The 43,862-nt window shown below is 66.6% G+C and carries 41 protein-coding genes and 1 pseudogene (1 of these 42 cut by a window edge); 18 read left to right on the top strand and 24 right to left on the bottom strand.

The genetic code is table 11. The annotated features are described in order from the left end of the window. Window positions 1-517: 517 nt before the first annotated feature. Genes rpsN through rpmB form a run of 3 tightly spaced genes read right to left on the bottom strand, consistent with a single transcriptional unit; the run spans window position 518 to window position 1,231 of the window. Complete coding sequence (rpsN, locus tag QMG72_RS16270; protein ID WP_011693742.1) at window positions 518-823, bottom strand: 30S ribosomal protein S14; 306 nt, start codon at window positions 821-823, stop codon at window positions 518-520. Window positions 824-827: 4 nt separating this feature from the next. Beyond that, entirely contained in the window at window positions 828-995 is a 168-nt protein-coding gene (gene rpmG, locus QMG72_RS16265) for a 50S ribosomal protein L33 (RefSeq protein WP_011693743.1), read from the bottom strand. Continuing rightward, window positions 995-1,231 carry a 50S ribosomal protein L28 gene (rpmB, locus tag QMG72_RS16260; protein WP_056342125.1) on the bottom strand — a complete coding sequence of 79 codons (237 nt, stop codon included), beginning with the start codon at window positions 1,229-1,231 and terminating at the stop codon, window positions 995-997. Before rpmB ends, rpmG begins: the two co-directional genes overlap by 1 nt. A gap of 483 nt (window positions 1,232-1,714) precedes the next feature. Here rpmB and QMG72_RS16255 point away from each other — a divergent pair, with 483 nt between their 5' ends. The 3 genes from QMG72_RS16255 (at window position 1,715) to QMG72_RS16245 (ending at window position 4,540) form a co-directional block, all read left to right on the top strand. Beyond that, a complete protein-coding gene (locus QMG72_RS16255) occupies window positions 1,715-3,151 on the top strand; it encodes a ferredoxin reductase family protein (protein WP_283481085.1) in 1,437 nt (478 codons plus the stop codon). Next, a complete protein-coding gene (locus QMG72_RS16250; protein ID WP_282360836.1) occupies window positions 3,148-3,708 on the top strand; it encodes an FMN-binding protein in 561 nt (186 codons plus the stop codon). The genes QMG72_RS16255 and QMG72_RS16250 overlap by 4 nt, the downstream gene beginning before the upstream one ends. Before the next feature lie 70 nt (window positions 3,709-3,778). Then, entirely contained in the window at window positions 3,779-4,540 is a 762-nt protein-coding gene (locus QMG72_RS16245) for an FAD:protein FMN transferase (protein WP_283481083.1), read from the top strand. Here the strand turns inward: QMG72_RS16245 and QMG72_RS16240 are convergent. The 3 genes from QMG72_RS16240 to QMG72_RS16230 form a co-directional block, all read right to left on the bottom strand. Then, a complete protein-coding gene (locus QMG72_RS16240) occupies window positions 4,537-5,298 on the bottom strand; it encodes an SGNH/GDSL hydrolase family protein (RefSeq protein WP_226774134.1) in 762 nt (253 codons plus the stop codon). The genes QMG72_RS16245 and QMG72_RS16240 overlap by 4 nt on opposite strands. 65 nt (window positions 5,299-5,363) lie before the next feature. After that, window positions 5,364-7,181, bottom strand: coding sequence for a glutaminase A (gene glsA, locus QMG72_RS16235; protein WP_283481081.1), 1,818 nt, complete (start codon window positions 7,179-7,181; stop codon window positions 5,364-5,366). A gap of 10 nt (window positions 7,182-7,191) precedes the next feature. Continuing rightward, window positions 7,192-7,698: a MarR family winged helix-turn-helix transcriptional regulator gene (locus tag QMG72_RS16230; RefSeq protein ID WP_226774136.1), complete on the bottom strand. Its 507-nt coding sequence runs from the start codon at window positions 7,696-7,698 to the stop codon at window positions 7,192-7,194. Between the two features lie 102 nt (window positions 7,699-7,800). Here QMG72_RS16230 and QMG72_RS16225 point away from each other — a divergent pair, with 102 nt between their 5' ends. After that, window positions 7,801-8,088 (top strand): YciI family protein, encoded by a 288-nt coding sequence (locus QMG72_RS16225; RefSeq protein WP_283481079.1) that lies wholly within the window; start codon window positions 7,801-7,803, stop codon window positions 8,086-8,088. Window positions 8,089-8,116: 28 nt separating this feature from the next. Here QMG72_RS16225 and QMG72_RS16220 read toward each other — a convergent pair whose 3' ends face one another. The 6 genes from QMG72_RS16220 to QMG72_RS16195 form a co-directional block, all read right to left on the bottom strand. Continuing rightward, on the bottom strand, window positions 8,117-8,953 hold the full coding sequence (locus QMG72_RS16220; protein ID WP_282360832.1) for an SGNH/GDSL hydrolase family protein: 837 nt from the start codon (window positions 8,951-8,953) through the stop codon (window positions 8,117-8,119). Window positions 8,954-9,020: 67 nt separating this feature from the next. After that, window positions 9,021-10,091 carry a siderophore-interacting protein gene (locus QMG72_RS16215; RefSeq protein ID WP_283481100.1) on the bottom strand — a complete coding sequence of 357 codons (1,071 nt, stop codon included), beginning with the start codon at window positions 10,089-10,091 and terminating at the stop codon, window positions 9,021-9,023. Between the two features lie 5 nt (window positions 10,092-10,096). After that, on the bottom strand, window positions 10,097-10,933 hold the full coding sequence (locus tag QMG72_RS16210) for an ABC transporter ATP-binding protein (RefSeq protein ID WP_283481078.1): 837 nt from the start codon (window positions 10,931-10,933) through the stop codon (window positions 10,097-10,099). Window position 10,934: 1 nt separating this feature from the next. After that, window positions 10,935-12,038, bottom strand: coding sequence for a FecCD family ABC transporter permease (locus QMG72_RS16205; RefSeq protein WP_283481075.1), 1,104 nt, complete (start codon window positions 12,036-12,038; stop codon window positions 10,935-10,937). Continuing rightward, window positions 12,035-13,108 carry a FecCD family ABC transporter permease gene (locus tag QMG72_RS16200; RefSeq protein WP_283481073.1) on the bottom strand — a complete coding sequence of 358 codons (1,074 nt, stop codon included), beginning with the start codon at window positions 13,106-13,108 and terminating at the stop codon, window positions 12,035-12,037. Before QMG72_RS16200 ends, QMG72_RS16205 begins: the two co-directional genes overlap by 4 nt. 10 nt (window positions 13,109-13,118) lie before the next feature. Then, a complete protein-coding gene (locus QMG72_RS16195; protein ID WP_502934669.1) occupies window positions 13,119-14,213 on the bottom strand; it encodes an iron-siderophore ABC transporter substrate-binding protein in 1,095 nt (364 codons plus the stop codon). A 442-nt stretch (window positions 14,214-14,655) separates the two neighbouring features. Between QMG72_RS16195 and QMG72_RS16190 the strand changes: the two genes are divergently transcribed. Beyond that, window positions 14,656-15,150 (top strand): FBP domain-containing protein, encoded by a 495-nt coding sequence (locus QMG72_RS16190; protein ID WP_226774142.1) that lies wholly within the window; start codon window positions 14,656-14,658, stop codon window positions 15,148-15,150. A gap of 22 nt (window positions 15,151-15,172) precedes the next feature. Here the strand turns inward: QMG72_RS16190 and QMG72_RS16185 are convergent, their stop codons facing one another. Genes QMG72_RS16185 through QMG72_RS16175 form a run of 3 tightly spaced genes read right to left on the bottom strand, consistent with a single transcriptional unit; the run spans window position 15,173 to window position 21,056 of the window. Beyond that, the gene (locus QMG72_RS16185; protein WP_283481070.1) at window positions 15,173-18,658 is read right to left on the bottom strand and encodes an ATP-binding protein; all 3,486 of its coding nucleotides are present in this window, start codon (window positions 18,656-18,658) and stop codon (window positions 15,173-15,175) included. Further along, a complete protein-coding gene (locus QMG72_RS16180; protein ID WP_283481068.1) occupies window positions 18,655-19,605 on the bottom strand; it encodes a DUF4194 domain-containing protein in 951 nt (316 codons plus the stop codon). Before QMG72_RS16180 ends, QMG72_RS16185 begins: the two co-directional genes overlap by 4 nt. A 2-nt stretch (window positions 19,606-19,607) precedes the next feature. Then, window positions 19,608-21,056: a DUF3375 family protein gene (locus tag QMG72_RS16175; protein ID WP_226774145.1), complete on the bottom strand. Its 1,449-nt coding sequence runs from the start codon at window positions 21,054-21,056 to the stop codon at window positions 19,608-19,610. Window positions 21,057-21,370: 314 nt separating this feature from the next. Here QMG72_RS16175 and QMG72_RS16170 point away from each other — a divergent pair, with 314 nt between their 5' ends. The 3 genes from QMG72_RS16170 to QMG72_RS16160 all read left to right on the top strand — a co-directional run bounded on the left by QMG72_RS16170 (window position 21,371) and on the right by QMG72_RS16160 (window position 24,739). Then, window positions 21,371-21,697: a hypothetical protein gene (locus QMG72_RS16170; RefSeq protein ID WP_226774146.1), complete on the top strand. Its 327-nt coding sequence runs from the start codon at window positions 21,371-21,373 to the stop codon at window positions 21,695-21,697. 63 nt (window positions 21,698-21,760) lie between these two features. Next, window positions 21,761-23,773: an acyl-CoA dehydrogenase family protein gene (locus QMG72_RS16165; protein ID WP_283481065.1), complete on the top strand. Its 2,013-nt coding sequence runs from the start codon at window positions 21,761-21,763 to the stop codon at window positions 23,771-23,773. A 153-nt stretch (window positions 23,774-23,926) separates the two neighbouring features. Further along, window positions 23,927-24,739, top strand: a complete 813-nt coding sequence (locus QMG72_RS16160; protein ID WP_226774148.1) for a TIGR04086 family membrane protein — start codon at window positions 23,927-23,929, stop codon at window positions 24,737-24,739. A gap of 35 nt (window positions 24,740-24,774) precedes the next feature. On the opposite strand, the gene QMG72_RS16155 is transcribed toward QMG72_RS16160, so the two are convergent. Continuing rightward, a complete protein-coding gene (locus QMG72_RS16155; protein ID WP_226774149.1) occupies window positions 24,775-25,212 on the bottom strand; it encodes a YchJ family protein in 438 nt (145 codons plus the stop codon). 226 nt (window positions 25,213-25,438) lie between these two features. Here QMG72_RS16155 and QMG72_RS16150 point away from each other — a divergent pair, with 226 nt between their 5' ends. The 5 genes and pseudogenes from QMG72_RS16150 (at window position 25,439) to QMG72_RS16130 (ending at window position 28,954) form a co-directional block, all read left to right on the top strand. Beyond that, complete coding sequence (locus QMG72_RS16150) at window positions 25,439-26,104, top strand: hypothetical protein (protein ID WP_283481063.1); 666 nt, start codon at window positions 25,439-25,441, stop codon at window positions 26,102-26,104. A gap of 40 nt (window positions 26,105-26,144) precedes the next feature. Continuing rightward, window positions 26,145-27,149, top strand: a complete 1,005-nt coding sequence (locus QMG72_RS16145) for an aldo/keto reductase family protein (RefSeq protein ID WP_283481061.1) — start codon at window positions 26,145-26,147, stop codon at window positions 27,147-27,149. 4 nt (window positions 27,150-27,153) lie between these two features. Then, entirely contained in the window at window positions 27,154-28,008 is an 855-nt protein-coding gene (locus QMG72_RS16140; RefSeq protein ID WP_226774152.1) for an SDR family oxidoreductase, read from the top strand. A 36-nt stretch (window positions 28,009-28,044) separates the two neighbouring features. Next, window positions 28,045-28,155, top strand: a pseudogene (locus QMG72_RS16135) (hypothetical protein); the annotation flags it as partial. A gap of 376 nt (window positions 28,156-28,531) precedes the next feature. Next, window positions 28,532-28,954, top strand: a complete 423-nt coding sequence (locus tag QMG72_RS16130; protein WP_283481060.1) for a DUF4282 domain-containing protein — start codon at window positions 28,532-28,534, stop codon at window positions 28,952-28,954. A gap of 25 nt (window positions 28,955-28,979) precedes the next feature. Here the strand turns inward: QMG72_RS16130 and QMG72_RS16125 are convergent, their stop codons facing one another. The 6 genes from QMG72_RS16125 to QMG72_RS16100 all read right to left on the bottom strand — a co-directional run bounded on the left by QMG72_RS16125 (window position 28,980) and on the right by QMG72_RS16100 (window position 35,110). Beyond that, window positions 28,980-29,783, bottom strand: coding sequence for an anti-sigma factor domain-containing protein (locus tag QMG72_RS16125; RefSeq protein WP_282360820.1), 804 nt, complete (start codon window positions 29,781-29,783; stop codon window positions 28,980-28,982). Then, window positions 29,770-30,399, bottom strand: coding sequence for an RNA polymerase sigma factor (locus QMG72_RS16120; RefSeq protein ID WP_226774155.1), 630 nt, complete (start codon window positions 30,397-30,399; stop codon window positions 29,770-29,772). Before QMG72_RS16120 ends, QMG72_RS16125 begins: the two co-directional genes overlap by 14 nt. After that, the gene (locus QMG72_RS16115; RefSeq protein ID WP_283481058.1) at window positions 30,396-31,169 is read right to left on the bottom strand and encodes a sortase domain-containing protein; all 774 of its coding nucleotides are present in this window, start codon (window positions 31,167-31,169) and stop codon (window positions 30,396-30,398) included. The genes QMG72_RS16120 and QMG72_RS16115 overlap by 4 nt, the downstream gene beginning before the upstream one ends. 79 nt (window positions 31,170-31,248) lie before the next feature. Next, window positions 31,249-32,085 carry a DUF4397 domain-containing protein gene (locus tag QMG72_RS16110; RefSeq protein ID WP_283481056.1) on the bottom strand — a complete coding sequence of 279 codons (837 nt, stop codon included), beginning with the start codon at window positions 32,083-32,085 and terminating at the stop codon, window positions 31,249-31,251. Window positions 32,086-32,321: 236 nt separating this feature from the next. Further along, complete coding sequence (locus QMG72_RS16105; RefSeq protein WP_283481054.1) at window positions 32,322-34,001, bottom strand: DUF4389 domain-containing protein; 1,680 nt, start codon at window positions 33,999-34,001, stop codon at window positions 32,322-32,324. A gap of 53 nt (window positions 34,002-34,054) precedes the next feature. Further along, a complete protein-coding gene (locus QMG72_RS16100; RefSeq protein ID WP_226774159.1) occupies window positions 34,055-35,110 on the bottom strand; it encodes a zinc-dependent alcohol dehydrogenase family protein in 1,056 nt (351 codons plus the stop codon). 372 nt (window positions 35,111-35,482) lie between these two features. Here QMG72_RS16100 and QMG72_RS16095 point away from each other — a divergent pair, with 372 nt between their 5' ends. Beyond that, window positions 35,483-36,979, top strand: a complete 1,497-nt coding sequence (locus QMG72_RS16095; protein ID WP_283481053.1) for an amidohydrolase — start codon at window positions 35,483-35,485, stop codon at window positions 36,977-36,979. Here the strand turns inward: QMG72_RS16095 and QMG72_RS16090 are convergent. Beyond that, window positions 36,976-37,485 (bottom strand): hypothetical protein, encoded by a 510-nt coding sequence (locus tag QMG72_RS16090; protein WP_253031771.1) that lies wholly within the window; start codon window positions 37,483-37,485, stop codon window positions 36,976-36,978. The genes QMG72_RS16095 and QMG72_RS16090 overlap by 4 nt on opposite strands. Before the next feature lie 98 nt (window positions 37,486-37,583). On the opposite strand from QMG72_RS16090, the gene QMG72_RS17790 reads away from it, so the two are divergent. Beyond that, the gene (locus QMG72_RS17790; protein WP_502934668.1) at window positions 37,584-38,951 is read left to right on the top strand and encodes an HNH endonuclease; all 1,368 of its coding nucleotides are present in this window, start codon (window positions 37,584-37,586) and stop codon (window positions 38,949-38,951) included. Between the two features lie 44 nt (window positions 38,952-38,995). Here QMG72_RS17790 and QMG72_RS16075 read toward each other — a convergent pair whose 3' ends face one another. Next, entirely contained in the window at window positions 38,996-41,128 is a 2,133-nt protein-coding gene (locus QMG72_RS16075) for a glycoside hydrolase family 3 C-terminal domain-containing protein (RefSeq protein WP_283481050.1), read from the bottom strand. Between the two features lie 478 nt (window positions 41,129-41,606). Here QMG72_RS16075 and QMG72_RS16070 point away from each other — a divergent pair, with 478 nt between their 5' ends. The 3 genes from QMG72_RS16070 to QMG72_RS16060 all read left to right on the top strand — a co-directional run. Further along, the gene (locus QMG72_RS16070) at window positions 41,607-42,224 is read left to right on the top strand and encodes a uracil-DNA glycosylase family protein (RefSeq protein ID WP_226775806.1); all 618 of its coding nucleotides are present in this window, start codon (window positions 41,607-41,609) and stop codon (window positions 42,222-42,224) included. A gap of 182 nt (window positions 42,225-42,406) precedes the next feature. Then, window positions 42,407-43,150: a glucose 1-dehydrogenase gene (locus tag QMG72_RS16065; RefSeq protein ID WP_226775807.1), complete on the top strand. Its 744-nt coding sequence runs from the start codon at window positions 42,407-42,409 to the stop codon at window positions 43,148-43,150. 16 nt (window positions 43,151-43,166) lie between these two features. Beyond that, window positions 43,167-43,862: the 5' portion of an L-lactate dehydrogenase gene (locus QMG72_RS16060; protein ID WP_226775808.1), read on the top strand. The gene runs 261 nt beyond the window's last position; only the first 696 of its 957 coding nucleotides appear in the window; the start codon lies at window positions 43,167-43,169; its stop codon lies beyond the right edge, outside the window.

Raw genomic sequence — 43,862 nt, 5'->3', positions numbered from 1 at the left:
CACACTATTGAGTTCTCAAACAACAGACACACCCGGCACCACCACAACCAAAACAGCCATGGATCGCTCCGGAGCAACTTTTCAAACTTACCCGAAACCGGAACCCTTTGCAAATCAGCAATCCTGCCATCCACAAACACTCCGGAAGGTCCCCACCCGCAACACGCACTCAAAAAAGCGCCATATTCACAGGCCGTTTATCAGGGGGTCGGTCGCAAACTCTCCGCAACAGCGGCGGCGACTCGAATTACTCTACACGCCACCAGACCACCACACAAATCCACCCCCCACACCACCCCCACACCCCCAAAAACCCCGCCACGGCGGGCAAACCAAGCCCCCTGCGGCCGAGTCCAGCACCCGCAGCCCGGAAATCCACCCCTGTGTACCGGGTCACACCACGCCGCAGCGCGCTCCACTTACACCAGGCACCCGTCGTCGAGCGCTTAAACGCAAGTAGGGCCGGCGCCAAGAGGCGCCGGCCCTACTTCAAGCTACTGGCAACAGCTGTGCTGAATTACCAGGAAGACTTCGTGATGCCCGGGAGCTCACCGCGGTGAGCCATGTCGCGGAAGCGAACACGGGAGATGCCGAACTTCTGGAAGGTACCGCGCGGGCGGCCATCGATGATGTCGCGGTTACGCAGACGCACCGGTGAAGCGTTGCGGGGCAGCTTCTGCAGGCCGAGGCGTGCAGCTTCGCGGGCCTCGTCGGTCGACGCGGGGTCAACCAGAGCCTTCTTCAGTTCGAGGCGCTTTGCAGCATAACGCTCGACGATGACTTTACGCTGTTCGTTCTTAGCGATCATTGACTTCTTAGCCATGTGTTTAGCGCTCCTCTCGGAATTCGACGTGCTTGCGGATGCGGGGATCGTACTTCTTCAGAACCATACGGTCCGGGTCGTTACGACGGTTCTTGCGCGTCACGTAGGTGTAACCCGTGCCCGCGGTCGACTTGAGCTTGATGATCGGACGTACGTCCTTGTCCTTAGCCACTAGAGCTTCACTCCTCGTGCCAGGATGGCGGCTACGACTACGTCGATGCCACGCACGTCGATGGTCTTGATGCCCTTTGCAGACAGCTGCAGAGTGACATTACGGCGCAGGGACGGAACCCAGTAGCGCTTCTTCTGGATGTTCGGGTCGAACCGGCGCTTGTTGCGACGGTGCGAGTGCGAAATGCTGTGTCCAAAGCCCGGCTCGGCTCCGGTCACCTGGCAATGTGCTGCCATGACGACTCTCCTCAAAAAATATATGAAACGGCTGCGGAGTTCCCGCGAAACCGTGCGGCAGGCAGCGTCCGCATCCAGCTCCCACAGGGTTTCGGTAGTTCCGCAGCGTTCAGGCAGAGGGCGTAAACCGACTGCTTTGCTCACTACGGCGAAAATTGTGGGCCACGGTCACCGGGCGGAGGAAACCTTGTGGGAAGCCACCGCGAAGTACCGGGATGCCGGGCGAATACAGGAGTGCACGCAACTTGAGCCCCTAACTACCGGCCCTCAGGACTGTCGATATTGCAGACAAATCCCGTCAACCGGAGCAATTGCACACGCTCCGCGCCACCTAGCGCCTACCAAGTCTACGAGCTTGATGAATTAAAGACCAATCCGCAGCTGGAGGTGTATAAGGGGGCGCCAGCCGGATCGGCGCGAAGTCACATCGGGACCCTAGGGCTTTCACAGCAGATTGATAGGCGACGGACGGACGGTGGAACCATGAACTCCTCACTCCAGGCCGCCGCGCCGGCCACGGCCCGCCGCACTCCAGTGGAGCGGTTCCGCGGCCAGTCACGGCGCCGGCTGCTCCGGGCGGACCTACTGACCGTGCTCGCGTGGGCTTCGGTGGCCGGGTCCATCGCGCTCTGGCTCGCCGACGGCGGGGCAGCGGGGTTCTCGACCCTGGCCGGCTCCTTCACGGCCATCGGAATTGTCGCCGGTCTGGCCGGCATGGACCTTGTGCTGCTGATGTTGCTGCTGGCGGCACGCACTCCCCTGATCGACGGCGCCGTGGGGCACGACCGGGCGCTGGAGTTCCACCGCAAACTCGGCAAACCCTCGCTGTATTTGCTGCTCGCACACGGAATCCTGATCGCCATCGGCTACGGGATGGCGGAAGGACTCAATCCGGTCAGTGAGCTTGTGTCCCTCTGGGTGCTGGTCCCGGACATGTGGCTCGCCATCGTCTCAAACGGACTGTTCATCGCCGTTGTGGTCACCTCGCTTGTGGCGGTCCGCCGCCGGTTCCCGTACGAATACTGGTACGCCATTCACCTGCTGACCTACGCGGCGGTGCTGACCGCAATCCCCCATCAGTTCAGCACCGGGGCTCTCTTCGCCGAGGGCACCTGGCAGCGCTGGTACTGGCTGGCCATGATTATCGCCACCGGCGCCGCCCTGGTCCACTACCGCGTGCTGGAGCCAATCGTGGCGACCGTCCGGCACCAACTGACGGTGAGCCGCGTGGTGACGGAGGGTCCCGGCGTCGTAAGTATCGAACTGAGCGGCCGCCATCTCGACGAACTGGCTGGCAGCGGCGGCCGGTTTTTCATTTGGCGGTTCCTCTCCCCGGGTGCGTGGTGGCACCCGCATCCCTTCAGCCTCTCCGCGGAACCCGTGCTGTTCGATGCCTCCGGCCGGGGCCGGTTGCGGATTACTGTCCGCAACCTCGGCCGGGGGTCCGCGCAGCTGGCACGATTGAAGTCCGGGACCAGGGTAGCCATCGAAGGACCGTACGGGCTCTTCAGTACAGCGGCCCGCAGCCGGAACCGCATTGTAATGATCGGGTCAGGCATTGGAATCACCCCTATCCGGGCACTGCTGGAGGGCACCCCCTTTGAACCGGGAAACGCCACAGTGATCCTCCGCGGTCACAACAAGGCGGGACTTTATCTCGGCGAGGAAATCCTGGAACTCTGCCGCCGCCGCGGTGCGACGTTGTTCCATCTCACCGGCCCCCGTTCCACCGGGAAGCAGGGCTGGCTGCCCGAGTCGTCCTTCCGGTCCGGACACCGGCTGGCCAGCTATGCCCCGGACATCGCCGACGCGGACGTGTACATTTGCGGCCCGTCCTCCTGGGCGCGCAGTGTCATCAGCGAAGCCCGCGCGGCAGGCGTCCGCGAACCCCAGCTCCACTACGAAAGGTTCGACTGGTGAGAATACGCGCAGCAGTTTCAGCAGCACTGGCTTCCGCCGGGATCCTCCTGGCCGGCTGGCAGTCAGGCGCCCACGTGGCAGATACGGGAAGCACCGCGGCAGCCACCTCGGCGCCTGCGCTGTCCGGGACCGGCACCAGCGGCGGGACCACCAACGATGCTTCCGGGTTCAGCCCCGCGGGCGGCTCAACCGGTTCCACCGGTTCCAACGCTTCCACCGGTGCCAGCGGTGCCAGCGGCTCGCCGGGTTCCTCGGGAAGCTCCGGAACCGCGGCACCGACGGCGGGGACCTTCGCCGGAAAAGCAGTCCAAACCCGCTACGGCAGCGTTCAGGTGCAGGTCACCGTCAAGGCCGGCGCGATCACCGATGTCACTGCCCTCCAGTTGACCGACGACGACCGCAGGTCGGTGCAGATCAGCAACCGGGCCGCGCCGCTGCTGCGTGCCGCGGTGCTCAAGGCCCAGTCGGCCCAGGTGCAGACCGTCAGCGGCGCAACCGTGACCAGTGACGCCTATTTGACGTCGCTTCAGGGAGCCCTCGATGCAGCGAACCTCTAAGCCTTCACCCGCCGGGAGCCCGGCGCAGGGCGCCACCGGCCCGGCACTGAGGAGTACGAACTTCCGGTCCATGGGGACTGTCATCAGCCTCGCCCTGCCGGCGAATGGTCCCGGGACGCCGGACAGCGCCACCGCGCTGGCAGGCGCCGCGGCCGCCGTCGAACGCGTTTTTACCGGTCTGGACGAGACGTTCAGCCTGTACCGCCCCGGCTCCGAAGCGAGCCGGCTGGCCCGCGGCGCACTCACACTCCGGGACACCTCGGCGGCCTTCCGCGCCCGCTTTGCGGACGCCGCCGGCTGGCGGCTGCTGACCGCCGGGTTTTTCACCGCCGAGCGGCCCGACGGTGTCCTCGACCTCTCCGGAATCATCAAGGGCTACGCCATCGACCAGGCTGGCGCCGCACTGGGAGCGGCCGGCCTCACGGATTGGTGCCTGAACGCCGGCGGCGACGTTCTGGTGAGCGGATCACCAGCGCCGGGTACCGGAATACCCTGGCAGGCCGGCGTCGTGGACCCGCAAAACCGCGGAATGCTGCTCTCGGGCTGTCCCCTGGGCAGCACCGGCCGTTTCTCCGCACTCGCGACATCCGGCACTGCGGAGCGCGGAAACCACATCTGGCGGGCCGGTGCCGGCCGCACCGGCTTCGGCGCCCTCGAATTCCGCCAGGTGTCGGTGGCGGCGCCGGACATTCTTACCGCCGACGTGCTGGCAACGGCGGTCGTCGCCGGCGGCAAGCAGATGCTGGACCGGGCGACGGACGGCTGGGATGTCGAGGTGCTGGCAGTCCTCGGCGGCGGGGAACTGCTCGCGACGCCCGGCTTCCGCGCCTAGAGGTGCGTGAGCTGGGGGTAGCGCGGTGCCAGTCCGTCACCCGAGGACCTGCCGGTGATCCGGCGCACCACCCACGGCCCGGCGAATTCCCGGACCCAGCGGGCATTGGCGCGGACCGCTTCGGCCGGGCTCAGCTCAGGAACCGGGGTCATCGGCGGGACCTCAATGGAGTGGTCGTGCTCCAGGACGCCGAGGAAGCGCTTGGCCATGTTCGCGTGGCCGGCGGGGGACATATGCATCCGGTCCGTCGCCCACATTCCCCAGTCGTAATACTCGCTGAAGCGCCAGTAATCCACCAGGAGGGCACCGTGGTCCCCGGCGATTCCGCGGACCAGTTCGTTGTAGATGGCGGTGCGGCCGCGGGTGGTGCCGAAGATCTTTGAGCCGCGGGAATCGAACCCGGTGAACATCACCACCGTCGCTCCGGTCGCCGTGAGCTTGCGGATACCGGCGTCGTAGTCGACCAGCAGGTTGTCGATATCGACCTTGGGCCGGAAGATGTCATTGGCGCCGGCGTAAATGCTCACAAGGGTGGGCTTGAGTGCCACGGCGGCGTCGATTTGTTCGGTCATGATCCCGCGGAGCTTCCGGCCACGGATGGCGAGGTTCGCGTACCCGAAGCCCGGATCTGCGGCGCCGAGCTGCTCGGCCACCCTGTCCGCCCAGCCCCGGACGCCGTTGGGACGGCCGGGGTCCTCGTCACCGACGCCCTCCGTGAAGGAGTCGCCAAGGGCTACGTAGCGGTGCGTAAGATCCATGGATCCAGTCTGCCAGCAGTTGCCCCAAGCAAACAAAGCCGGGATTACGCCGGCCGAAGAAGCCGTTATTCGCGGATCCGGACAGCCGATTCGCGCAGGTACTGCTCGACCCGGGTGTAAGCGTCGCGGGTCAAGGCTTTCCAGAGGGCGATCGCCAGGCGCGGGTCGGCGGATTCCAGCTCGGCGATCGCTTCCGCGCTGAGCACCATCACGGTCACCGGCCCGACCGCGCGGACAGTGGTTTCCTGCCGGTTGCCGCTGCCCAGCGCCAGTTCGCCGAAGGTCATGCCGGCGCTGAGGGTATTGAGTTTGACCCGCTCCGCCGTGGGCCCCGGAGACGTGCTGCTGACCCGTCCGGAAGTGATGAAGTAGACCCCGCCGAAGCGCAGCCCAACGCGGCGAATCACGTCACCGTCTTCGAAGGCTTTCGGCGTCATTAGGGCTTCCAGCGCCGCGGCGTCCGCCTCGTCCAGCGGGGCCAAAGCCGGCGATGCGGTGACCGGAACGTGGTCCGGCAGCAGCAGGTGGCTTCCGTGTCGCTCGAGCAGGCGGTTTTCGGAGTATTCGACGGCGGCGCTTCGGGTCGCGAAAGACGGCAACAGTTGCTGGTCCAATGGACCCAGAGCCTCGGCGAGGGAGCCGTCTGACTCGATCAGTACCAGTTCCCGGCCGGCGTCGGCCATCCCTTGCCGGATCCTGGCCAGCATCCGAACGGCGACCTCGCTGATCTGGTCGGTGCGGCGGACATCCAGAACCACCAGGTCCACCTCGTCCGGCAGGCTGCTGAGCTCCCGGGCTGTGGACTCAGTTCCGGCAAAAAGAAGGTCGCCGTTGACTTCGATCACACGCGCGCGGTGGCCGTGCTCCCGGAGGACGTCGGCAGCCTCGTCGTTTCGGCGGATGCCCGAGGGCGTTTCGGTCACGTCGTACGCGGCGAGGATGGCTGACCGGCCTGTTCGGGCCGCTCGGACAAAATGCAGTTCCATGTCCCGGGAGAGGCGCTGGGCGGTGGCCAGGCCCCGGACGCTGCTGCCATGCTCATCCAGCGGCGGCGAGTAGACCGCGAGACCCACCTGACCTGGAAGCACTGCGATGATCCCGCCGGCCACCCCGCTCTTTCCCGGCATCCCCACGCTGCTGATCCACGCGCCGGCGTCGTCGTACATGCCGGAGGTCATCATGACCGACAGCACGCGTTCCACCGGGCCGATCTCCAGCACCTGCTTTCCGCTGAGCGGGTTCCGGCCGCCGTTGGCGAGCGTGGCGGCCATGATCGAGAGATCGAAGCAGTTCACCAGGACGGAGCACTGGCGGAAATAGTCCTCCAGCACGGGCGCCGGGTCATCCTCAATAATGTTGAAGGAGCGCAACAGGTACGCAAGGGCCGTGTTCCGGTGGCCGTGCTTGAGCTCGGATTCGAAGACCTTTTCGCTGACCGAGAGCGGGCGGCCGGCGAAGGCGGAGTAGGTGCTCAGGATCCGCTTGAAACCGGATTGCCCGCCAGAGCCCCTGATCAGCGACGTGGCGGTGAGGGCGCCGGCATTGATCATGGCGTTGGCTGGCCGGCCCGTCCCCTCGGCGAGGGAGATCTCATTAAACGAGTCGCCAGAAGGCTCCACGTCCACTTTGGCGTCCACAGCCTCGTTGCCGAGGTCTTCCAGCGCCAGGCCGTAGGTGAAGGGCTTGGAGATGGACTGGATGGTGAATTCCTCGCGGGTGTCCCCAATTTCGTACACCGTGCCGTCCACTGTGGCGAGGGCAATGCCGAAGTTGTCCGGGTCCACGTTGGCCATGGCGGGAATGGTGCTGTAGGGCTTGCCGTCCTTGAGCAGCGCGATCTCGGCGTGGATCTGGCGTAAGTAGCTGTCGACAGGCGATTCCATAAGGCCAACTTTAGGTGTTGCGGGGGTCCCCGGCTTGCTTCCCCTCACGCAGGATCCAGTGGTGCCGGTCCAGGCCGCCGACGATCTTCTCGCCGATCCGTGCGAGGTCGGCAACGTCTTCCTCGGTCAGGGCGTCCAGGAACAGCGAACGGACGGCTTGGACATGCGCCGGAGCGAGCTCTTGGATGGTACCCATTCCTGCCTCAGTGAGATGCGCAGTCGTCACCCGGGCGTCACCGGGGTGTGGACGGCGCTCCACCCAGCCACGGCTTTGCAGTTTGGTGACCACATGCGAGAGCCGCGACAGTGATGCGCTGGTGCGCGCGGCGAGTTCACTCATGGGAAGAAACCGGCCGTCAGCCTCGGAGAGCATCGCGAGGACGTGGTAGTCAAAGAGGGAAATCTTGCGCGCGTGGTGAAGCTGCGTGTCCAAGGCTGCCGGAAGCAGTGTGTTGATGCTCACTTGGGCCAGCCAGGCCCGTCGTTCGTCGGCATTCAGCCAGCGCGGTTCAGTCATGGATACAGTGTAGGAGCAAGGAAGCTTGACGGTTCAACTTCGTAGGATTCCGGGCCGGCAGGATCACGCTTCGGCGCGCACACGAGACGGTAGGCTGACGCTATGTATGTAGTCTCGCTGACCTATAAGGTCCCCGAAGAGATCGTTGACTTCCATCTTCCGGCGCACGTTATGTGGCTGCAGGATGCCTTCGACGAGGGCATTTTCCTGGTCGCGGGGCGGAAGATTCCGCGCACGGGCGCCCTGTTGCTCTCCACTGCGGACCGCGGCGCCCTCGATGCCTCGCTGGCGAGGGACCCGTTCTACGTCAACGGAGTCGCTGAATTCGACGTCGAGGAGTTCCACGCCAGCCGGGTGGCGCCGGGCTACGAGAACCTGCTGGACAGCTGACACCCGCGGCCCGGCCCAGGACGGTCGTTCAGCCCCCGGGGATCTTGGCGGTCAGCTTTTTCAGGCCGGCCTTTGGCGGGACCCTCACCGGCGCAGGCCAGCGCGGCCTGAGTTCATCGCCGAGCGTGACTCCCCGCAGTTTGCGCCTGAACAGCGGCAGGACCCAGTCATGGACCCAGCGGCGCTGGCGGCGTTCCCAGTCCCGGAGACCGAGCTTCGCCGGCGGAGCCCACTCCTTGGGCTTGACCTGGTGCGGAACTCCAAGGTGGTCCAGGACCTGGCCGGCGAGGTACTTGTGGCCCGCCTTGGACATGTGCAGCCGGTCTGAATCCCACATCCGCGGATCGTAAAACGCCTCAAAGCACCAGTAATCGACCAAAACGGCCTCGTATCGCGCCGCCACCTCGCGGACCCGCTGGTTATAGACCGCGTTGCGCCTCTTGAACGGTTCCAGCAGGGCCGAGACGCGAACATCGAAACCGGTGAACAGCACCACAGTGGCCCCGCTGGCTGCCAGTTTGGCGACCAGGAACTCGTAGTCCTTCATCAGTGCGTTGATATCCGTTCCGATATCCAGGACGTCGTTCCCGCCGCCGTACAAGCTAATCAGCGTCGGTTCCATGCCAAGCGCGGCGTCCAGCTGCTCCGTGATGATGTGCCGCAGCCTTTTGCTGCGGATGGCAAGGTTGGCGTACTCCCACCCCGGATCCGCCCTGGCCAGCTGCTCCGCCACCCGGTCCGCCCAGCCGCGAACCCCGTTGGGCAGCCGGGGGTTATAGTCCCCTACCCCCTCGGTGAAGGAATCCCCCAGGGCAACATATACCCGCCGCCCACCGGCGTCGGGGGATAGAAGGTTTTCGGCCATGGCGCCACGGTAGCCAACCCAACGGGCCGGCAGGGGACAACAAGGTAAACGGCAGGGGCTCTCCGGATTAGAGCTCGGCCTTGCCCTGCCGCCAGTACCCCATAAACGACACCTGCTTCCGGTCGATCCCAACATCCCGCACCAGGTACCGGCGCAGCTCCTTGACTGTCCCGGCTTCACCGGCGATCCAGGCATAGAACGGCATCGCCCCCGCGGGCTTGGCCGGGTTCCTGCTGGCGCTGATCGCCGCGGCATCCATCCGTGCGGGCGTTTCCCACAGAATGTCCCGGTCCACGTTGACATCCTCGGGCTCGGGGCCGGCAGCAGGCTCACGGGAGGACTCAAGCCAGACCCAGCCGGGGAGGGTGACGGCGGCCCGGACCGCCTCCTGCAGCAATTCGCCGCGCGGACGCGAGCGGCCGATCGCCGCCCCGCGCGCAAGCCAGGTGATCTCGACGTCGGCGGCTGTCGTGATGACCTGGAAGTCCCCGGCCTCCGGAACCTCGAGAATCGCGTGCCCGCTAACGTCCGGCGGCAGGCTCTCCAGAATGGCGCTGATGGCAGGCACTGCCGTCTCGTCTCCTGCCAGCAGGACCCGCTGGGCCAGGCCCGGCCGCCATTCGATCCCGGAGTACGTTTCCGCGGTGACGCAGTGCGCAGCCCGGTTGTTTGGTCCGATCACGGTCAGGGTGTCCCCCGGCTTGGCGTTCAGCGCCCAGTTGGCCGCCGGTCCTCCGTGCCCGGCGTCGTCAAAGTGCAGGACAAAGTCGACGTCGATTTCCGGATAGACGGCATCCAAGCATTCTTTCCGGACGGTGTAGGTGCGCATGGAGCCGCGGGTCGCAGGATCCATGGCCAGCCACGCGCGGTACCAGCCGGCCTGCTCCATCCGGAACTCCGGCAGCGGCAACGCGGTGCCATCCGCGTCAAACGACGGAATCATAAGTTTGACGCGCAGGTCCAGTGTGCTGCCATGGACGCCAAAGTCCCGCAGCGAATAGCCGCCCAACGTGACCCGCCGGAAGTTGGGCCCGAGTTGCTGGACCGCCGTGACCTGGACTTCGAAGGCAAGGGCTATGGGTTCGGTGGCGCGTGGGGTCTTGAGGCCGGCCCGGTTGCGGGCCGGGGTGGGGTTCATTGCAGTCACGGGACCAGCTCCGGGGTTGTAGTGTGCGGGAAACTGGCATGGTGGCGGCCCAGCGGGATGATCAGGGGAGCGCCGGACACCGGGTCCGGGAGCACCCTGGACGCCAGGCCGAACACCTCGCGCACCAGTTCCTCGGTGACCACCGCCCGGGCGGCGCCTTCGGCCACGATCCGTCCGTCCTTCATGGCGATGATGTGGTCCGCGTACCGTGCGGCGAGGTTGAGGTCGTGCAGCACGATCGCCACGGTTGTTCCGCGCCGGCGGTTGAGGTCCGTGATGAGGTCCAGGACCTCCAGCTGGTGGGTGAGGTCCAGGTACGTGGTGGGCTCATCCAGCAAGAGCACTTCGGTTTCCTGGGCCAGGGCCATCGCGATCCACACCCGCTGCCGCTGCCCGCCGGAAAGTTCGTCCACGTTGCGCCCGGCGAGTTCCAGCGTTTCAGTGGCGGCCATCGCCTGTTGCACGGCGCGCTCGTCATCCACCGAGCCCGCGGTCGCCCCGGACCGGAAGAATCCCTGGTGCGGATAGCGGCCGCGGCCCACGAGGTCCCGGACGGTGATGCCCGCCGGTGCTGTCGGGTGCTGTGGAAGCAGCCCCAAGGTGCGCGCCACCTCGCGGGCGCGGCGGCGGTGGATGTCCCGCCCGTCCAGGGTGACCGCTCCGGCCGCGGGTTTGAGCAGCCGGGCCAGGCCGCGGAGCAGGGTGGATTTTCCGCAGGCGTTGGCGCCGACAATCATGGTCACCCTGCCCTCGGGGATTTCCGTGCTGAGTCCCTCGATCACGGTCCGATGATCGTATTTCAGCGTCAGGCCGGAGGTCTGAAGAGTTGCCATCTCAGGCATCCTTTCGGTTGGAGGTGACAAGCAGCCAGAGCAGGAACGGGGCACCCAGGGCACCGGTCACCACCCCGACGGGCAGGACGGTGCCGCCCAGCAGCAGCGGTGCCATGTTGGTGGCGAAGTAGTCAGCGGCCAGGACGATCACCACACCGGTCAGGGCCGAGGCCGGCAGGCTCGCCGCGCGGACGAACCGGCGCGAGATTGGTCCGGCGAGGAAGGCGACGAACGCCACCGGCCCGGCGGCTGCAGTGGCCGCTGCCGCGAGTGCGACGGCGACCACTACAACCGCCAGCCGGACCGCCCCCACCCGGACACCGAGGCCGGCGGCGGAATCCTCGCCCAGTTCGAGGATGCGCAGCGGACCGGCGAGGAACCCGACGCCAGGAACCAGGACGATCAGTGCGAGGCCGAGGACTCCGGCCCGGTCCCAGTTCGCGGAGTTGAGGGAGCCGTTGAGCCAAATCAGGACGTCGGCGGCGGTGCGGATGTCCGCTCTGGTCATGAGGAAACTGACCATGGCGTGAAGGGCTGCGGCGATACCCGCTCCCGCCAGGATCAGCCGGCCCCCCGCGGCGTCCCCCCGGCGTCCGCCGGAACCGAAGGATCCGCTGCGGGAGATGGCGTAGATAAGGACGGCCACACCCAGCGCCCCGGCGAATGCGGCGCCCGAGACGGCGGCACCGGATGCGCCGAAGACCACAATGGCCGCCACAGCCGCGGCGCTGGCTCCGTAGCTGATGCCAATAACGTCAGGGCTGGCCAGGGGATTGCGGAGCATGGTCTGGAACAGCGCGCCGGAGAGTCCGAAGGCCGCGCCGACCAGCGTCCCCACAACGGCCCGCGGCAGCTTGTGCTCCATCACGATGAAACTGGCGCCGGGGATCTTCTCGCCGCCAATGAGGTGCGCGCCCAGGATCCTGACGAAGTCGGGGATGGTGACGGTGTAGCTGCCAAGCAGCACGTTGGCTGCGAAGAGCACCGCGACGGCCAAGGCCAGGCCGGTGGTCCGGCCGGGCACACTCCCGCGAGTTGGCAGATATGGCCAATGTTTGTGCGGATCATTGCCGCGAAGTGCCAACTCGGCGGCGGATCCCCTCATAGTCCCGCCCCCTTGCCGCGTCTTACCAGCCAGACGAACACCGGCGCGCCGACGAGCGCGGTCATGATCCCTGCGGGGACTTCGCCCGGAAGCAGGATCACGCGGCCGATCACGTCGGCGACCAGCAGCAGCGCCGGGGCCAGGACCAGGGAAAAGGGCAGGATCCAACGGTAGTCGGGACCGGTGAGGAAGCGGACAGCGTGCGGAATGACAAGACCCACGAAGCCAATCGGGCCGGCCAGTGCCGTGGCAGCGCCGCAGAGCAGGACGATGCCGAGGGCCGTGATGCCGCGGGTCAGCCCAACACGCTGGCCCAGGCCGCGGGCGAGGTCGTCGCCGAGGGCCAGATTGTTGAGGATCCGGCCCGCGCAGAGCACAATCGCGGCACCCAGCAGCAGGAACGGCAGGGCCGGGAGGATAAGGGACCACTCGCGCCCGGCGATCCCGCCAACCTGCCAGAACCTGAAGCGGTCCAGGGTGTCCCGGCTGGAGACCAGGATGACGTTCATGAGCGAGAAAAGTCCCGCGCTCAGGGCCGCGCCGGCAAGGGCGAGCTTCACCGGCGTCGCGCCGCCCCTGCCGAGTGCGGCGATCAGATAGACCACGACGGCGGCACCCGCCGCGCCAAGGAACGCGAACCAGATATATCCAGCCAGAGAGGAGACACCGAAGACGTAGATTCCCGTGACGACGGCCACCGCAGCGCCGGCATTGATGCCGAGGATCCCCGGGTCCGCCAGCGGGTTGCGGGCCACTCCCTGCATTGCCGCCCCGGCGAGTCCGAGGGCGCTGCCGGCCAGCAACCCGAGTGCGGTCCGCGGAACCCGGGCGAGCACCACTGCGTGGTCACCGCTGGCCGGATCGAATTGGGTCATTGCCTGCCAGACGGTCTCAAGGGTCAGGCCGCGGGCCCCGATGCCGAGCGACGCCGCGGCCACGAGCACCAGCACGCCGACGGCGGCCAGCAACCAGAGCGCCTGCGGGCCCCGGACGGTCCGGTCCGGAGCCGTAAGTATCTCCGGGGCGGGCCGGGCGGCGGTGCTGGCCGCCGTCGTCGTAAGTGGGCTCATGGGACGCTGCCTACTTCACCGGGGCAGCGGCTTTGCCGGCTGCCGTCGCCAGCTGCGGCAGGAAGGTGTCGAGGGCCCAGGGCAGGCTCAGCGGAGATGACGCGGAGATGGACAGCGTTAGCGTGTTATCCGAGTCCGCGACCAGGGCACCGCTCTTGATGGCCGGGATCTGGCCGAGCAACGGGTCAGTTTTGATCGATTCGGCGGTTTGCGCGTCCGGGACCCAGGTCACAAAAAGGTCGGACGTGAGTTCGTTGGCTTTCTCCGCGGACCACGGGATGAAGAACTCCTTGGAACCCTGGGTATTGTCCGCCACCACGGGGGCCAGCTTCATGCCGATCTCGCTGAGGAATCGGGGGCGGTTGTCGTTGGCGGTGTAGACGTTGACGCCGTCGCCCTTGGCCGGCTCCAGGTTGCCGTAGATGAAGCTCTTGCCGGCCAGCTGCGGGTATTGGGCGGCCTTGGCCTGGATGGTGGCCTCGGTGTCGGCGATGAGCTCAGCGGCTTCCGCCTCCTTGCCGAGCGCCTTGCCGATGATGGCCGTGGAATCCTGCCACGAGGTGCCGTAAGCGACCTCCGGCTGGGCCACGACGGGCGCGATCTCGCTGAGCTTCTTGTAGTCCTCCGCGGTCAGGCCCGAGTAGGCGCCGAGGATAACGTCCGGGTTGAGCTTGGCGATCTCGGTGAAGTTGATGCCGTCCGCCTCGGAGTACTGCGCGGGAGCCTTCGCCGAGCCGAACCCGGCGCCGAGCTTGTTCAGCGCCGCGTCCTTCCACGGCGTGGACCCCTGGGCGTTGCCGCCCCATTCGTTCTTGGGCACTCCTGCCGGGACTACGCCGAGGGCCAGGGCGACGTCGTCGTTGACCCAGGAAACCGTGACGACGCGCTGCGGCTGTTCCTTGATGGTGGTCTCGCCGAAGGCGTGCTTGATGGTCAACGGGAAAGCGGCGCCGGCCGACTGTGCGGGGGCCTCCGCTGTTGTGGCGGCTGGTCCGGTGGAGCACCCGGTCAGGACCAAGCCGACGGCGGCCAGGAGCACGGCTGTCGCGCGGAGGGGGCGGCCGATGGTACGGCTGATGGTAGCCGGGAAGACTGCGAAAGCCACGGAACTCCTTAGGTAAGTGAAGTGAACCTAAGTAAGGCTAGCCTATCTTTGAATTAATTACGCAAGGTTTGCATAACTTAATTACCCTGATGTGGGTTCCGGCTGGAGCGGGGCTCGAAAACTGGACAGGAATCCGGGTGTTTGCGAGGATGGGCCGCACGGGTGAATCGGCACCGGTGCCAAAACTATTGGCTGCGATCTATCAGGGAAGTGAGCATGGGCATCCACATGATGACTGTTGCCACGGTTGGCGGGGTGGCCGCTCTGGCCTGCTACGCGCCCGCACAGTCGCCAGCCCTTCCCCGACAATCGGGTACCGCTGCGGTCTGATACCGCGGCAGCCCCGGTTCAAACCGGAGTCGCAGGCTGGCAAACGCCTGCCTGCCTTCCGTCCCGGCGCACCTTGGCCGGACCGGACCACCCGACTCCGAAAGTTTCCAACATGCAAAAAATCACTGCGCAGCAGATCCGCTCGTCCTTTATCAACGCAAGCCGGTCGGAAGCCTCGAAACTCAATCTGCCCCGGAACTTCGATGCCCTCGACTGGGAGAGCCTCGACTTTCTGGGCTGGCGCGACGGGAAGATGCCGCTGCGTGGCTATCTGGTGCTGCCCGGCCCTCAGGGTCCCGCCGGAATCATGTTTCGCGCCCCCGAAGGCGGGCCCAAGAAGAACCGATCAGTGCTGTGCGAGCTGTGCCGCGACATCTTCTCCAAGGACGATGTCCTGCTGTGGGTGGCCAAGCGGGCCGGGCAGTCCGGCCGCAACGGAAACACCGTGGGCACGCTGATCTGCGCCGAATTCGGATGCTGCCGCAACGTGCGGGTTGAACCTCCGGCCAATGAAATCAACCCGGACCCGGCCGCCGTCGTGCTGCGGCAGATAGGCGGGCTGGCGGCACGCACCGCCCAGTTCCTGGAGCGGGTCCAGGAAGCGTAGCACCGGCACGGGCACTGTGCCGTCAGCGCAGGACGATGTCCACCGGGTTTGCCTCGGAGCGCCACTTACCCTCGGAACCAGGGCCCGGGGCAATCACCGGCGCCGTCAGCACACCGGAACGGTTAGTGCGCTTGTCCCGCAGGATCTCGGTGACCGAGCCGAGGTGCCGGGACAGGTCGATCACGTTTTCCGGGGCGGCCAGGAGCAGCTGGAAGCCGAATTCATGTAGCGCCTTGATGCCGGCGCCCGCAAATTCCTCCGAGGCGAGCACAAAGGCTTCGTCCATCATCACCGTGCCGTAGGTGGTGAAGCCCTGCTCGGCGATGCCCAGCTGGTAACTCAGCGCCGCTGCCATAATGAACGCGGTGAAGCGTTGCCGCTCGCCGCCGGACATCGAGCCGGTGTCCGCGTGCATAAAGACCTCGGTCTTCACTGCGCGGTTCTTACCGCTGCCCTTCGCCGCACGCGGGCCTTGGATCTCGCGGTGCTCCTTGCACTGGATAAAAAGGTGGCCCCTGACGTCCAGCACCTCGGCACGCCAGCGCCGGTCCTCGGGGGTCTGCGAACCCAGCCGCTTCACAAGCGTTTCGAGCGACTTGTAGCGGCTGGTGAGCTCAACGTCGTCGTCCGGCTCGCCGGGCGTGCCGGCGGCAGGCGCGGCTGCCGTGCCCGGGCGGCTGTGCCGGACCTTGAGCGCGTTCTGGATCGCGTCCTTGAACTGCTTCGCCGTGGCCGGCAGGGTCTGCTTGATATCGAGTTCCAGGAAGCTGCCTTCGTGGAAGTTCACCTCGGAGAGGATGCCGTTCAGCGGCAGGATCCGGCTCGTGATGGAGCGGCGCTCCTCATCCAGCAGGTGCAGCAGGGTGCTGAAGGACTCATGCGTGCGCTGGTTGAAGAACTGCCGGAACTCGGCTTCCTGCGCGGGCAGTCCGTCGCTGACAATAGCGTGATAGCGGGCCTCGAACTCCCCCGCGGCCCCGATCGCGGTGCCGTGGTCCACGGAGATCGCGGTTCCCCATTCGCGGACAAAGCCCTCGAAGATCCGGGTGAGCCGCTCCGAGGTCCCCTGCCCCCGGGATTCGGCAGCGTGGAGCTCTCCGAGCAAGCGGGTCCGGACCTGGTTGGCAAGGTGGTCCAGCTCATGCATCTCCAGGACATCGCCGGCATCGGTGAAGTACGGTTCCAGCGCCGTGACAGTGGCCTCCGACGGCGGCGACTGAGCCAGCCGCTCCCGCGCGGCATCCAGCAGCGAATCGGCGCGGGAAAGTTGCGCGTCGACAGCCTTGTATTCGCTTTGCAGCACGGCCGCGGCCTCGGTGCTGGACTGGTGCTTGTGCCGGGCCGCCTCGATGTTGGCGCGCAGCGGTTCCAGGTCCGCCTGCGCGGCGAGGGCGTCCTTGAGCCGCTGCTCGATCCGGGCAAGTTCGTCCGCCGCGACAACTGCCGAGACCTGCTCCCAGGGGCGGTGGTCCTCGGTGACGCGGCGCAGGGCCTCGAGCTGCCGGTTCATCCCCTGGTGCGATTCTTCCCGGCTTCGCGCGAGCTCTGCGGCCTTGGCCAGTTCCTGCTGCAGGTCCTGGACCTGTGCGGCCACGAGCTCCAGTTTGGCGGCGTTGTCGAAGCCGAGGACATAGTCCTGCCGGGATGCGAAGCGGTCGTCCTTTTCCACGGTGTGGCGGTTGCGCTTTACCACCCCGCCCAGGCTCAGGCCCTTGTCCAGGCGGGCAAGTTCGTCCGGGTCCTCAACACACGGGTAGGCGAAATCGAGGGCGATCCGTTCCCGGATCCACTCGCCCGCGTCCGCTGCCGCACCCACGGCGAGGATGTCCAGCTTGGTGAGCAGATCGCCGTCGGCCGCGTCCTCGACGGCCAGCGCGCCGCCGGCAAGGGGCTTGGAGACGTCGACCGCGCGCACCGCACCGCGGACGGCATGGTCGTTGAGGTAGCGGGTGACGGCGGCGAAGTGCTCACCGGGAACCAGCAGCGTTGTGGCCAGACTGCGCAGCGCGCGTTCGGCGGCCGGGCGCCACCGTTCCTGTCCCTCGGTGAGGTCGATCAGTTCGCCGCCGAACGGCATCTGCTCCTCGGGAACGCCCGTGGCGGCCGCGATCGCGCTGCGGTTTTCAATGCTCGACGGCGGCAGCAGGGACTTGCGAGTCTTGAGTGACACCAGTTCCTGCTGGGCCGCGGCGAGTTCCCGCTTCCTGGCGGCGTGGCCGTCGAACGCCTCGAAGCGCAGTTCCTTCAGTATTTCGGCGTCCCCCGTCAGCTCGGCGGAACGCGCGGCGGCGTGTTGGTGGGCCTGCTCCCAGCCGGCCGCAGTCCACTGAAGTTCCAGTCCGGCCTCGGAAAGCGTCTTGCGGGCTGATTCCTCCACCTGCTGGCGCAGTTTGAGCCCCACCCGGGCGTTGTCGAGCGACTGCTCAATCGCGGAGATTGCGTTGCCGCCCTGGTTGTTGTAATCCACTTCAAGCTGGCGCAACTCTTTGGCCAGGCCGTCCCGGATGCCGCGTTCGGCGCCGAGATCCCTGGCTTTCGCCTGGGCCAGGTCCTTGAACCGGACGAGGGTCTTCTCGTGCACGGTGACGGCCAACTGCTGCCGGTACGACTCGAATTCTTCGCCGGCGAGCTCCCGCAGCCGGTGGGCGTCGAGCAGGGACTGGGCATACTCCTTATTGAGGCCGGGGACCGGGGCCAGCTGGTCGCGCTGTTGCCGGACATCCTCAAGCCGCTGCCGGATGGACATCAGGTTGCTGAATTCCTCCACCACGTCATCCGACGCGGCGAGGGTAGCGGGTGCGTCCAAGACCTGGTCACGGAAAAAAGTGTTAACGCTGCCGCCGAGGCCCTTGCCGGCCTGGATGACGCGCAGCAGGGGCAGGGCCTGGTCCGAATTGATCCCAAGCAGGCGCCGGAAGCGTTCCGCAAAGGCCTTGTGCACATCGAAAACCTGGGCGTCGGGGAAGATCACATCCAGCGCCGACTTGGTGAAGCGTTTCTCCGCGATGCCCTCGATGGCCGTCAGGTCCAACGGTCTGTTGTCGATCAAGTAGAACCTGCCGACGCTGGACTCCGTGCCGTTTTGGGGCAGGTCGAACAGCGCCGACACCGTCACCCGGGTGCCCGCTGCGTTGTCGAATGTCAGGGCGACGGCGGACCAGGTGGCACCGGGTCGCTGGAAAGCACTGGCCGAGCCCTCCCCGACAGCTTTGTCACCCACCTTGCCGCGCATGTACGTGAACGTGGTGCGCTTGTCTTCGACGGCGCCCCCCGCCCGCTGGGCAGCGGCTTCGTTGGAGCGCGGCCTGGCATCAAAGACCCTGAGCATCGCATCGAACAGCGTGGACTTGCCGACGCCGGAATTGCCGGTCAGCAGCGTGCCGTTGCGGTCAACATGCATGGTGTGGGCGCCATGGAAGGTGCCCCAGTTCACCACCTGGACGAGGGCGAGGCGCATCTGGCCCGGGTTGGTGAGGTCCCCCATCGGCAGCATGGTCGCGATGCTCACTTGGCTTCCTCCGAGTCTTTGGTCATGCCCTTGTGGTCGCCTTCCGCGGCGCCACCGGACACATGCTCTGCATGCTCGCTCGTTCCTCGCTTAGACGCATGCTGCCGCATGTCCCCGGCGCCACCGCTGCTGTCAGTAACCGGATCGACGGCATCGCCGTCGTCCGAGTCATCCTCCCCCGGGCCTACCGCGTCGCCGTCGAACTCCAGCAGCGGCTCCGTGCCGGACGGGTCGGTGCTGGCGGCGACCAGGGCGTCGATTTGGGCCGGGATGTCGCCGATGTTCTCGAACGGGAGGGCCAGCGGGAGGGCGTTGGAGATCGTGTAAACCTCGTCCAGGCCGGTGGCCAGGAGGAGCTGGCGGGCCAGGAGTTTGGTGATGGCGCGGGTGACGACGTCGGAATCGCGCAGCGCGTCCTGCTGGCCGGCGGGCTGGTAGTGGGCCACCAGGTCGGCGATTTCCTCGCGCGTGATAGTAGGGTCGGTCTGGGCCGTGACATGGCGGTCCAGGAGCAGGCGCAGGCGCAGCAGGACGATGGTTTCGATGCGGCTGAGGGCCCGCTGCTGGCGCAGGATACTGGAGCGGGTGCCGCCGCCGATCGCTTCGGGGTCCACCGGTCGCAGCACGGCCACTTTTCGTTCGTGGTCCAGCTGAAGCGTCAGGAACAGTTCGGAGAGCCGGCTGCGCAGGATCAGCTGGTTGTCCAGCAGTGTGGTCCAGAGCTTCTCGTCCCGGCCGCCGTCGATGTACGGGCCCTTAAGGAGTTTCACCAGCGCCTGGCGGACCTTCATCGGAAGCACTCCGGTGTCCCCCGGAAAGAGCGCAGCGCCGTCGACGAAGGTGTCACGCGGGGTGACGGCGAAGGGATCTGCGGACACGTGCCGGGCGGGCTGCCCCGCCGGCCCCGCCGGTTCCGCCGGTTCCGCCGTCGTGTTTTCTTCAGTCATCTTCAATCCTTCTTGAGCGTGACGACCGGCAGGTACGCGGTGCGCGTGGAGCCGTCGATCTGTTCGAAGTCGAGAGTGTCCCAGGCCCCGCGGTCAAAGCCGGCGCCCACGTGCAGGGCGTGGGAGAGCAGGGCACGGATGGAGTTGATGTGGCGTTCCGCAGCCGGGAGCTGCTCCCAGGCCTCGGCCAGGGTGGAAGCGCCGTTGAACGCGGCGCGGATAGCCCCGGGGCTCGCTTTCGAAGTCCGCGGCGAGCGCACACGGTCCGAGTCGCTGAAGGCGATCGGGTCCGCCAACTTTGGCGGGGCCGCGAACTCGTCCGGGTCAAAGAGCTTGATCATGGCGAGGGATTCGAAGCCGGCGTTGAACAGCGCCGGGCCGGGGACCAGGCCGGGGCGTTCACGTTCGTACGGCAGCGAGCGGATGGCCTGCTCGGCCTCCCGGAGGACCTTGCGGAGCCGGACGGACTGGCGGAAATCGTCACTCTGGACATAGGTGTTGAGGCTTTCGCTGAGCTTGCCGTAGATCCGCTGGATCTGGCTGTGCTGGCTGCGCAGTTCGGCCACCAGGTTCTTCAGCGTCTCGCGCTCGTCCTGGCTGAGGTCGTCTGCGAACTGACGGCTAAGCACCTCCCCGATCGCCGAACGGAACCGCAGTTGTTGCTGCGGGTCCTCCAGGAACGCCGTGAAGGACCGGAACGTCCTGCCCTCCGGGCTCTGCCGAAGGCGCTTGTCCGCCGCCAGCACCTGCGCCATCGTGGCGCCCTTGCTGAGGGACTCCTCAATGATCTGGTTGCGGAGCTCGCCCACCAGCTCCTCAATACGGTCACGCATCTTCTTGTAGTCCGCGGGCAGGCTGGCTGCGAGGTCCAGGATGTTTCCCGCGGCTTCCACTGCCTCCTCGTCGTCCAGCAGTCCATCGAAGCCGCCCGAGCTGATGTCCTCGATGAGCTGGCGCCGCTCGCCGATCTCGTCCTCGAGGGACTCCAGCCGGGCGCTCTGATCCGGGTTCGTCTCGTTGGCGAGCTTTTCGACGTCGCCCAGCAGCGTACCGAGGCGGGAACCGTTGAGCGTGGAGCGTTCGCTTGAGAGGCTGTCAAGGAAGGCGAGGACGCGGGCCGCGGGTTCGGTGACCTCATACACGATCTGCCCTGACTGGTTCCGCCGGGTCAGGAAGTTCTTGCGGGTCCACTCATCGCCGAACGTCTTGCCGTTTGCGGTACCGCCGAGCCCCGGATCCTGGCGGCGGAGCTGCTCGAGGAAAGCGTCGACGTCGGCGTGGAACTGTTCCAGCGGGAGCTGCGGCCTGGTGCGGGTAAAGGAGGCCTGCAGCACGGCGATCACCCACGGTGCCGAACGGGTCAAGGCCCAGGCTGGCCCTTTGGTAAGCAGTTCGAGGTCCCGCAACCTGGCGCTTATTGCGTCGGCGGAGGACAGTGCTGAGCGGGTCATGCACTCTCCTTCAGCTGCCGCGGGACCTGGATCGGGCAGCGGATACGGAAAAACTGCCAGCTACAAGGTTAACGCAGGCCCCGGATTGCATCCATCGTGATGCGGGATCGTCTGGGGGCAGTAGATCTGCACGTCCGGACGGGCGGGCCGGAGCAAACCGTGCGGTGACCGCAACCGCTCCGTGACCTACGCCTCGGTAGCATTTCGATCCCGTATCAAGAACTCCGGCACGCGCGCCGGACTCTGGCGGGTCTCCCGCCCGAACCCTACGCTCGGGCTACTGATTCAGCCGATGCAAGGGTGCAGGGGGAAACATGCAGTTCGACCTCAACGCAGTGGAAACGGCAACGCTGGTGTTCATCGGAACGCTCGTATTTGCCCTGGTAATCACGGTGTTTATGATGATGGCGTCATTCGCGGCCCTGGTGCTGGTGGGGGTCGGCCGGCTCGCCTGGTTCATCGCAGGGACTCTCCTGCTGGGTCTTGTGCGAGGCATCAACCATGCCTGGGACCTGCTGGTTCATCATGCCTCCCGGGTAGAGCTGCCGGGCGACTTCGCCTCAGACATTGCCGCGGAAATGATGGGCCAACCTGCCCCTAGTACCGGGACCTACCCGCGGGTAGTATTGCGTGACAGCTGAAGGGTCCTCCACCCACGGCGGATCCAGGGCTCAAGCCGGTACCCCGGTTAGAGGAGATGCCCGATGAGCTCCGCCGTTGAAAATCCAGCCACTGGCAAACCAGCCGCCACGCCCGCCTCGGAAGCCACAGCTCCACCTGCGGCGCTCGGTCCGGACGCTACTGCGGCCGACGCGCGGGCCATCAGCGAGGCTGCCCGTGAGTCCAGTTGGGACCGGCCCAGTTTCGCCAAGGGCCTGTACCTCGGCAGCTTTGACCTCAGCCTGATCCACCCGTGGCCGGAAGCCCCCGCGGACGACGTCGAACGCGGCGAAGAGTTCCTGGCCCGCCTAACCGAGTACTGCCGCACGATGTCCGGGCGCACCATCGAGCGCGACGCGCTGATTCCGGATGCGTACCTGAAGGGCCTCGCCGACCTCGGTGTTTTCGGCATGAAAATTCCCCGCGACTACGGCGGGCTTGGCCTCTCCCTGGTCTACTACGGACGGGCACTGGCGCTGCTGGGTTCCGTCCACCCCAGCCTCGGCGCCCTGCTCTCGGCGCACCAGTCGATTGGCGTCCCCGAGCCGGTGAAGGTATTCGGCACGCCGGCACAGAAACAGGAGTATCTGCCGCGCTGCGCCGCCGGCGCCGTGACCGCCTTCTTGCTGACCGAGCCCGATGTTGGCAGCGACCCCGCCCGGATGGGCAGCACCGCAGTCCCTTCCGACGACGGCGAGTCCTACCTCCTGGACGGCGTCAAGCTCTGGACTACCAACGGGGTGATCGCCGAACTCGTGGTGGTCATGGCGGTGGTTCCCTCCCGGACCGGTGCTGACGGCACCGTGCACAAGGGCGGAATCAGCGCCTTCGTTGTTGAGATGGATTCCCCCGGCATCACAGTGGAAAACCGCAATGCCTTTATGGGGTTGCGCGGAATTGAGAACGGCGTCACCCGCTTCCACCGGGTCCGGGTGCCGGCAGCCAACCGGCTCGGCCGCGAAGGACAGGGCCTCAAGATCGCCCTCACCACGCTCAACACCGGCCGGCTCGCACTTCCAGCGCTCTGCGTCGCCTCCGGGCGGTGGAGCTTGAAAATCGCCCGCGAGTGGTCCAACGCCCGCACCCAGTGGGGTCGCCCGGTGGGCCAGCACGAGGCCGTGGGCAAAAAGATCGCCTTCATTGCAGCCAGCGCCTTTGCCCTCGACGCGGTTTTTGAGCTTTCCGCCGAAATGGCCGACGCCGGGCAGAAGGACGTCCGGATCGAGGCGGCCCTGGCCAAACTGTGGTCCACCGAGATCAGCTGCCGGATCGCCGATGAACTGGTGCAAATCCGCGGCGGCCGCGGTTTCGAAACAGCGGACTCGCTCGAGGCCCGCGGCGAACGCGCCGTACCTGCCGAACAGCAGCTCCGGGATCTGCGCATCAACCGCATTTTCGAGGGATCCTCAGAGATCATGAAACTGCTGATCGCCCGCGAAGCCGTCGACGCGCACCTGACCGCGGCCGGAGATCTCGCCTCCGCGGACGCCAGCCTGTCCGACAAGGCCCGGGCCGCCGTCGGGGCCTCCGGCTTTTACGCGAAATGGCTGCCCAAACTGGTCGCCGGGGCCGGCATGGACCCGCGGTCCTACAGCGACTTCGGCAGGCTCGCGAAGCAACTTCGCTTCATCGAGCGGACCTCGCGGCGGCTGGCCCGGCAAACCTTCTACGGGATGGGCCGGTGGCAGGCCAAGCTTGAACACAAACAGGCTTTCCTGGGCCGGATTGTGGACATCGGGGCTGAACTGTTCGCCATGGCCGCGGCCTGCTCCCGGGCGGAAATGCTGCTGCGGACCTCCCCGGAGAAGGGCGCGTCCGCTTACGATCTTGCCGAGGCATTCTGTGAGCAGGCCCGAGTGCGGGTTGATGAATACTTCGACCAGCTTTGGCGGAACACCGACGAGACCGACCACGCGCTTTCCCGCACGGTTCTGGCCGGCGATCACCAATGGTTGGAGGCCGGCGTCCTTGACCAGTCCGAAGGGACCGGACCGTGGATTGCCGACGCCAGTGCGCGCGCGTCGGTGAAACCGAATCTGCACCGAAAGTACCGCTGACAGGAGACGTCACCCAACGAGCAATAGTAAGCATCCTTGCTACCATGTTCTGGCCGTGATTAGCTGGTGGTGAGGCCTGCACGCCGGCCTCCGCCTGGCGGTGCCCGGCTCAAGAAATGAGTCCGGGTCATTCAGTGAAAGTGAGCAGTCCTCATGAGCAACCCAGCAGGCCCCGATGATCGCACTCCCCGACGCGCCCGTGACGAGGACACGCCCGGCAGCCAGAACGCCGGGATCCACGACGCCCGCCAGGATGCCGACCGCCACAACACCGTCCGCACCAACGACACCCAGGCCATCCCGACCGGCACCGAACCAGCCCGCAGCCGGCCCGTCACTGCCGTGCGCCACGACGCGACGGGGCATGAGACTGTGCTCGACGATGTCCCCACCCGCGAAACCGTGGTGGCCCGCGAAAAGGAGCAGTTCGGCGGCATCAAGATTGGTTCAGCATTCTTCGGCTGGCTGGCCGCCACCGGAATGGCCGTCCTGCTGACGGCACTGGTCGCGGCTGCCGGCACCGCCGTTGGCCTCGCCACTAATACGGACGTCAACGCTGCAGTCACCGCGGGCAACGAAACGATGGGGCTTGTCGGCATCATCGCCGTGCTGGTCATCTTGTTTGTGTCGTATTTCTCCGGCGGCTACGTCGCTGGCCGGATGGCACGTTTTAGCGGCGCAAAACAAGGATTTATGGTGTGGGTCTGGGCCCTCATCGCCGCGGTTGTCGTCGCCATTCTCGGCATCGTGGCGGGCCAGCGGTACAACATCCTGGCCCAGCTCAACAGCTTCCCGCGCATCCCGGTCAACGAGGGCGAACTGACCGCCACCAGCGCCATCGCCGCAGTTGTGGTGGCCGCCGTGGCCCTTGTCGGCGCCGTCCTGGGCGGAACCGCCGGCATGCACTTCCACCGCAAAGTGGATCGCGCCGGGTTCACCCCGGTGGAACCGGTCGAGGAACGCTAGGCAGGCAATTTCGCCGGCACCTGCAAGCCGGTCATTCAGCCGAACTCGACGGCGTCAACGTAATACCAGCGGCGGTCGACCCGGACGAAGCGGCTGGTCTCATGGTGAACGCCGCGTCCGCCGTGGTGACGGAAATGGGCCTTGAACTCCACGATGCCCTCGGAGTCCAGCGGGCCACCGCGCCGGGTGGCGACGATGTCCAGCCGCCGCCACTGCAATCCATGATCCAGGTCCAATGCGGCCGGCCTGCTGTCCGGGTGCCAAGTCCGCAGCAGATAGCCCGCATCCAGCAGCACAAAAGCGCTATACCGGGAGCGCATCAGCTGTTCGGCCGTCGATGCCTGCGCCGCGCCGCTGTGGAACCTGCCGCAACAGAGACCGTACTGCTCCCCCGAGAGGCACGGGCAGTTGTCCGTGAACGGGGCCGGACCGGGTTGGCCGGATCCGGGAGGGGCGGTGTCTGGGGGCGTCACAGTTTGTCCTTTCCAGGTTGCCGGACGACGCCGGCGAGGCTCCTTCCGACTATAGACGCAGGCCCGATGGTGCTGGCCGAGCCGGGTCCGTAACAGCTTCGACACGTCTTGGCGAAGACACCGCCTGCCTGCGTGTCCGGCAGAGAAAGTACGTATGGTTAAGGGGTGCCGTTGCCCGCAGCGCAGAGCGGGACGCGCCGCCGCAAGGCCAGCAAGGAGAGGTGAAATGGGAGATCCGACAACCATCGCCCTCAATCTGACGTTCTTCGGGACCTTGGCCGTTGCCTTTGTGATGACCTTCGGTCTCTTCCTGGCCTTTGTTGCCACGCTGGTGATTGCAGGCCTCGGCCGGCTGATCGCCGTGACCGTTATGGCCTTGGGACGCGCGCTCTTCAGTGCAGCAGGCAGAACCGCCGAACCGGTCGAGCACACCGGTCCGGTTCGCGCCGCCGTAACGATCCAGCATCGTCCGGCCCACCCTTCCGAGCCCGCCCAAGCGGCCGGGCCGGTAAGGACGGAACCTGCCCTATCAGCGGGCTGGGTTGACGCCGTCGCGCAGGCGGACGCCCGCGCAGCTGCCCGCGCCAAGGCGAAGATCGCGCCGGCCGTTAAGGTCACGGTCCGCGAACTGCCGGACCCGGCGGTCCCGGCATGTGACGTGCGTGCCGTAGCTCCGCTGGTAGAGTCCTCCACCGACCGGAACGGCCAGCTTGGGAGCGTCCCGGCCGCGTTCAAAAAGATCCCACTGCCTGCGCCTCAGTCGCTGCTGGACACTGGTTCGCTCGCTTCCGTTTCCGGGCGGCCTCCGCTGAAGCCGTTGCGCGCGTCCGTTTCCCGGCAGCCGAACGCCCGACCATCCGGGACCCAGTCCCAGAAGCGCAAGGCAAGCTAGGGCCTTACCCCCGGAAGCTAAGTCGGCTACGTTGGAACCCATGGAATTCAGATACCTCGGGAACAGCGGCTTCAAGATTTCGGAAATCACCTTTGGCAACTGGCTTACCCACGGTTCGCAGGTAGAGAACGAGGTCGCAACCCAGTGCGTACGGGCCGCACTCGACGCCGGCATCAGCACCTTCGACACGGCAGATGTCTACGCCAATACCGCCGCGGAGACCGTGCTGGGCAAGGCCCTCCAAGGTGAGCGGCGCGAGTCGCTGGAAATCTTCACCAAAGTCTTCGGCCCTACCGGCCCCAAGGGCCACAACGATCTTGGCTTGTCCCGCAAGCACATTATGGAGGGCATCAACGGCTCCCTTTCGCGGCTGCAGACGGACTACGTGGACCTCTACCAGGCACACCGCTTCGACTACGAAACCCCGCTGGAAGAGACGATGCAGGCGTTCGCGGATATCGTGCGGCAAGGCAAGGCCCTCTACATCGGCGTCAGCGAATGGACCGCCAACCAGATCCGCGACGGCCATGCCCTCGCCCGGGAACTGGGTTTCCAGCTGATTTCCAACCAGCCGCAATACTCCATGCTGTGGCGGGTCATCGAGGCCGAGGTGGTTCCGACGTCCGAGGAACTTGGTCTCTCGCAGATCGTTTGGTCACCGATGGCGCAGGGTGTGCTGAGCGGGAAATACCACCCGGGCAAACCCGCGCCGGAGGGCAGCCGGGCGACGGATTCCAAGGGCGGCTCGAAGATGATCGAGCGCTGGATGTCCAACGAGGTCCTCACCGGCGTGCAGCAACTCAAACCAATCGCTGACGAGGCCGGCCTGACCATGGCCCAACTGAGTATTGCCTGGGTCCTGCAGAACAAAAACGTGGCCTCGGCCATTATGGGCGCATCCCGGCCGGAGCAGATCGAGAAGAACGTCGCGGCGGCGGGCGTGCAGCTGGATGCCGGGATCATGGCCAAGATTGACGCCGCGATCGGCTCTCTCGCCGAGCGCGACCCGGCGCAGACCAAGTCGCCGGCGTCCCGGGAGGCCTAGGCCCGTGACGTGTACGCCCACGCTCGCCGTCACTGGTTCCACCGGGCACCTCGGCGGCATGGTGGCCCGCCACCTGGCCGACGCCGGCACCCCGCAACGACTGCTCGTCCGTGACCCCAGCAGGGCCCCGCAGCTGGAACGCGCCGACGCCGCCGTCGTGACCTACGCCAACCCGGCGCTGGCAAAAGCGGCACTTGCGGGGGTGGAGACGCTTTTTATGGTCTCCGCCGCCGAGGCCGAAGACCGGATGCAGCAGCACTTCACCTTCGTGGACGCGGCTGCCGCAGCCGGTGTGCAGCACATCGTCTACACCTCGTTCTTCGGCGCGGCGGCTGATTGCGCCTTCACTCTCGGCCGGGACCATTTCGCCACTGAGGAACACATCAGGGCTTCCGGTATGGACTACACCTTCCTGCGGGACAACTTCTACCTCGATTTCCTGCCCTTGCTGGCGGGCGAGGACGGCGTGATCCGCGGACCCGCCGGGGACGGTTCCATGGCGGCCGTTGCCCGGGCGGATATTGCCCGCTCCGCCGTGACCGTGCTCCGGGACCCGTCCCTGCACATCAGCAGAACCTACGACCTCACCGGACCTGAGGACCTCTCCTTGGCCTCGGCCGCGGCACTTCTCACCGCCGGGACCGGCCGGACCATCACGTTCCACAACGAGAGCCTGGATGAGGCGTACGCCTCGCGCGCCTCCTACGGGGCTCCGGCGTGGCAGGTGGACGCCTGGGTGAGCACCTACACGGCAATCGTCACCGGTGAACTGGCCGGGCCGACGTCGGCCGTCCACGAACTCACCGGCCGCGAACCTTTGGGCCTGGCGCAGTTCCTGGCCGAGTCGCACGCGATCTAAGCTGCGGGACTGGGCCGGTGTTGACGCCGCACCCGGTCCTGCCGCGCCACTGACGCCTCCGGCGCAATCCAGCCACTGGAACAGTCCTGGAACTACCAGGGGATGGGCAATAACGTGGTGCAACGGATCAAGGTGACGGTCCAGTAGCAGGCCGTCCCCGGTTTAGTCCCACGTGGCACTGCCCCAATAGTCTTCGATCGCGACTGCTGAAATGCTGACAGTGTCCCCGGAGACGACCACCACCTTATTTGGGGCCATAAAGCAGGCAAGATTTCCGACGTCGGCAGGCGTTGCGGTGCAGTTCAGGTGGGCGGTCCTACCCCGCAGCAGCCCCCTTGCGGCACCTCGTTATTCAGCAGGCCCGCCGGCGTCCCGGAAGGCCCTGGGCCCGGCCGTTTCGACGGTTCGCTGAACACTCGACGCAGCACAACAGCAAAACCGCAGGAAACCGCCGCAGCTGCGGTTATGCTCAGCGTGACAAACATAAATCGTCGCTGTCAACGGCGCTACTTTGGGGGAAATTGTGAAGAACTTGTTTGACCTGTCATTTACTCGTTTTATCTCGCCATCCATCGCCAAGATCGTCTACATCCTGATCATGATCGCCTTAGGCGTGATGTACCTGGTTTTTGTTATCGCAGCGTTTAGCAGCCGCAGCCCCGTTTTGGGTCTGCTCGTTCTATTGGTGATCGGGCCCCTGTTCGTCATCATTTACCTCGCGCTGGCAAGAATCGGCCTCGAATCCCTCGTAGCCGGTATCCGCACCGCGGAAAACACCGCAGAGCTGGTCCGGCTCCAGGGCGGAACGCCCGCCGCAGGAACCCACGGCGGGCTCCCTGCCTGGCCCAACTCGCCGCCGGTGTGGAATGCGCCGACCTCCCAGTCACCCGGAACGCAGCAGTACCCCGCCGGATACCGGACGCCGGAACAGCCGCCAGGGCAGTAGGGCCGGCATCTGGGGATCGGTCAGCTCACAAGGCAAGGGTCCCGCGGACAATGCTGACGCTGGAGTGCGCGGGATTCCCGTCAACCGGTTCGTCGGACACGTCCACGATCGGGTATTCGGCCAGATCCAGGCCCTCCGGCACGGAAAATGTGCCGGAGCCGGCGGTCATGACCCCCAGGCTCACCAGCCGCGAGAGATCCGGCGCGATCAGCCAGACCTCCTGGTAGCCGCGGGCCTCGTTTTTGTCGACCTGTACCTCCAGGGTGCGCTGCCCGTCCTTGGCCTCGACGACGCGGGCCGATCCGGTCGCGGAATGCCGGTCCACCGGAGTGAGTTCGGCCCGTGCCAGTGGGGTCACCGCCGACTGGTTCTGCTGTATGGACCAGAAGGCCCCGCCGGCCAGCAGCGCTGTGGCCGCGGCCGCAGCCAGCCACATCCCGGACCGGCGGATCCGGCCGAAGCGCCATCCGCCCGTCTGCTGCTCGCCGGTGCTTTCCGCCCGGGACGGGAACGGCGTCACGGACCCATGCGCCGGCGGTGGCTCAGTCGCTGCCACCGGGCGGGAACCCGGCGTCGGCGCGGACCACAGCGGGTCGGCAGCTACAGCGGCGGAAAGCCCCAGGACGCCGTGAATCCCTGCCCACACCTGCGGCCCCGGCGGCTCCAAGGCGACGATGGCCGGTCCGGGCTTGGCCGCCAGCACAGCGCGGCGGAGGCCAGAAAATTCTGCTGCACAACCAGCGCAGGCCCGGAGGTGGTCCGCGGCGTCGTCGCCGATCGCTTCGCCGAGGGCTAGCAGGCTCAGGGAATCCGGATCAAGATGTTGCACGGTCTACCTCCAATCGGCTTCTGAGCTGGGACAAGCTGCGGCGGATGTGGCTCTTGACCGTACCAAGCGGCAGGTCCAGTTTCTGTGAAATCTGCGAATGCGTCAGGTCATCGTAGAAGGCAAGCCTTAGGATTGATCCTTGCGGCTCGCCCAGTCTCTCCAGTTCCCCGTCCAGCAGCAGTCGGTCGGCCAGAACCTCCGCAGCCGCGTGCCCGGCCGCCTGTTCCGGGTCCGGGGAGCGTTCGACGGCGGCCAGTACCTTCCGGGCTTCCCGCATCGAGGCCGCTTGCGCGTCCGTGATCACGTTCCGGGTGATGCCCACGATCCACGCCGGCAGCCGCGCTTTCTTCGGGTCGAACGCAGACCGCGACCGCCACACCCGGATGAACACCTCCTGGGTAACGTCATCGGCCGCGGAGTTGTCGCGCAGCGAGCGAAGCGCCAGCGTATGCACCAGGGGAGAGAACTGCCGGTACGCCTCTGCCAGCACAGTTTCGTCACCGGCGGCGAAAGATTCGGTGAGTTCCGGGTCCCAGCCGGAAGAGTCCTCGCGAGGTGCCAATCCCGGCTCCTTCCCGCTGTTGGTGGCGACGATGAGCCCTGCGCCTTGAATCATGCCGGAGCCGCCGTGACAATCACATTGTCACCGTAGTCCTGCTGTTCGTCCAGCCATCGGCCCCCGCAAGTCACCAGTTTCAACTGGGGCGGACCGTCACGCCGGAAGATGGAGACGCCGTCGAACGCGTCTTTGGCCATAAGTTCGACCCCGGTCACCCGGAACGTTAGGGCTGCCGACCCTTCGCGCTGGACCGTCACAATGGTGCCGGGCGCGAGGGACTTTAGTTGGGAAAAGGGCGCCGAATCGGAGGTCGTGTCGACGTGTGCCGCAAGCACCGCGGATCCGGCCGCGGCCCCGGGAGCCGGGCCGTAGCGGTACCAGCCAGCCTCGTCGAACGGATCCGGGATCTCCATGGCCCCGTCGGGGCTGACACCCACCTGCACGATGGGCATGTTGATGGTGGTTCCCTCCACCGTAAGGAATCGGGGGGCCGGGTCCTTGGGCGCCCGGACCAGTGGGGTTGCCGGCCGGACCGGAATAGCTGAGGTGGGGACTGCAGGAGTCGCAGCCTGTACCGGCGGCGGGGGCTCCAGGCTGGGTCGGCCCGCGTCGGGGACGGACGCCTCCATTGCGGCGCTCTCCGTTGCCGGGCTCCCCGTTGCCGGGGTTAACGGCGCCACAACGACCTGCGGAGCGGCGCACCCCGCAATCAGCAGGGCCATCGTGAGGGCGGCGGCCGCGTGTCGCGCGGCTGGGCTCCTTTCGGCTGTCCGCTGCCAAGGAGCCGACGATCCCCCGGCGCCCTCCGCCGTTGTCGTGCGCTTCATGACCGTCCTCCTGACGTGGTGAGACCCGGGCCCCGGCCGCCCGGCGGGTAGCCGGGCGGCCGGGGTTTGTGGTTGCGGCTTAGCGGGTGCGGTGGAACACCGGCTGCCTGCGGGACAAAGCGACGCCGCCTCCCAGCAGCAGGAGGATCACAACACCAATGCCTGCCATCGCGGCCGGCTGACCGCTTGATGCGGTTCCCGCGTCAACGGCACCGGAGCGTCCGCCGGGAACGCCGGCGGGGGCGGAATGCAGTCCTTCAATGTTCTGCACGGCCAGCATCAGGTTCTTGTCCGCGAGGCTGCCCCAGGCGTACACGATCGTGTGAGTGCCCTCCGCAACCGTCACATCGGCCGGACCAATCACCGGAGCCGTGGTCCCGGCGGCAGCAACCGCAACGGACAGGGTGCCGGGATCCAGCGTGAGGGTCTTCTCATTGGGGTTGGCCAGGCCGGAGATCACGGAGGCACCACCGGCGAGGATGTCCACGGCCGGCGCCGCTGCGGTGTGGCGGACAGTGAGCTTTCCCTTACCGGGCTCCAGCCGTGAAACGTCGTTCGTGAAGAAGTTAGCCGTCGGTTTCCCCCCTGCGTCAAGGTTTGCGACGGCCGTGTAGTTGCCGCTGGCAGCGAGGGTAACCTTCACGGGTCCGATCACAGGGGCGGAGGCATCCGCGGCGTCTGCGGCGGTGATGGCGAGGTCATAGTCGCCGGCCGGAAGGGCCAGCGGACCGGCCAGGGTGCCCGGAGCGAAGTTGTCAAGGGTCCGTTCGCCGTTCACCCAGACGTCAACAGTAAGTCCGGGAACGCCATGGAGGACGGAAAGCTGGGCGTCGGACTCGGCGGCCTGGGCGGGGCCGGCAAGGGTGAGAGCTGCCGCAATTACTACGGCGCCCGCTGCGAAAATCCTGGTACGCATCTACATCTCCTTCAACGGCCCGCCGGGCGGGCGATTTTTGCTTACACACCTACTACCGGCGCACGGGGCCGTTTGGATGCACGTGCATGTAAACAATTTTTTCGAAGGAGGTCGAAGGCAGCGTCGAAGCACGGCCAACACTATGGCGGCGGTTTCGGCATAGCGGCCGGGCACTCCGGTGGACTTCCCGGCCGCTGCGTCGAGTGTCCCGAAACGGACTGGGGTCCCGGAATGGACTAGTGGCTCGGCCGGTTGTCTTGGCTCGCTGGGACGGTCGGGCCCGCCGCGGCCTCCGGTCCGGCTGGAGTCTCGCGTTTTTCCGGGCCGCGGGCTGCTGGCCCACCGATGCCGTAGAAGCCCGGCCCGCCATTTGTCGGCCGGGCATTTGTCGGCCCGGCGGGATCGCCACCGGGTGCACCGGGCCCGGCGGGACCGCCACCGGGCGCACCGGGCCCGGCGGGAGACCATGCCGGGGGTATCGCGGCGGTGTCACCCGGATCACGCGGCCCCGAATCCAAATGGAAAGGCGGGTATTCATCCCGCATCAGGGAAACATAGGCCCAGACGCGGTAAATCCAGCGGTTGAGCCCCAGCAGGAAATCGAAGAGCCCCCTCGCGTACGCCCCTGTGAACAACAGGACCACTCCGGCGATGAGAACCAGCAGCCCAAGCAGCGACACCCCTACGCCCACCTGCGCCCAGCGACCGTCCCGGTAGACCCACGTCTGGGCAGTTCCGGTCAGCAGTGCCACGATCAGCAGGTGCGGGATGGCCAGGAGCCAGGACTTCACGAGCACCAGGCCGCGGGACAATTTCTCCGGATAATCGACGTCGAAGTCCGCCGGGTAGTCCGTGCGCGCCAAGGTGAACGGCGGATAGATATCCGTGCCGAGCGCCGCGTAGGAGTAGAAGGCCACCCGCCAGCTCCAGCGGAGAACGCCGACGTTGAAGTTGAACAGCGAGCGCGGGTAGCGGCCGGTAAAGAGGATCGCGAACCACGCCACGATCGTGACCACGCCAAAGGCAAACCAGAGGAAAAAGAGCACAATGAAGTGCGGGATCGCCAGGAACCATTTGAACAGCCACAACCACCGGGACAGCTTGGGGTCCAGATAGCCGCTGAGCCGGGCCGGATAGACGGCGGCAGATCCCGGCGGGGCACCCGCCGCCGCACCGGCCGCAGGGAACTGGGGGGCTGCCGCTCCGGCCACCGCCCAGCTCTGCCCGGGCATCGGCGGCGGACCACCCCGACCCAAACCGGCGGCGCCAAGCACGATCAGCGGAATCCCTATCAGCAGAAATACAACCCCGCCGATCAGGAGACCGACGAAGACTGGCCACAACAGCTCGGAGCGGGCTCCGGCCTTTAGCTCAACGGCCGTCGGAGGGCTGGCGTCCGCGTTCATAATCACCACAGCCCAGCTACCGGAGCGCAGGTCCCATTCCAGCTGCTGCTCCCCCGCACCGGTAGCAGAGGCGGCCCAAAAGCTTTGGTCCGCCGGCCGCGCCGGAACGTTGGCCCCGGCCACACTCCGGTACTCCACCCGGAAAGGGTTGAATCGGACATCGGTGATCTCCGCATGGCTGACACCGTCCAGGTAGGCCGCCACGTCGCTCCGCGGCCCGACCCCGATGAAGATGTCCTTGCCGGACTCCCCCGAACCGCTCAGCATAAGGCTTCCGACCACGCCGACCGGAACGGCATCGGGCACTCCACGCTCCGTCATGATGTCCAGGCGGGGTGTGGTCAAGGCGTAGCCGCTCGTGGCGTACCGTTCCGAAGGCGTGGTGAAGTACCCGTTGTCGCGCTGGACATAGTTGCCAAAGCCCGCGGCGCCTGCTCCGGCCAGCAGCCCCAGCCCGAGGAGGGCGCTGAGCGTACCCAGCACCAGCATGACGATCCGGCCTGGTCGCATGGCCGCCATCCTTTCAGATCACTCGGATAACCCTGCTCAGACAACCAGGGCTTTTATGCCGTGATGACTACTTTGAGCGCCTTCGTCTCTGCGGCACGGGCAAACGTGTCGTAGGCCTCCAGGAACTGGTCGAACGTGAAGTGGTGGGTGGCGAACTTTTCCGCCGGAACCTTCTTTTGAGCCACGAGTTTGAGGAGCATCGGGGTGGTGTTGGCGTTGACCAGGCCCATGCTGATATTGATGTTCTGGATCCAGAGGCTTTCCACGTGCAGCTCCACAGACTTGCCGTGCACACCGACGTTGGCCACGTTGCCACCGGGGCGCACGATTTCAGTACACATGCTGAAAGTCGCCGGGATGCCGACCGCCTCGATCGCCACGTCAACACCCTGACCATCGGTCAGCGCGAGCACCTGATCCTTCCAGTCCGGGTCGCTGGAGAGGACAACGTCGGTGGCGCCGAACTCCCGGGACTTTTCCAACCGGTTCGCGTCAAGGTCGACGGCGATGACTGTGGCAGCTCCGTAGAGACCGGCGGTGGCGATGGCGGCGAGGCCTACCGGGCCCGCGCCGACGACGGCGACCGTATCGCCGGGCTTGACGCGGCCGTACTGCACCCCGATCTCGAAGCCGGTAGGAAGGATGTCGGAAAGCATCACTGCCTGTTCATCGGTGACGCCCTCGGGGAGCAAATGAAGGGAGTTTTCGGCGTAGGGGACCCTGACGTATTCGGCCTGGGTGCCGTCGATCAAGTGCCCAAAAACCCAGCCGATGCCGGCTGCACCCTCCCCGCCCATACAGTGCGAGTAGAGGCCGGTCTTGCAGTTGGCGCAGTGGCCGCAGGACTTAATGCACGAGATGATAACGCGGTCGCCCACCTTCAGGCTGGTGACCGACGAGCCGGTTTCGGTGATGGTCCCCACGCCCTCGTGGCCCAGAATCCGGCCTTTGGTGACGGCAGGGACATCACCTTTGAGGATATGGAGGTCTGTCCCGCAGATCGTTGTAGTGTCCACTTTGACAATCACATCGCTGGGATTCTGGATCTTGGGATCGGGGACGTCGGTCCAGGACTTCTCTCCTGGACCGCCGTAAACGAGGGCTTTCATGCGTTCTCCTTGATTGTGGTGACGGCCGGTGGATTGGCCACGCGGTGCCGGCACGGTGTGAACGAAGCGTCTTGGACGTCGAAAGTGCCGCCACGGCTTACCTGCTGCCCGTGGGGCACGGAGATGGATACCTCCCGCGCAGCCCGTGAGCAGGACGCTATTTCTTCCCAAGGCTCGAGCGGGACCCGGACCACCCATATGCAAGCGGTTCATCCCCCAATGCCCGCGCAGGAACCGCTACGAATCCAGCCTCGCCGGTACCCGGTTCCCGGGTAAGGGGCGAAAGTCCCGTGTCCGGCCCGACCCCTGGCAGCCAGCGGCGGCGGAGGGCCCGGATTGGCGCATTGCGCTCCGGCCCATACCCTGTGTCCTATGCCCGAGACTGCTGACGTTCCCCGCAATGACCTCGTTCTCGCCTCGGCGCGCTTCCCCGGCGGGACGACGCTGTATGACCTGCACCTAAGCGGCGGGGTGGTGGCGCGGATCGAACGCGCCGGACTGCCGGCTGTCGCTGCATCCCGGGTGGCGGATCTGGGCGGCCGCTACCTTATCCCGGGGTTGTGGGATGAACATGTCCATATGACCCAGTGGGCCCTCGCCGCCAACCGGATCGATCTCGCCGGCGCCGCCTCGGCGCATGCGGCAGCCGACGTCGTCAGTTCCCGTCTCGCCAGCCATAGCGCTGGCGGCATGACGGTGGTGGGCGTCGGCTTCCGCGACGCTCTCTGGGCGGATGTGCCCAGCCTGGAGCTGCTCGACGGCGCCACCGGGGGCGTGCCGGTGGCGCTGCTGAGCCACGACCTGCACTGCGTCTGGCTCAACAATGCGGCGGCTCGCCGTTATGGCCTGACAGTGGACGCCTCAGGGCTGCTGCGCGAGGAGCCGGCCTTCGAACTGACCCGTGAGCTGGGCTACCTGCCCGATGCCGTGGTGGATGCCTGGGTGCGGGGGTCGGCGCAGGCTGCGGCCGCGCGCGGGATCGTGGGGATTGTTGATTTCGAAATGACGTGGAACGCCGGCGTCTGGCGGCGTCGCGTTGCGGCCGGCTTTGATTCGTTCCGGGTGGAGGCCGGCGTCTATCCGCGGGATCTGGCCCGGGCCATTGCGGAGGGGATGCGGACCGGGCAGGAACTCGACGGCGGGGCGGGCCTGCTGCGGGTGGGCCCGTTGAAGGTGCTGATCGACGGCTCGCTGAACACCCGCACCGCCTTCTGTGTGGACCCGTACCCGCACGGCGGCCGCGGGCTGCTCACGGTGAGCGAGGCCGAACTGCTGGAACTGCTGGTCCGGGCCAAAGAGTCCGGCTTTGTCCCGGCCGTGCACGCAATCGGCGACGGCGCCAACGAGGTGGCTTTGAATGCCTTCGCCGCGGCCGGGATCGCCGGGCGGATCGAGCACGCCCAGTTCGTCCGCGGCCAGGACTTCGCCCGCTTCGGCCAACTCGGCCTGACGGCGAGTGTCCAGCCCGCCCATGCCCTGGACGATCGCGATGCCGCCGATTCCAACTGGGCGGGGCGCACCGACCGGGCATTCCCGCTCCGGTCGCTGCTGTCCGCCGGTGCGACGCTGGCGCTGGGCTCCGACGCGCCAGTGGCTCCGCTGGAACCGTGGACCGCAATGTCGGCGGCCACCACACGGGCGCGGCAGGACGGTCGAGACCCTTGGCACCCGGAGCAGGCACTTACACGGCAGGATGCCCTGACGGCGTCAACACGAGGGCGGGGCAGGATCCGGGTGGGGGATCCGGCGGATCTCGCGGTACTCGACGGCGACCCGCTGGCGGTATCCGATGCTGTCTTCGCGGCGATGCCGGTGGCTGCAACGCTCGTGGCGGGGCGCTTTACGCACGGCGGGGCAGCCTGGAGCTAGCTGCCCTTGACCCGGGCCTGGACCAGGTTGGCGTAGGGCAGCCGTCCGTACTGATCAACAAACGCGGCGTGGTGTCCGGCCTCGGCCGCATGGAGCTGCTCAACAGGCAGCTCTTTCCACGCGACAACAAGCGACCCGGCGGCGGCGAGCTGCCAGATCAGCCGGCCGTCCCAGTGGCCGGGTGGTTTGCCGATGCCGAAGTCGACGAATTCCTGGATCTGCCGGCGCAGTCCGCGGTTGCCCTTGCTGCCGGGGCCGGCCTTCCCCACGTAGAGGACGTCGGCGCCGTCGACCCATTCGGCAGCGAGCGCTTTCGCCGTCAGGGTGGGGTCCTTCTTCTTGAAGATGCCGGCCGTGCTCTTGGCCAGGAACTGCTGTCGGAAGCCCTCCGGCTGCAGCACGGCGAAAATCCCGGGTTTCTGCGGGATCCGGTTGATATCAAGGTCTCCGAGCGGGCGGAAACCGGTGAACCCGTCCTGTTTCAGTGTTTGTCTGTTGATCGGCATGGGTTCCTTGGATCGGGGCGAGGGGCGTTCCTTCAAGCTTACGGATACGCAGGTTCCGGGGCCTCTTTAATGTCGCAGGTGCCCGGTAGCCTGATTCCATGGACGGCAAGCAGGGGCCCGACGTGGTTCTGGAAGCGGCGGTTGGTGTGGCGGTCACCGAAGATGCAGCCATGCCACTGAGCAGGGTCGTGCCGGATCTGGACGGTGTGCGCTTGATTGCTGAGATCCGGTCCTTGGAGGACCAGAAGTCTGCCCTGGCTGCCCGTCAGGCCCGCCTGTCCGTCGCATTCGAGCTGATCCAGCGCCGCGAACAGCGGGACCTGGGGATGCCGGCCGCGGAACTGGGAGCCGGGGTCGGCGCGCAGATCGCGCTGGCCCGGCGGGAATCCCCAGCCCGCGGCGGACGGCTCCTGGGCCTGGCCAAAGCCCTCGTCACCGAAATGCCCCACACCCTCGCGGCGCTCGAGACCGGGCAGCTCAACGAATGGCGCGCCACCTTGCTCGTGAAGGAAACCGCCTGCCTCTCCGCGGCCGACCGGGCCGCCGTCGACGCCGAACTCGCCCCCGACGCCGGAACCTTCGACGGGACCGGGGACCGGGGCATCATTGCCGCAGCCCGGACCGCCGCCTACCGGTTGGACCCCCGCACTGTCACCCAGCGCGCCAGCCACGCCGCCACCGAACGGCACGTCAGCCTCCGCCCGGCCCCGGACACCATGTGCTACCTCACCGCCCTGCTCCCCATCGCCGGCGGTGTTTCCGTCCACGCCGCCCTGACCCGGCACGCCGACGCCCTCCGCGCCGGCGGGGACCCTCGGACCCGCGGGCAGCTCATGGCCGACGCCCTCGTCGAAGGCACCACCGGAAAGGCCGGCGGGATCAGCGGCATCGAAATCCAGCTCGTCCTGACCGACCGCACCCTCTTCCAGGGCGATAGCGAACCCGCCCGCCTCCCCGGCTACGGCATCGTCCCCGGCGGCTGGGCCCGCGAGATGCTCACACACGCCGGTAATAGGAAGGAGCCCGGCACAGGGAACCCCGCGGAGGCCGACGACGACCCTGACGCCGACACCGCTGCGAGTCATGCCCTGAACGTCTGGCTCCGCCGGCTCTACACCGCCCCGGGCACCGGGGAACTGGTCGCCATGGACTCCCGCGCCCGGCTCTTCCCGCCCGGGCTACGCCGCCTCATCCAGGTCCGGGACAACACCTGCCGCACCCCGTTCTGCGACGCCCCCATTCGGCACCTGGACCACATCATTCCCTGGCACCGCGGCGGCCGTACCACTCAAGCCAACGGCGCCGGGCTCTGCGAAGCCTGCAACCACGTCAAAGAAACCCCTGGTTGGACCGTCCGGCCCCGGCCAGGACCCAGACACACCCTCGAAATCCATACCCCCACCGGCCACCACTACCGCTCCACCGCACCGCCACTCCCGGGACCTACGGCATCGGCCGCGGCCTGAATCCGACCTTCATCCCGCGAAATCCGCCCTCGGCCAGCTAATGGCTAGCGCCCGAACCACGACTCGGCCAGGTACACGTCAGCTTCCAGGCTGCAGTCGCCGGCCGAGGGACCGAGCGCCAGCCGGTAGTTGCCTGCGGCGATATGCCACTGCCCGCGCCCGGTGTTATAGCTGGCCAGCAGCCGCGGATCAGCAGTTAGCTCGACGGTCCGTGATTCGCCGGGCTCGAGGTCCACACGCTCGAAGCCGAGCAGACGCATCCGGGGTCCCGCAGGGTCCTCAAGGAGGTAAAGCTGGGGCACATCGGCCCCGGAGCGCGGCCCTTCATTGGTGACTGTAACTTCGGCCCGCACCCCGCCACGGTCCTGCACTGTCAGGTTTCCATAGCCGAAGCGGGTGTAGCTGAGTCCGTGGCCGAAAGGGAACAGGGGTTTCTTCCCGGCCTTCGCGAACCAGCGGTACCCGACGTCGGATCCCTCGTTGTAGGTGACCGTCGTTGGGGTACCCCACGGTGTACCGAGGCCCGGCAGTACCGGCCGCGGTGTCTGGTCCAGATCTTTCGGAAAGGTCAGCGGGAGTTTTCCGGACGGGTTGGTGACACCGGCGAGGATTTCGGCGATCGCCTGGCCACCGCACTGGCCGGGGTACCAGGCCGCCAGCACGGCCCTGACATTCGGGAGCCACGGCATCGCCACGGGATTGCCGGTCTCGAGGACGACGACGGTGTTCGAGTTCGCACCCGCAACAGCGTCGATTACGGTGTCCTGCCCCCACGGCAGGGACAGGTCAGCGTTGTCGTAGCCTTCGCCCTCGACCCGGATTCCAAAAACGATGGCGACATCGGAACGACGTGCCAGCAGCGCCGCCTCCCTGGGGTTCATGCCGGGGTCGTACTCGATCTCGGCGTCCGGCAGCAGCTTCTGCAGTTCTGCCAGCGGCGAGGACGGCAGCAGGTACAGGTTCCGCATGCTGCCCATAATGCCGGGGCCGCCGATCGAGTGGATTTCGGCGTATCCGCCGGGTGGGGTGACGGCGCTGGAGCCGCATCCGGCGGGGACGCCCAGTTGGGCATGTCCCCCGATGACGGCAATTTTGAACCGTTCAACGGCGGTGGACGGCACCTCCAGCGGGAGCACACCGTCGTTCTTGAGCAGGACAATCCCCTGCCGTGCCGTCTCCAGGGCAACGGCGGCATGGGCGGACGGGTCGACGTCGGGCGTTCCCTCCCAGCGGTCGATGCCGACGTCGAAAATGGCGTAGAGGATACGCTGCACCATCTCGGACAGGCGCTGCTTGGGAAATTCGCCCGACTCGAAGGCCGCACGCAGCGGTGCGGTGAAGCTCTCCTGCCCCCACATCATGACGTCAATCTGAACGCCTGATTCCTGGTCCTGGCCCTGCAGCGCAAAGCCCCAGCTGGGCGTAGCGCCCCAGTCGGACATGACCCAGCCGGGAAAGCCCCAGGCGCCTTTCAGGATGCCCTGCAGCAGCCCGTCGTTGCCGCCCGCATAGGTGCCGTTGATTTTGTTGTATCCGGTCATGACCGATCCGGGCCGGGCGCGTTCGATGGCGATCTCAAACGCGAGCAGGTCGGATTCCCGGTGCGCTGCCGGGTCGATGACCGCGTCCAGCCAGTGCCGGTTGGTTTCGTTGCAGTTCAGCGAAAAGTGCTTCACCGTGGAGATCACCTGCTCGCCCTGGATGCCCTCGACCGACTCCGCGCCAAGGACTCCAGTGAGCCAGGGGTCCTCGGAGAGGTACTCAAAGTTCCGGCCGTTTCGCGGGTCGCGGTGCAGGTTCAGTCCGCCGGCGAGCAGGACGTTGAGCCCTCTGCTCCTGGCCTCCCTGCCAATCAGCTGCCCGGATCTGCGGGCGAGCACGGGGTTGAAGCTGGCGCCCAGGGCGATTGACGCCGGGAGCGCCGTCGCGGTGTCCCCTTCCCGGTAGCCCGGGTTGGTCACGCCCAGGCTCGCGTCGGTCATCAGCAGGCCCGGGATGCCCAGCCTCGGAATCCCGGGCGTGTAACCGGCGCTCATCGGGACGCCGTCCGGGATGCGCGGATCTTTCTCCGTGAGCACTGCATTGGTACCCATAACGCTGATCAGGAGCGAGAAGCGCTCGTCATCCGTCAGTTGCGCCTCGGCTTCCCGGGCCCGTTCCATCGCTTCTGAGTTCACGCTAGCCTGCTTTCGGGTCAGCCCCGGCATGGAACTGCGGGCCGCGGCGGATTGGGGACCTGAGGATGGGTTCCATCTTGCCCGCGGTTGGTGGATGAAACCAGAGGCTCGGATGGACGCCGATGCCACGCAGCCACTGCCACTGCCGTCGCCGAGCCCGGCGCCGCCTGTTTAAATGCAAGGCCTGCAGGTACCTTCGCGATCTCGCTATGAGCTGGCTCGGACATTTTTATGTCCAGAACGACCCGGCTGAATCAGATGGTTACCTGCAGGTGTTTTAAGCGTACGCCCGGACCGCGGGCACTGGTAGGGCAAAGGTCCCGACTTCCGGGACCTTTGCCCTGCCCGGCGGGCCGGTCGGGGCTCGCTGTCCGGCCCGAGCGTGCCGCGATCCGAGGCCAACCGACGCCCCCGCGCCCAAAAGCGTAGAGTGGAACAAGACGCCTGATTCTGGACGCCGAGCGCTGAGGGAGAAATCGTGACGATTGACTGGGACGAAAAGAAGACCCTGCTGCAAGAACCGAATATCGCCGCCGTTACACAGCTTTGCGACGAACTCATGGAAAAGAAGCCGGGGTCGGTTGTCCCGTACATTGACCCCGTCCACGACGAGGATGAGTGCCGGATCGTCAGCCTCCACATCGCTCCGGGCAAGGGCACCGAGTCGGGCTTCGTTTCCCATTTCAACGATGACGAGACCGCCCGCCGCGCCACGTCCATCTACGAAGCCGTTGAACTCGAAGCCCGCTACGTTATGCCGTGGAACGCCTACCCTTGGGTCCGCGATCCCGAGCTCCCCTCGGCGCTGAACGTACAGGAGAAGACCGACGGCCTGCGGCCGTTCCGCCAGTTCCTCAAGATTAACAAGCGCGTCTCCGCCGTCATCGCCCACGGTGCCGACGCGCACGCTTTCCTGACGCTCTTCGAGAAGACCTACCACTCCTCCCTGAAGAACCGGGGCGTGAAGATCTACAAGGCCACCGCGCTGGGCGGCCGCGCCTTTGCCGTCTCGGCAGCCAAGCAGGATGAACTCCTGAGCAAAAACGTCGAGGTCTACAAGGACGCCATGCAGCGGGCAGGCATCCAGCACCTGTGAGCTGACACCGCACTCGAGCTGACACCGCGGGGGGCGGTACGACGGCGGCCGCCCCCGCCGCCGTCGTTCCCGCCGCGTAGGGTCCAACGGCCCTGCCCAAGCCCGGCCGTCCTTGGTGAGCTTATGGACGAGCCCGGACGGCTGCGTCCCTGGGAAGGCTCACTCCCGAAGAGGACTCGGTTATGGGACGGTTGGACGGCAAAGTGGCCCTGGTCAGCGGCGGAGCCCGCGGCATCGGTGCAGCCATTGCGGAGCGCTTCCTTGCCGAGGGGGCGAAAGTGGTAGCCGGCGACGTCCTGGATGAGGATGGCCGGCAGTTGGCCGGGACTCTCGGTGCCGGCTTTCGCTATGTACATCTGGACGTCACGAAGCCGGCGGACTGGGACGCGGCAGTGGCGGCGGCCGAAACCAACTTCGGCAGCCTCAGTATCCTGGTCAACAACGCCGGCATCGTAACGTTCGGCCGAATCGACGAGTATCCGCAGGAACAGTGGGCCCGGATCATCGACGTTAACCTCACGGGTGTTTTCAACGGAATCAAGGCCGCCGCGCCGGCGCTGACGCGGGCCGGGGGCGGCTCCATCATCAACGTCTCCTCGATCGCCGGGCTGCGCGGCTACGAGCAGCTCTCCGGATACACGGCGTCAAAGTACGGTGTTCGCGGCCTAACCAAGAGTGCCGCGCTGGATCTCGGCAGCTCCGGCATCCGGGTCAACTCCGTCCATCCCGGCGTCATCGAGACCCCCATGACCGCTGGCATGACGTTCGACACTGGACATGTCCCGCTGCACCGGACCGGACAACCGCCGGAGATCGCGGCTCTTGCGGTGTACCTGGCGGCTGACGAGTCCTCATTTGTCACTGGCGCCGAGTTCGTGATTGACGGCGGCGAGACGGCCGGCACCGTCGCACCTCCGGCCCCCTGAGTACCGGCAGCAACCCATGACCCAGAATCCTGGATCCAAACTCGCGATCGTTGGCGCCGGCAGCGTTGGCACGTCCCTGGCCTACGCCGCGTTGATCCGCGGCTCCGCCAGCACCGTCGCCCTCTTTGACGTCAACGCCGCCAAGGCTGAGGCCGAGGTCCTCGACCTTGCACACGGCACCCAGTTCACCGCCGCTGCGGCAACTGTCGCCGGCGGCGGGGACATTGCTGCGATCGACGGGGCCGACGTCGTCGTTATCACCGCCGGGGCGAAACAGGCGCCGGGGCAGACCCGGCTGGACCTGGCCGGCACCAACGTCCGCATCCTCGAAAAGCTTATGCCGCAGTTGCTGGCCCACGCCCCGGATGCCGTCTATGTGCTGGTGACCAACCCCTGCGATGTGCTGACGGTCGCGGCGCGGCAGATCTCAGGGCTGGCGCCCGCGCGCATCTTCTCCTCCGGCACGGTGCTGGACACGTCCCGGCTGCGCTGGCTGCTGGCGCGGCAGGCCGGCGTATCAGTTACCAGCGTCCACGCCAGCATGGTGGGCGAACACGGCGACACCGAGTTCCCCGTCTGGTCAGGCGCCACAATCGGCCCCGTACCGATCCGCCAGTGGATGGTCGATGGCGCCCGTATCTTCTCGCCGGAATACCTCGCCGAGACCGCGCGGGAGGTGATGCAGGCCGCCTACAAAGTAATCGCCGGGAAG

The sequence above is a fragment of the Pseudarthrobacter sp. PH31-O2 genome (assembly GCF_030063265.1).
Taxonomy (GTDB): Bacteria; Actinomycetota; Actinomycetes; order Actinomycetales; family Micrococcaceae; genus Arthrobacter.
This window is presented reverse-complemented; position numbering and strand designations above follow the sequence as displayed.

What these genes read in the sequence shown, in the direction of transcription:
- rpsN (WP_011693742.1), bottom strand. Translation starts at nt 823, where the DNA reads ATGGCTAAGAAGTCAATGATCGCTAAGAACGAACAGCGTAAAGTCATC.
- rpmB (WP_056342125.1), bottom strand. Translation starts at nt 1,231, where the DNA reads ATGGCAGCACATTGCCAGGTGACCGGAGCCGAGCCGGGCTTTGGACAC.
- QMG72_RS16255 (WP_283481085.1), top strand. Translation starts at nt 1,715, where the DNA reads ATGAACTCCTCACTCCAGGCCGCCGCGCCGGCCACGGCCCGCCGCACT.
- QMG72_RS16245 (WP_283481083.1), top strand. Translation starts at nt 3,779, where the DNA reads ATGGGGACTGTCATCAGCCTCGCCCTGCCGGCGAATGGTCCCGGGACG.
- QMG72_RS16240 (WP_226774134.1), bottom strand. Translation starts at nt 5,298, where the DNA reads ATGGATCTTACGCACCGCTACGTAGCCCTTGGCGACTCCTTCACGGAG.
- glsA (WP_283481081.1), bottom strand. Translation starts at nt 7,181, where the DNA reads ATGGAATCGCCTGTCGACAGCTACTTACGCCAGATCCACGCCGAGATC.
- QMG72_RS16230 (WP_226774136.1), bottom strand. Translation starts at nt 7,698, where the DNA reads ATGACTGAACCGCGCTGGCTGAATGCCGACGAACGACGGGCCTGGCTG.
- QMG72_RS16225 (WP_283481079.1), top strand. Translation starts at nt 7,801, where the DNA reads ATGTATGTAGTCTCGCTGACCTATAAGGTCCCCGAAGAGATCGTTGAC.
- QMG72_RS16220 (WP_282360832.1), bottom strand. Translation starts at nt 8,953, where the DNA reads ATGGCCGAAAACCTTCTATCCCCCGACGCCGGTGGGCGGCGGGTATAT.
- QMG72_RS16215 (WP_283481100.1), bottom strand. Translation starts at nt 10,091, where the DNA reads ATGAACCCCACCCCGGCCCGCAACCGGGCCGGCCTCAAGACCCCACGC.
- QMG72_RS16210 (WP_283481078.1), bottom strand. Translation starts at nt 10,933, where the DNA reads ATGGCAACTCTTCAGACCTCCGGCCTGACGCTGAAATACGATCATCGG.
- QMG72_RS16205 (WP_283481075.1), bottom strand. Translation starts at nt 12,038, where the DNA reads ATGAGGGGATCCGCCGCCGAGTTGGCACTTCGCGGCAATGATCCGCAC.
- QMG72_RS16200 (WP_283481073.1), bottom strand. Translation starts at nt 13,108, where the DNA reads ATGAGCCCACTTACGACGACGGCGGCCAGCACCGCCGCCCGGCCCGCC.
- QMG72_RS16190 (WP_226774142.1), top strand. Translation starts at nt 14,656, where the DNA reads ATGCAAAAAATCACTGCGCAGCAGATCCGCTCGTCCTTTATCAACGCA.
- QMG72_RS16180 (WP_283481068.1), bottom strand. Translation starts at nt 19,605, where the DNA reads ATGACTGAAGAAAACACGACGGCGGAACCGGCGGAACCGGCGGGGCCG.
- QMG72_RS16175 (WP_226774145.1), bottom strand. Translation starts at nt 21,056, where the DNA reads ATGACCCGCTCAGCACTGTCCTCCGCCGACGCAATAAGCGCCAGGTTG.
- QMG72_RS16170 (WP_226774146.1), top strand. Translation starts at nt 21,371, where the DNA reads ATGCAGTTCGACCTCAACGCAGTGGAAACGGCAACGCTGGTGTTCATC.
- QMG72_RS16165 (WP_283481065.1), top strand. Translation starts at nt 21,761, where the DNA reads ATGAGCTCCGCCGTTGAAAATCCAGCCACTGGCAAACCAGCCGCCACG.
- QMG72_RS16160 (WP_226774148.1), top strand. Translation starts at nt 23,927, where the DNA reads ATGAGCAACCCAGCAGGCCCCGATGATCGCACTCCCCGACGCGCCCGT.
- QMG72_RS16150 (WP_283481063.1), top strand. Translation starts at nt 25,439, where the DNA reads ATGGGAGATCCGACAACCATCGCCCTCAATCTGACGTTCTTCGGGACC.
- QMG72_RS16145 (WP_283481061.1), top strand. Translation starts at nt 26,145, where the DNA reads ATGGAATTCAGATACCTCGGGAACAGCGGCTTCAAGATTTCGGAAATC.
- QMG72_RS16120 (WP_226774155.1), bottom strand. Translation starts at nt 30,399, where the DNA reads ATGATTCAAGGCGCAGGGCTCATCGTCGCCACCAACAGCGGGAAGGAG.
- QMG72_RS16115 (WP_283481058.1), bottom strand. Translation starts at nt 31,169, where the DNA reads ATGAAGCGCACGACAACGGCGGAGGGCGCCGGGGGATCGTCGGCTCCT.
- QMG72_RS16110 (WP_283481056.1), bottom strand. Translation starts at nt 32,085, where the DNA reads ATGCGTACCAGGATTTTCGCAGCGGGCGCCGTAGTAATTGCGGCAGCT.
- QMG72_RS16105 (WP_283481054.1), bottom strand. Translation starts at nt 34,001, where the DNA reads ATGCGACCAGGCCGGATCGTCATGCTGGTGCTGGGTACGCTCAGCGCC.
- QMG72_RS16100 (WP_226774159.1), bottom strand. Translation starts at nt 35,110, where the DNA reads ATGAAAGCCCTCGTTTACGGCGGTCCAGGAGAGAAGTCCTGGACCGAC.
- QMG72_RS16095 (WP_283481053.1), top strand. Translation starts at nt 35,483, where the DNA reads ATGCCCGAGACTGCTGACGTTCCCCGCAATGACCTCGTTCTCGCCTCG.
- QMG72_RS16090 (WP_253031771.1), bottom strand. Translation starts at nt 37,485, where the DNA reads ATGCCGATCAACAGACAAACACTGAAACAGGACGGGTTCACCGGTTTC.
- QMG72_RS17790 (WP_502934668.1), top strand. Translation starts at nt 37,584, where the DNA reads ATGGACGGCAAGCAGGGGCCCGACGTGGTTCTGGAAGCGGCGGTTGGT.
- QMG72_RS16065 (WP_226775807.1), top strand. Translation starts at nt 42,407, where the DNA reads ATGGGACGGTTGGACGGCAAAGTGGCCCTGGTCAGCGGCGGAGCCCGC.